We start from the raw sequence: 55,281 nt of genomic DNA, 5'->3' as shown, positions 1-55,281 counted from the left end.
TTCGGCGCCGGACAGCCTAACGGCTGCCGGTTATTGAGGCGTTATAGAGTGAGCTGGGAGGGCTGGTGTGTAGGTTCCTGAAATGGATTCCGCTAATACTAATAATTGCTTTTGTCGGCAGGGCAGGGATTCTTTTCTGGCATCAGAATGATATTGAGGGCGAGAGGAGCAGGGAATTTATTCTTTCTAATGAAGAGGTTGGCCTGGCATCAGGCGGGTTGTCAGAGATCATTTTTAGAAGAAAAGTTTCCTACAATGGCTCTTCGTCAGACCCATCTTATGTTGAGTTTCGTTATCGTGTCATTGGTAACAGAAATGATCTATCTGTAGTGGTCAGAGGCTACGGCGAGCCGCCGAAATATTCGGTTCGTGAAATGGAAACTCTATAACAAGGGCCTGCAAGCCGACCTTCGGCGGCTGAGGCAGGCGTTAACTGCTTATGAAATTGAAGCGAGTCATATACGAACTCTATGAGGTAGATCTCAGATCCCTGAATGATCATCCTGGGTGGCATGAAATAGATCGAGAGATATACCTAGAGTTTGATAATGGAGATAGGAAGTACTTTTCCTGGTGCAGCGAGCCAGTCCAGTACTCAGTTGGCATTCAAGATCATCGTTTTAATTTGAATGAGCCTGATCATGTTATTGATGTCTCAGATTGGAGTATGTGGCGAGGCTTAATTGGAAATGAAGTTGAGGTCATTGGCCATGATGAATCTCATCAAGTAATGGAGATCAGGGGGCAGAGCCAGTCTGTGTATCTATCTAGCCAAGAGCAAGGATCATGGTTAGCAGACGTTTTGCATGTATCAGCCACGCTGCCGGAGTTTGGCAGTTAACAAGGCGCTGCTGCCGACAAGCGGCAGAGCGCAGCGTTATGCAGGAAAAGAAATTGAGTCTATCTATCTCCTATATCGTTGAAGATGCCGGGTGGGCCAAAATCACCATTTCTGATGGTGATGAAGAGATAGAGAACGACGTTTCCTATTTGCATGACAGTCTTCGGGATCTTGCAAACCTTGCAATAGAAATGAGATCTGGCGCTAATACCGCGAAAGCGATCTTCATGGATGAGCCCGGTGAGCTCCAGCTGGTAGTAACTAAAAATCAAAACCAAATAGACTTTGAGGCGCGCTGGTTCAAAGATTGGCAGAGTTGGGGGCTAACCTCATTATCAGATTACGATGTTTGGCTTAGGGGCGAGGCCACGGTGCAGCATCTTGTTGAGCAGGTAACCGATGTTCTGAAGCAAATCCATAAGGATATCGGTCCCAAGAAATACAAGGAAATGTGGGTTGAGCACGAGTTTCCCTTGGAACAATACCGGAAACTCATCAATGCATAACCAGGGGATGAAGCGGACCGCATTTTCGGCGCGGCGCGCCTCCAAATCGGCCGCTGAGCCCGGGCGTTACACGGCAAGGAAATATCGAGCAGATGCCAAATTGTAATTTCTATGCAATAGACAATGACTTCATAGAGATACTTAACTTCATCTTTGATGAAATGGAATGCAGAGTTTTCGAATCATACTCTGAATATGAAAAAGACCTTGTTGAATTTTCATGCACCGGTGAAGTTTTTGACTATTATCAGCTAGCAGAGTTTTCAAAGACTCCAAAACGCTCAGCAAATCTTATGCTATGGCCTGTTAAGGCATCTGAAAATGTGAAGGTAAATCGAATTGAGTTAAACCCTAAAAAGTGTCAGGGCGCAACACACAGATATCGTGTCGATGGCTGGGGGCTTATATCTCTTGATCTAAAAGGCATCAATAAGGTTGGTTTGCAATATAGCCATACCAACCATAACACAGAGAAACGGGCTACCGCTTGGGAGCCTAATTATAGTGATGTTATGGGTTCACCATCCGAGTGGGATTGGAAAACTGTTTCAAGTACATCTCGGAAGCTAAACAATTTTATAAAGAAAAACTCAAATAAAAAGGTCGGCCCTATGCCTGTAATGCAGTGTGCCGAAACAGTAACCCTGGCCGGTGTTTGAGGCGTTATGCGAAAAGAGAGGTATGACCATTCTTAACGAAATCAAAGATTCTTGGGGCTGGGTTGGTATAGAGCCTAAAGAAGTCGTTATTGAGAATGACTTTGGCAACCTAATCGTTAAAGATTTCAGTGATAGATTTTGGCGGATTTGCCCTGAAGACGTCTATTGCGAGATCATTGCAGAGTCAATTGATGAATATAAAGCTCTAATAAAAAGTGAAGAGTTTCTCGAAGACTGGTTTATGTCAGCTATGGTCCAAGAGGCCGAAGCGGCGCTTGGAAAATTGGAGCCAGGATGCAAATACCACATGGTGATTCCGGGCGTGTTAGGCGGTGAGTATGGTGGCTCAAATGTAAAGATAGCGCCGCTGCTAGAAATTATTAGGTTTTCTGGTGATCTCGGTAAACAAATTGAAGATCTTCCTGACGGCGCTCAAATTGAGCTCGAGGTGGTGCCGTGAAATCGCATAACAATGTGCTGCAGCTGACGTCTTACTTTATGCGCGTTTTGCGCGGTCGCTACGCTCCTATTTTCGCGCAAAACGCGCATAAAGTAAGACGCCGCTGAGCACGGCGTTATGTAAGAAAAGGGAGTGAGTCTTGCGTCAATACAACAGTGTTCAGATAAAAGTCCTGCATAGAGTATTTAGTGCTTCGGACGTATCGTTGGGCGAAGAGATTCCTGCTGTTGGAGACATGGCAACTATCATTGAGGTGTATGAGTCTCCGCGAATGGCGTACGAACTAGAGTCGGTCGCGCCCGATGGAACAACTAGGTGGATGGCTACTTTTGAGCCGGGAGATGCCGATTTTGATATCATTTCCCGCTATACATAACAAGACAGAGCACGCGACAAGCGCGTGTCCGCAGCGTTATGTTTCAGGGAGGGAAGTTTGCGATCACCTCAATCCGTTAAGGCGCTTGAAGATCTGGGTCGAGTGCGTTTGTCTGATTCATTTTTCATGAGGGATTTCTTGTACTCGGAAATATCCCAAATCGAATGCATTCCAAACGTTCCAGAATATCCTGAAATAGCAATTGAGGCGGGGCGTGGCCTGTGCCAAAACGTTCTCGAGCCCATTCAGGATGCTTTGGGGCGCATTTCAATCAGGTCTGGATATCGCTCTCCAGCTGTCAATGCAAAAGGTGCAGAGAACAAAAATCAATACAATTGCTCAAGCAATGAATCGAATTATGCTCACCATATTTGGGATTATAAGGATAAGAATGGGGAGATTGGCGCCACGGCTTGTATCGTGGTGAATTCGTTTGTTGACTACTACGAGAAAACAGGTGATTGGCAGGCACTTGCGTGGTGGATTCATGACAATGTTCCTGCATACTCATCAATGTATTTCTTCCCCAAGCTTGCCGCAGTCAATATTCGCTGGAGTCAAACGCCTGAGAAGTGCATCAAAAGCCACATCCCTCCGAAAGGTATTCTTAAAAAGCCCGGGAAGGAAAATCACAATGGAAAGCATGAGTCGTTCTATTTGGATTTCCTGCGTAGCGTCAGAACATAACCCGTGCAGGCACAGCGAAGCCCATTACATTGTGCCTTCGGCTCCATTCCGTGGGCGCGCTTGCTGCAAGCGTTATATTTCTCTGAGGTAGTCAAATGAGCCACTGCCCATTTTGCCAAATAATCGAAGGTAATCTTGAGGCCAGCGTTATCTACGAAGATGATGTCTGTTTAGCGATAGTGCCTTTGCATGCACCCTATCCCGAATCGGCGGTTGTGTTTCCAAAGGAGCACATTGACCACTTCACCGACTTGCCCAAAGATCTTGCAAATCACGTTATGGGTGTCGGCTTTGAGATCGGTCAAAAGATAATGAGTATGTACAGTCCTGGTCGTGTTGGCATGGGGGTTCACGGCTATGGGGTTGCGCACGCCCATTTCAATGTGTTCCCGCAAAACCACCCTTACGATGTCGTATTCAGAAAAATGGCTTACGTCAAAGAAGGCGAAGTAAGGTTTGGTTTCAAGAATCTGCCCGTTCCATCAAGAGAAAAAATGGATGAAATTGCGGCCACACTCAAGATCGAAAAATAACGGTTTTTGGAGTCCGTGACTGCCTGGGGCGTCCACCTAGCCCCCCTGCCTTGTCGCTGATCAATAACAGCGTCGATGCTACTGAAAAACTCACTTCATACCGCGGTCATTTCCTGCGCTCACCTTTCCGGATCAGACTTCGTCTGTCCTGCGCTTCGCTTTTGACGCGGAAGTTTCTGTCTGGATGCCGCATGGCTTCTCCGGTGAAGATGCCGGATTGAGCTCGACTTGCTGTTGTCCTCCCTGCCTTTTCTGGTACGTTATTATCAGTGCAACCGTCGGCAATGTGAAAATTTCATGAATGCCATTCCTGGTCCGGGGCAGTGCTAACAGGATTTAAAAATTACTGGCGTTCATTTTTGTTAGCATTGGGCGGTTACTTTTTTTGGAGGGGCCTTGCCGGTCTTTCTGTGGCTAACCCTGTCATCAAGGATGAGTATTATGACGGACAAAAGCACGCTACGTTCCTCTACCATTCTGTTTCCGGTTTTCATACCCGCCGTTGTGGTGTCCTTTCTTCTCATTGTGGGAACCATCAGTAACCCGGAACGGGCGGGTGAGGCCTTTAGCGCGGCGCAAGCCTGGATTACCGCCAATTTCGGCTGGTTCTATATGTTGGCGGTGGCGCTGTTTCTGATTTTTATTGTCGGCGTGGCCATGACCCGCTGGGGCAATATCAAACTGGGACCAGATCACGGTGAAGCGGAATATTCGTTCCCGGAATGGTTCGCCATGTTGTTCTCGGCAGGCTATGGCATTGCGCTGCTGTTCTTCGGGGTGGCAGAGCCGGTGCTGCATTATGCGGAACCGCCGGCGGGCGCTGCACAGACCGTGGATGCGGCCAAGCAGGCCATGCAGATTGCCTTCTTCCACTGGGGGTTTCATATCTGGGCGATTTACGGCCTGGTGGGCCTGGTGATGGCGTACTTCGCGTTTCGTCATGGTTTGCCCCTGTCCATGCGCTCGGCGTTCTACCCGCTCATTGGGGAACGTATTTATGGACCTATCGGCCATGCCATCGATGTGTTCGCGATTCTCGGCACCATGTTCGGTATCGCGACTACCCTGGGTTTGTCCGCGGCGCAGATCAATGCTGGGCTGAATTATCTGTGGGGTGTGCCGGTGGCCACCTGGGTGCAGATCACGGCGATTGCCATTGTCACCGCCCTGGCTACCGTCTCTGTGGTAGCGGGCATGGACAAGGGCGTGAAGCGCCTGTCCATTCTGAATATGGTGCTGGCCGTGGCGTTGATGGCTTTTGTCTTCGTGGTGGGCCCGACGATTCATATTCTGGAAAGTTTCCTGCAGAACACCGGCAGCTACCTGAGTGGCATTGTCGAGCGGACCTTCAACCTGCAGGCCTACACCCACAGCGACTGGATCGGTAACTGGACCCTGTTTATCTTCGGCTGGACCATCGCCTGGGCGCCTTTTGTGGGGCTGTTTATTGCCAAGATCAGTCGTGGCCGCACCATCCGCGAGTTTGTGGTGGGGGTGATGCTGGTGCCGTCCCTGTTTACCTTCCTGTGGTTCTCCGTGTTCGGGGATACGGCGTTGAACATGATCATGAATGAAGGGGTAAGTACCCTGGTCGGCGATGTGCAGACCGACAAGGCGGTGGCGCTGTTCAAGCTGTTTGATGAGTTGCCGCTGTCCACCTTGATTTCCTTCCTGGCGGTCCTGTTGATTGTCACCTTCTTCGTGACGTCATCCGACTCCGGTTCGCTGGTGGTGGATTCCCTGGCCTCCGGTGGCGTGCTCAATACGCCGGCCTGGCAGCGGGTCTTCTGGGCGGTGCTGGAAGGGACCATTGCGTCGGTGTTGTTGCTGGCTGGTGGTTTGCAGGCGTTGCAGACCATGACCATTGCCAGCGCCTTGCCCTTTGCCATCATCATTATCCTGGCTGCCGTGGGCATGTGGCGGGCGCTGGTAATTGAAGGGCATCGCGAAACCAGCTTGCAAATGCACATGGCCACGCGCCGTCACCTGACCGGTTCCCAGTGGCGCCATCGTCTGAAAGGCATGATGGACTTCCCTGGCCGCGACAATGTGGAAGGTTTCATTCGCGGTAAAGCCATGCAAAGCATGGAAAAGGTGGTCAAGGAAATGAAAGAAGCGGGTTGGGATGCCCGGGTGCTGTTTGATGACAACCTGATTCGCGCGGAACTGCAGGTAAACCGTGAAGGCCATGTGGGCTTTGTCTATGACATCCGCCTGGTCAGCCAGCCGGTGCCCGGCTTCGTGACCGCCGGTGGCGCGTCCACGGTGATGAAAGAGGAAAACTACTACCGGGCAGAGGTATTCCTGCGTCGAGGCGGTCGCTCCTATGATGTGTTCGGCTATGACGAGGATGACATCATTCGCGACATCCTGGACCAGTTCGAAAACTACCTGCACTTCCTGGATCTCACCCCCGGCAAGTTGCCCTGGGAAATGGGGGAGCACGATGACCTGCTCCATCCGCCGGAGGATGATGAGGGAAAAACGGAAAAGTAGGGCGGCTGGCCGGCTGTCTCACTTAACACGGTGCCCCTGTTGGGGCACCGTCTTGCCTGACAAGGCAGGCATCATGAGGCTGCGGCATTCTCCAGCATTGTGATGTCGATGCTGCAATGGATGGCAAGCCGTGCGCCCTTGGCTTCGGATTCTTCGATCAGGGCGGCCAGTGCTTCCTTGGTCTGCATCAGCTCCTCAATGCGCCTGGAAACCACGGGATTATCCGCGCCCAGGCGTTCGTTTCCGCTCCATCTCTCCAGTTGATGAAACTGGATTTTGTTGTTTATCAACGCCATCAGGATGGTCTTGGCATCATCGGCGGAGAACTCGCCGCTGATGAGTTTATGACTGGACTGTGGGGTGTGGCTCGACATGATTCTCTCTCCCGTTGGTCAAGGCATTGAATGATCGCGTTACGCTGGATAGCCGGGATTACCAGGCTATCCAGCGGTTCTGTTGGTACTGCTCTACCTGTTCACCCTGGACGCGGAACAGATAAAGCCATTGGTGGTTGACCAGCTGGCGCACGACTTCGTGTTTCTCGATCACCTGGGCAATCATTTCCCGGGGGGCCTCGATGAACACGCTCAGCCGCACCGGGGTGTGCTGCCAGTGTTCGCCGTCATGCACGGACTGGATCGGCAGGCCGATGCGCAGGTCGCCGCCGTTGCCTTCAAAGACGCCCAGTTTTCCGCCCACCACGTTGTGCAGTGTCTTGTTGCCGCTGCCGAAGCGCAGGTTGTCGACGGTGGAGGCGAAGTACTGCATGTTGATCCAGTTCGCCACCACCATGGGGGCGGTCATGATCTGCTCAAGCCGTTCTCCGTCCGGGTCACTGCGGTAATCGTAGTCATGCAGAAAGCTGCGACCCTGCAGGTCCAGGCCCCGTGTCCGTGACCGTGGCGCGATCATCATGGCGGCGTTGTTGGCCAGGGCCCACTCCGGCCGGGTCTGTGACCAGTCATTGGCCCGCTGACGCAGTGCCCGGGACAGGGCATCGGGCTTGTCCTGCAGGTGGGCCAGGCCCAGTCTCGTGGCTTTTTCGGCACTGGCGCCGCTTTGTGCCCGGCGCAGGTGCTGCTGGATGGACGCCAGGGCGTCGCGGTGGCTTTCCGGTAGCCGGGCCAGATCAAACAGGGTGACTTCCTCGGTGAGGGTGTTGTGCAGGCCGGCCAGGAAATGGGTGCTATCGGGAATCGCAATGCCCGCATCCTGCATCCGTTCCCGCACGGCCGGATCGTTGAGCAGGTTGGCCAATGTCCGCGCATTCACATCGCCGCTTTGCCCACAGCATGCGCCGCAATCCAGTGCCGCCTGATGCGGGTTGTTACGGGTCTGGCTGCCATGGCCGAGCAGCAGCACCAGGGGGGCAAAGCCGGAGGTCAGCCCCATGCCGGTGAGGATTCGGCAGGCGAGTTCGGCCTGCTGCTGCGTATCGCCCGCGGTGGCGCTGTCCAGTCGCGGGCTGAGCGCAGCAGCGTCCTTGCTGGACAGACCGTTCCGGGTCTCCGCCACCAAGGGGGCCTGGCTGGGCAGGGTCTGCTTGATCAGCTTGAACAGGTAGCCCAGCCCCAGCGATTCCACCAGCACAAAGCCGGACAGGGGCATGGCCTTGAAGCGGCTCCAGCTGTGGTGGTGGCGCAGGTGGGATTGCCGCTTGCGGGTGATGGCCTGGTCCCGGCTGTCGCTGCCGCTGGTGTCGGTGACGCTCATGGCCGGGCTCAGCAAGCCGGGTAACTGGGGCCGCTGCAGATCAGTACCCAGGGGCTCATAGCGGATGGGCAGGCCGAAAAAGCCGGCAAAACCCAGGGTGTGAATATGCGGGGACTGGGCCTCCAGGTGACGCCGGAACACTTCCGAGCGCACATCAATGCAGAAGGCCGCCTGCACCTGGGGCAAGGCAGGGTCCGTGTTGCCATGATGCGCGGTCAGATTGCGAATCAGGGAGCGCTGGTAATGGATTTCCTGGGCCCGTTGCCAGATCAGTGTGGCGGGGACCGTGTCTACCTGGCGCAGATGGGCAGACCAGGCGCCTTGCCACTGTGTCCACGGGGCGTCCGGGGCGCGGCTGCCCCCATCGATCAGGCACTCCCAGCTGAGCCGGATGGCGAGGAGATGGACCAGGGTGTCGTCTTCCTCGCCGGCCAGTTGCGCCTCCCAATTCCGGTACGCGCACCAGGCGGCCCAACCGCTGATCCGCGCCAGCACGGCCTGCAGGTAGTGGCAGATATCCTCGCGGGGAATCCCCAGCTGCCGGATGGCCTGACGAATTTGCTCCCGGGGTTGTGTGGCCAGCTGGCTGGCCCTTGCCGACAGTTGCGGCGCCTTCATCAGCATGGCGATGCCGTGATCCGTGCCCACGGAGTTGCGCCATTGCGGGTAGAGCGGCGCCGACTGGCTGGGGCGCCACTGTGACTGATGGTGATCGAAGTAGGCGGCACAGAACTGGGAGATCTGGTGGGTGATGGTGTCACACCAGGCCGGTTCGGACTGCAGATCCCGGTGTTTGTCCAGGGTATCCGACAGCAAGGGGGCTGGCGTCAGCGGCGCGGCCGGGGTCTCCAGGGCGTCCAGCAGCGCCTCAACAGATTCGCCCGGCGCCAGTTCATCCCGGGCCTGCGCCAGGGCGTCAGCATCAATGTCACCGGCCTGCCAGGCGTCCCGGTAGTCGCTGGCATCCAGGGCCATGGGGCTGCCGGCCAGCCGGGCCAGTTGCGTGGCGGTTTGCATAAAGGACAGATCCCGGTGCCCCCAGTACGGATTCACGGCGATCATCCGGTCCAGCGGCCAGGTAGGAGCGATCCGCGATACGGTGGTCTGGATGGCTGCCTCGATGTCTGCCTCAAGGCCATCATCGTGAACCTGATCTGCCAGGGCCTGTGTGCTCATGCCGGTTCTCCGTTGTCTGAGGCAAAACGATGGACCCGGGTCTGGGCCTGGGCCGGTTTCAGCTTGACGGGCCAGACCTGAAAGGTGACCCGGGTGAAGAGTTCATCCAGATAAAAACCGTGGTACGCCCAGGGATAGAGGGTAGTGGCGAGCTTGCCGTCGGGGTATTTCTGCAGCCAGAACTGCAGCCCGTAAAGGCCGGAGAAGCACAGGATAATGGCCACGGTTTGCAGCAGACCGACCGGACTGCTGTGAGGCGCAATGGCCGCAAACAGCACATGCCAGACCAAGTAAAGCTGGGTGAGCAACAGCACCATGAAGGCGCCGCGGGCCATCAGGCCGGCACGCCACCCCTGCTCGCCGCTGAGCAGCGGGCCCAGCCCCAGGGCGACGATGACCAGCGCGGCAACCGGCACCGACAGCGCCGGGAAAACGCTCTGCCAGCCCCACAGCGATGCACCAACCAGGGCACCACTGAGCAAGCCGGAGGTCAGGTAATGACCGGACCAGCCACGGTCGGCCCCACCGGTGAAGTACGCCTGTTGCCGAACCATGGCCACGGTTTCCCCGGCGCTGAGGAAGGCATGGGCCTTGTACAGGGAGTGTGCCAGCAAATGCAGCAGGGCCAGCTCATACAGGCCCAGGCCGATTTCCAGCAGCATGAAACCCATCTGGGCACAGGTCGACCAGGCCAGCCGCACCTTGATGCTGACACGGGTCATCATCACCAGGCTGGCCAGCACCGCGGTGGTAGTACCGGCCAGGACCAGAATCCCTTGTGCAATGACCGCCTGATTAAGCAGGTCGGCCAGGCGGATCAGGATGAAGCCGCCGATATTGACGATACCGGCATGCAGCAGGGCGGAGACCGGTGTGGGCGCCTCCATGACCTGGATCAGCCAGCCATGCAGCGGCAGCTGTGCGGTTTTCAGGATCACCGCCAGCACGATCATCACGGCGGCCAACTGCAGTGAAAGGGGCAGGGCAGCCTGTGTCGCCAGAAACTGGCGCAGTTCATCGAGCTGCAGTGTGCCGCTGGCGTGATAAATCAGCGCCAGAGCCGCGAACAGGCAGAGTTCGGCAAGACGGCTGACCAGGAATTTCTTGTGGGCCACGATCTGGGCCGTTTTGCGTTCGCGGTAATGGGTCAGCAGGAAATGCATCCCGATACTGGTGCCGGACCAGGCCAGGGTGATCACCAGCAGGTGCTGGCTAGCCAGCAGCACACCGACACAGGCGATGGTGAACAACATGGCACGGATGAAACGCTGCTGCTGGCGCTCCCCTGTCAGGTAGCGGCACGAGAAATGGATGATGACCCAGCCCAGCAATGCCACCAGCGTGGCCGTGACCAGCCCGAGCGTATCGATGCCAGGGTTTCCCTCGAAGCTCCCGAATACGGCAATGATGGCGCCGCCAACACAGGCCAGCAGGCCCAGGCGTCCGGTGCTACGGGCGATGGCCCAATGGTGTCGGGATTGTGCCAATACCAGCAGCCAGCCGAGCGTATAAACGGCAGGAAGTAGCCATGCATTCATGTAAGCCAGCACGCTGGAACTCCTTTGCTAGATGGGCGACGGGCGAATCTTGTGCAAAGGCAGATGTTTTGTAAAATAGATAATTCATCTTGAATTGTTCACATTTAGAGAATGGTTAATGAGAGACCTGAACTTCCACCACCTCTACTACTTCTGGATGGTGGCCAAAGAGGGGCACCTGACGCGGGTGGCGAAGCAACTGCATGTCTCCCAGTCCGCCCTGTCCTCGCAGATTCGACAGTTGCAGGACCAGCTGGGCCATGAGCTGTTCACCCGGGAAGGCCGGGTACTCAAGCTCACCGAAATCGGCCATGTGGTGCTGGAATATGCGGAAAGTATCTTCAACCTGGGCAGTGAGCTGCTGTCGCTCACGGAAAGCAGGGATTTTCTGCAACTGCGCAGGTTACGTGTGGGCTCCGTGGCGACCCTGTCGCGGAATTTCCAGGAAAACTTCCTGCGCCCCATCATCAGTGAGCCGGAAATCCGGCTGGAGATACGCTCTGCGACCCTGGAAGAACTGCTTGAGCTGCTTCGCATGCACAAGCTTGATGTGATTCTCTCTAACCGCGCTGTAGTGTCGGATTCGTCGGCAACCCTGCAGTGTCAGAAAATTGCGGAACAACGGGTCTGTATTGTCGGCCCGCCCGGTGCGGCGGCAAGGAAGTTCCAGTTCCCGCAGGATCTGGCCTCAGCCAGATTGTTATTGCCGGGCCCGAGTAGCGAAATCAGAAGCCAGTTCGATCTGCTGATGGGGCAGCTGGGGGTCAAGGTGGATGTGGGGGCCGAGGTGGATGATATGGCGATGTTGCGGCTGCTGGCGCGGGATTCCGGGGCGCTTGCCCTGGTGCCGGAAGTGGTTGTGCAGGATGAGCTGCATAACGGCACCCTGGAAACCTACTGGGTGCTGGAGGATATCGTGGAGCATTTCTATGCGATCACGGCCGAGCGCCATTTTGAGTTGCTGCCCTTGAAAGCCTTGCTGGAAAAATCCCGTGGCGATGTCGCCTGACCGTGTTCGCTGCAAGTGTCCCGTGACCGGGGAAAACTCAAGTCGAACGCCGCTGCTTGGCCAGTTTCTCCAGCCACATCAGCGTGTCCACCTGGGTGACCAGATGATCCAGGTAGGCCGGGGAAAGATCGCGCAGGGTTTCCAGGGCGCGGCTGACCAGGCGATGGGAATTGAGCGGGCCGGCGTCGCTGGGGGTCTGGTGAATGGCCTGCTCGATGCGCTGACGCTTCCGCTGGCTGTGCTGTTTGGCGCGCACCTGGCGCAGGGCTTTCAGTTCCCGGGGGCGGCCGTCCGTCACCGGTGCGCTGGGCGTTTCCACCCCGTGGCTGGCCAGCACGCGCTGTTCCTGCTGTCGTAACAGGGCAATGACCGGGTCGCTGTCCGGCTCTTCCTCTTGGGCGTCCTGGCTGCTTGTATAGCTTTCCTGCAGGGCCGTGAAAGCCGATGGGGCCTGTGAGGTTTGACGGCTGCGAAGATGCCGCAGCAGGGCTTTCAGATCGCCTTGTTCCCGCAGAGCCGCAAAGCTGTCGGTCAGCCCATGCTCTGCCAGCTGCGCATCCAGCTGGGCCCCTTCGCGCTGAAAGTCCTCCTGAAAACCTGTCAGTGACGCGCGCAACCGCGCAAGCGGCGAGGGGCTCACCCGTGCCAGTTTCGCCAGGCGTTCGCTCTGGGCTTCCAGATAGCGGAAGCGGGCCGGGGCATAGCGGTGGGCGCCCTGTTCGCGCAGGGCCGCCAGCTGCTGGTGAATGGCACTGAGCGCGGTATCAGCCATTGCTGTCGGTTCCCTGTGCCTGTTGCTGGGCGGTCCGGGCCGCGGCGCCCTGGCGGGGCACGGTGGTCAACTCCACGCGACGGTTCTGGGCCCGGGTGGTATCGCTGTCGTTGGGCACCACCGGCTGGTGGGGGCCGAAGGCGGCGGCGAACACCTGGTCGGCGGGCATACCCTGGTTGATCAGGGTGCGCGTGACCGTGAGTGCCCGCTGGGCGGACAGGCCCCAGTTATCCTGGTAACGGCGGTTGCCACGCTGGATCGGCAGGTCATCGGTGAAGCCGCTGACCATCAGCAATTCATCGTGCTGATCCAGAAAGACCTGCAACGGTTTGGCCAGATCGCGCAGCAACTCCTCCCCCTCGGGTTGGAGCTGGTCCGAGTTGAGCTGGAACAGCACGCTGCCACTGATACCGATACGGCCGTCGCGGAAGGTGACCCGGCCACTGGCCAGGGGATCGGCCAGGGCCTCTTCCAGGGCCTGGCGGCGCTGCTCCTCGGCCACCCGCCGGGCCTTTTCCTCTTCCAGGGACTGGCTCAGTTCCAGCTGGATGCCGATGACCCACACCAGCACCAGCACCAGAATGCCCACCAGGGCGGCCATCAGATCGGAAAAGATGGCCCAGACCGGCGAGCTGTCGCTGTCGTGAAGATCGTCCATCAGTTGACCTCGCTGGCCGGGCGTTCTTCGCTCTGGGCCACATTCTTGCCGGCGCCGTTGAGTGTGCCCAGGGCATCAATCACTTCCTTCTGGGACGCCATGCTCAGCTCAATCACCTCACGGGCCTGCTCCACGTAGTAGTTGAGCTGTTCATCGGCCCGGGCAGAGGATTGCTCCAGGCGGCTTTCCACCTGTTGCAGGTTATCCAGCAGCTTGTCGTTGGCCTCGCTGAATACCTGCACGGCGGTGGCAAAGGCATCACTGAGGCTGGCCACCTCGGCGGCGCTGCCGGACACATCACCGGCCACCTGGTCGAGCTGTTCGCTCTGGGCGCTGACCTGCTGGGCGAAGGTGTCGCTGACCTGGGTGAGGGTGTCGCTGGCGGCGGTGATCAGGGTTTCGATGGCCTCGCGCTGGGCGCCGGCGGCATCGCGCTGGCTGCTGAGCAGGGTGTCCAGCTCGGCCATGATGCGGCGGCGTTCTTCCAGCAGCTCGTTGTCCCGTTCGCTGCTGCGGGTCATCTCTTCGCGCAGGCGGCTGATCACTTCTGCGGCGGCCTTCGGGGTCTCCGAGGCGGTCTCGATCAGTCGGGTCATGGGCGCTTCCAGGGCGGTGCCCAGGCGACCCAGGTGTTCGCTGACGGTGCCTTCCAGTTGTGCCAGACGCTCGCTGGCGGCCTCACTGCGGCCCGCTTCCGCATCCCGCAGGGCAACAAGCTCCTCGCGCACGGTGGCCACCAGGGTATCGATACCGGATTTCTGGCCGTCCAGCAGGCCGGCGGCGCTGGTCTGGAACTGCTGGTTGTGCTCGCTCAGGGCGCTGCGCAGTTCGCTGATCAGGGTGGCGCCTGATGCCTGCTGGGCGTCGATGCCGTCGCGCCACTGGGCGGCGGCTTGCTCGCTGACCGCCCGGAACTGGCCGGTGATGGCGGTGAGCTGTTCTTCACTGGTACGGGCCAGCTGCTGCTGGGTGTCGCGCACTTCCTGCAGCAGGCTGTGGCCGGTGTCTTTCTGTTCGGCCAGGCCTTGCTGCCATTGTTGCAGGGCCTGCTCACTGGCACTGCGGAATTGCTCGGCGATGGCTGCCAATTGCTGTTCGCTGGCGTTACCCAGTTCCGCCTGGGTGCTGCGAACCTGCTCCAGCAGCTGGCTGCTGTTGTCACGGAACTGGTCGTGGTGGGCGGCCAGGGAGGTGCTGATATCGCTGACCAGGCGGGCGCTGGTCTGCTGATGCTGATCGAGCCCCTGCTGCCAGTGTTGGGCGGCGGCTTCGGTGGTCTCGCGGAAGCGCTCGGTGAGGGTGGCGAGCTGCTTCTCGGTAATTGCGTTGAGCCGTTCGTGGGTGCCCTGTACCTGCTGGCTGAGGCCGGCGAGGGACTGCTCCATGATCGGCTGGATGTTTTCCACCGCCAGGCGGCTGCTGTCCGCCAGGGTTTCCTTGAGGGACTGGCTGACCGACTCCGCCAGGGTGCGGTACTGGTCGGTGAGGGTGTGATGAAAATCCTGCTGGTTACGGGTCAGGGAGTCGCTGAGCTGTTCGCCCATCTGTTCCATGCGTCCGGTGAGCCCCTGCAGGGCGCTGACCAGTTCCGGGAAGATGCGTGACTGGTCCTGCAGGGCGCTATAGGCGGACTGGCGCTGGTGATCCAGGGAGAAGGCATGCAGCTCCAGGTCCACCCGGTCGTCCAGCTTGCGGGACACGGCCATGCGGTCGCGGCGGCACAGGGCGGCGCTGAGACCGAGCATGGCGGAGGCGGCCACACCGGCAATAGAGGTGCCGAAGGCCAGACTGAGCCCGGCGATGGGGGCGGCCAGGGCGCTGCGGATGGCGGTCAGTTCGCTGCTGCCGTCCAGGGCGGTGGCGGCCCCTTGCAGCGTGACGATCATGCCCACGAAGGTACCCAGCAGCCCGAGCATGACCAGCAGGCCGGTCAGGTAGGGAGTGAGCTGGGGGCCGGGCAGCGGCGCCGGGTGGCCGTCGATGCGACGCTGCACCGCGTGGCGCAGGCTGCCGGGCAGGGCCTTGAGCCAGTGGTTCAGGCCGTCGCGGCTGTCGGGCAGATCCTCCAGTTGCCGGTCCAGGGTGGCGGTGGTGCGGCGAAAGCGCAGCAGTTCGGCAAAGCCCAGGGTGTAGGCGGCGGCGATGATCAGGGTCACGGTCAGGGCCACCGGGTTACTCAGAAAGGTGGCGGCGATCCAGACCACGGCGATGGCGCCGAGCAGAAAGGGGACAGCAAAAAGAAAGCGTCTCATACGGTCTTGCTTACCTCGTTATTGATGGACTGGGTGTCCGTCGCGTCAGCGGCGAGGGCATCCAGCAGGCCGAGTACCGGTTCCTGGCGGGCATCCAGCTCGGCGAGTAACAACAGTTGCAGTTCGCGCCGGAACTGACCCAGCCAGCCTTGCGGGCTGAGCCAGTCCTGGGCGGTGTGAAAGGGATCACGGGTATCCCACAGGGTGCGATAACGTTTTTCCAGGAAGCCGGGCAGGGCGCCAAAACAGTGACGGACATAGCCGGCCATACTTTGTTCAAACACCGCGTCCAGTTCCGCCAGCCGGGCCATGGCGTCACTGTGACTGCCAAGCAGCCGGCGGGCCCGCTGGCGCAGGTTGCTGAGCCCGGCGATCATCTGCCGTTGGTGGGCCTGGTAGAAACGTTCGTAGGCGCCGAAGGTGGGGCGCTTGTCGGCCGGGGCATCGTCCCTGAGCGGTGGCAGCGGAATCACCGAGGCGGCCTTTTCCCCGGCGAAACTGCGGCTCAGATGGGCCAGCAGGGTGTCGCGGGTTTTCAGCAGGTCCGCCTGCAGTCGCTCGGTGGCGTCCGGTCTGGCGTCGAACGGGCCCTTGGGGCGGTACTGGTTGGCCCCGTCCAGGGCGATGGCATCGGACAGATCGAACAGTCGCCCCAGACGCTCGGCAAAATCCCCATGGCTGGCCCGGGCGGCCTTGCGGTCCAGCTGGGCCAGCAGCGCCACCAGGCGGCTGCCGGCGGGACCGGATTGGGAGGATGTGTGCGTCCTATGCATACTCTTGGTTATCCATGCTGCAGGGTATACGCGAGCGAGCCGGCCATTCTAATCGGGAAAGGGCGGGGATGATAATGCGTCTGTCGGTTGCGCGCTGCTGGCGGCAGCGGGGACAGGGTGGTGAAATGGGTTCAGAAGGCGTTGACGGTGTTTCTGGAAACCGGGTCCGGGATTGAGCGGACTCGGGCTGGTAGTGGGTGGCGTACTGGGCGTACTGGAGGAAGCGAGATTGTGAGCGAGATGGGGAATCTGACCTTGATGGCGGACTATAACCGCTGGATGAACGAGCAGCTCTATGCCCTGGCAGCGCCCTTGGGCGAGGTGGCATTACGTGAGGATCGCGGTGCCTTTTTCGGCTCCCTGTTCGGGACGTTCAGCCACATTCTGGTGGCGGATATCATCTGGCTGAAGCGGTTTGCCCGGCATCCGGGGTGTGGTGCTGGCCTGGCATCGCTGGATAGGGTTGCCTGGCCGGAGGCCCTGGACGCTCAGCCCTGCGCGGATTTTGCGGCGCTCCGGGAGCGGCGCGGCGAACTGGATGCGCTGATTGCCGGCTGGGTGCCGGGGCTGACCCCGGCGGACCTGGATCAGGCGCTGGCCTACACGAATATGAAGGGGGAGCCGGGGCATCGCCGTTTTGGCAGCCTGCTGCTGCATTTTTTCAATCACCAGACGCATCACCGGGGGCAGATCACCACGCTGCTGAGCCAGGCCGGGGTAGCGGTCGGGGTGACGGATCTGCTGGTGCGGATCCCGGATCAGGATTAGCCATGCTGCATTGCGATGATCACGATTACCTGGAAATTGCCTGTACGTTTCGTCTGCCGGTCCGGCTGCTGTTGAAGGAGGGAGGCAGCCTGGAAGGTGTTGCACAGGATACCGGTTATACCCCTGACAGGCAGGAGTGTCTGTTGCTGGAGGTGGACGGTGAGCGCCAGCCTGTGATCATGGCGCAGATCAAAACGCTGATTGCCCTGCAGGATAATCCGCATTTTTCTGTGGTGGAGCTGGGATGACCCTGTCGCTTTGCCGGTTTGCCCTGGCATTCATCTGGATCTATCAGGGCATTGTTCCAAAATGGCTGGGGCCTCACGACGATGAGCTGACCATGAACCAGGTGTTGGGTGCCAGCCACGAACAGGCGGTGTGGATTGCCTATGGCGGCGGGGCACTGGAGGTAGGGTTGGGGCTGGCAATACTGGTGTGGTGGCGCCGCCGCTGGCCGTATCAGTTGTCGGCACTGGGTATCGGCCTGCTGTCCGTGTTCGTATTGTGGCTGGCGCCGCAGTTTCTGTTGGCTGCGTTCAATGCGGCGACGGTGAATGCGGCGATTCTGGCGTTGTCGATGATCGCACTGGTGGAACTAAGACGCTCTTGAAAAGGCGTGTCTGGTTGTGGAAAGGAGGCAGAAGGCCGTCGCTGATTCTGCGGCCTTTCGCCCACCTAAATCTGCGACTCGATGGGTAGCAGTGACAGCAACCAGACGCGAAAGCGTTGCCAGCCGGAGGTTTCCGGATCGCGGTCCAGGGTGATGGGGGTGCCGTCATCGGTGGCCTGCCATTGCAGCTGCTGTTCTTCATCCAGCGACAGTTGCCAGGCGGAATCGCTGGCCACCCAGCGATCAAACAGGTCGCTGAGTTGCTGATTGAGAGACGGGCTCTCAATCAGCAGACCCACCTCGGTATTCTGTATCAGCGAGCGGCCATCCAGATTCACCGAGCCAATGAAGCTGCGGTCATCATCAATCACCAGTGTCTTGGCATGAAGGCTGGCGCGGGACTCACCATGAAACCAGCGCATGCGCTGGGGCTGTCCGGCTTCCGCGCGCAATTCCCACAGTTCCACACCATGTTCCAGTAACGGCCGCCGATAGCGGGAATAGCCGCTGTGCACGATGGCCACATCCGTGGTGCTGAGGGAGTTGGTCAGGATACGCACGTCCACCCCGTCCGCCTCCTTGTCGGCAAACAGGGCCACCCCCCGTTTGCCCGGCACAAAATAGGCCGAGCTGATCAGCAGGCGGTTACTGGCGCTGTTGAGGATTCGCTTGAGGTCGTTCAGCAGGTACTGGTCGCGGGGGATGTCGGCTTGCGGGAGCACCTTTTCCGGAGGATCGGCATACAAGGTCGCCAGCCCCCAATCCAGCGGGATCTGACCGGCAATCAGTTGCCGGCCCAGGCTGGAGCCGCGCAGGGCATCGACAAACTCGCTGTCCTGCTGCTCCGCCAGAAAACCGCGCAGAAATTCCCGCAGCGCCTCCAGTGACATGTCCGCGTCGTCCGCATCCAGCACCCGGTCCACGGTCAGGGTGGCCCGGCTGTTCCAGTAGTCATCGAAACTTTGGGTGCCATCGCGCACGATGGGGCCGGCGGCGAGGACATCCACGTCCTGAAAATCCACCAGGGTGTTGGAAAAATATTCATCGGCCAGGTTGCGCCCGCCGGCAATCATCACCAGCGAGTCGGCCAGCATCAGCTTGTTGTGCATGCGGTGATTGGAGCGGCTGAAGGTGGCGGCCATTTCCATCAACCGCAGTGGGCCCTGTCGTGTCTTGACCGGGTTGAACAGGCGGATCTCGATGTTGGGGTGGCTATGCAGTATCGCAACCAGGGGGTTGTCCACCCGCGTGCCCAGATCATCGACCAGTAATCGCACCCTCACTCCCCGGTCCGCCGCTTCCAGTAACCGGCTGATGATGATTTTCCCGGTGGTGTCGTTACTGAAAATGTAATACTGCAAATCCAGTGAGGTCTGGGCCTGCTCGATCATGGCGACGCGGGCCACAAAGGCAGAGAGGCCATCATCGAGCAGATAGAAACCGGATTGCGCGTCGTTCTCGCGGTCTTTCAACGCTGCCTGTCCGGCGTCTGTCAGCGGGGTGTGGGCCGGTGGGGCCAGGGAATAGCTGGCCGTGCGCTCGCCGGGATCAAAACTGGCGCAGCCCTGGGCGAGGAGGACACTGACAATCAGGACTGCCCAAAGGGGGACGGGGTTACCATGGAACATGCGCGTGGCCCTGTTGCTTGCTAGTCGTCTTGATCGTTCTTGTCATCCATGTTCCGGGATGCCGTGCGGGCATCTTCCAGGGCAGCAAACTGTTCCGAAATCAGTGAGCCTACTTCCTGATTGACCTTGCGGATGGTGTCGTACACCAGGCCGATGGTCTTGCGTTGTTTTTCTTTCAGGCTGCCGGCCTGTTCTTCAAACAGGCCCAGTTTTTCCAGTGCGTCAAAGGGGAGCCCGGCGATATGCTGGTGCACCTCTTCCACGGTGGTGGCGCCGTCCTCGATGGCTTCCTGAATCATGTCCTTGAGCAGTTCTGCTCGTTCAACGGTTTTCTTCATTTCCTGAGTGACCTGTTGATGAAATCATTCATTGCAATGTAACGGAAACCCCCGGCTACAGCCACAATTGCGGGTTGTGACTGACCGATTGTCAGACGTAATAAACGGTTACAGGGCATTGCCTTGACCACCGTCGAGAAATGGGGCCAATCTGGACGCGGATTCATCGCAATCATGCAGAGACTTCCAAGGAGCCGCACCATGGAAAATGCCAAGCAGATGCTTGCCGACATCAAGGGCAAGCTGGATGAACTGGAAACGGAGCTGGAGCAATTGGAGGCTCGGGGCGTGGGCGCTAACGGCGATGCGGGTATCGAAGCGGAACGTCACCAGTTGGCGTTGCAGGATGTGCTCACGGATTTGCAGCAGCGAATTGATGAGTACCATGAGCTGGCTGACATGGATGCTGATGGCCAGGGCAACTGGCAGCAGCTGGACCGTGATCTGAAGGATCTGAATAACGATCTGTATGGCGCCAACTGACTGTCGACCAGGCGCATCCGCCATGTTGGCTCTGTCATGACCAGGGTGGCGCCACTTTTCTCTCTTGCCCGGTGTTTGCCATGACCGGGCTGAGTCTCCGTGCGGAAACCCCGGCGGATATTCCTGCCATTACCGCGTTGATCAACGCGGCCTTTGCCAATGTGACGCACAGCGATCAGCGCGAAGCCCAGATCGTTGATCTGCTACGCCAAGAGGATGCCCTGGTGGTGTCGTTGGTCGCGGTGCGCGATGGCGACCTCCTGGGTCATGTGGCGGCATCCCCGGTGACACTGTCCGACGGTAGCCGCCGCTGGTTCGGCATTGGTCCGGTGTCGGTCCTGCCGGACTGTCAGGGAGAGGGAATCGGCTCGGCACTGATGCAGGCGGCCATCGCGGCGTTGCGAGAGCAGGGGGCCGCCGGCTGTGTGTTACTGGGGGACCCGTCCTGGTATCTGCGCTTCGGCTTTGTGGCCACACCGTTGCTGCGCCTGCCCGGGGTACCGGCAGAATATTTCCAGGCGTTGCTGCTGGACGGGGACTGGCCGGATGCCCGGGTGCATTACCATCCGGCGTTTGCCGGCTGATTTCCCGGGTTACCTGACCAGCAGTTGTCCCAGCCCCAGCACGGCAATGAAACCGATGCTGTAGGCCACCAGCAGATACAGGAAATAGCGCAGATAGCTGACAAAGGTCAGTGCTTCCACCTTGCTCATGGCGATCACCCCGGCGGCGGAGCCGATGATCAGCAGAGAGCCGCCCACGCCCACCGAGTAGGTCAGCGACAACCATTCCGGCAGGGTCATCTCGATACCGGAATTAAGCAGTGCTGCGGTGAGCGGCACGTTATCGAACAGAGCCGAGGCGATTCCCACCAGGAAGTTGGCGGCCACCGGCGGCATAAGATCATACAGGGCCGGGAAGTAGGCCAGCATGCCCAGTTCCTTGAGCATGCCCACCAGCAGCAAGACCCCGAGAAAGAACAGCAGGGTGTCGAATTCGATCTTGCGGATATATTCCAGTACCGGTTCATCCTTGTTCAGGAACTGCACCACCAGGAACATCAGCGACAGACCAAACAGGAAGCACAGTACCGGCGGAATGCCGAACGCCACATTGGCGCCAATGGTGCCGAGGATGGTGGCAAAGAACAGCACGGCAATGACCTTGTCACCCCGGTCGATTGTGCTTTCCTGTTTCTGAATCACGACCTCACCGTTGAGCCCCAGTGACAGCATGCCGGCCAGCACGGCCACAGCGCCGGCCGCGGGCAGGCTGAGCAGTAGCAGATCGGGGATTTCCACCTTGTCGGCCAGGAAGATCATCAGCGTAGTGACATCGCCGGTGATCAGGGCGGTGCCCCCGGCATTCACGGAGAACACCACCAGCACCACATAGCGCAGCAGCTTTTCCGCCGGCAGCTTCAGGTTCATCAATACCGCAATACACACCAGGGTGGCGGTGATGTTGTCGGCCAGGGACGAAAACAGGAAAGCGAACAGGCCGGTGAGCAGCATCAACTTGCGTTCACTGATATGGGTAGGCAGCAGACGGTTGACGATACTGTCGATGATGCCCTTGCCGGACAGATAGGCCACAAAGGTCATGGCGGCCATCAGGAACAGCCACAGGGTGGCAATATCCAGCAGATTCTCGTCCAGCCTTTCCATCAGGGCTTCGTGGCTCAGGTGTGCTGGCGGAGCGATGAAAAACAGTAACCAGGCCAGGGAGCCGAAGAATAATGTGGTCTTGGCCTTGTCGATGTGGACCATGTCTTCGACGACAATGGACAGAAAACCCAGTGCAACCAAAATCAGTAAAACGGTGCTCATGACGGCTATCTCGCAGGACAGGAAGTGGCGGGCGGCGGTATTCTAGGTCTTTTGTGAACCGGGTTCATCATCCAATTCCGTGTTTATCCACTGTGAACGCATCCGGGATGCAAAAAAATCCCCATGAAATGGCAAATTTGCGCCTTGCCCCTTTAAATTAATGAGAATAGTTCGCATTATTGTAGGCTGATAGCTTCGGGCGCCCCTGTGACGGGTGTCTTTTCACTTGCCGTTTCACGATTTTAGAGGAATTCCATGCTGTCCCGTGTCTCTATCGGGGGCCTGTTGCTGGCCTCTCTGCTGCTCTCTGCCTGCAGTGATGAACCTGCTGCCACTTCGACACCGGCTTACGACGAGGCCCGTGCCCGGCTGGTGATCGACCACTACGCCGACATGGCGCTGGCGGCCTACAGCGATGCGCTGAGCGAGGCCCGCGAACTGCGCGAGCACATCGATACCCTGCTGGCGCAGCCCAGTGAAGAGACCCTGGCCGCTGCCCGTCAGGCCTGGCGTGATGCCCGGGTGCCCTATATGCAGACCGAGGTATTCCGGTTTGGCAATTCGGTGGTGGACGAATGGGAGGGCCAGGTAAATGCCTGGCCGCTGGATGAAGGCCTGATCGATTACGTGGCCGACGATTACCAGGCGGTGATGGGTAACCCGGGTGCCCGCGCCAATATCATTGCCAGCCAGTCGTTGAAAATCGGCGAACAGCAAATGGACCTGAGTGAACTGACCCCGGAGCTGCTCGCCAGTCTGAATGAGCTGGGTGGTTCGGAAGCCAACGTGGCCACCGGCTATCATGCCATCGAGTTTTTGCTCTGGGGGCAGGACTTGAATGGCACCGGCCCGGGTGCGGGTGAGCGTCCTGCCACGGATTTTGCCACCGGCGACAGTGCCACCGGCGGACACAACGCCCGTCGTCGTCAGTATCTTGAGGTGGTTACCGATCTGTTGATTGCGGATCTGGAAGCCATGGTGGCTGAGTGGCAACCGGAACAGGATAACTACCGGGCCGAATTGGCGGCGGGCAGTGTGGAAGACGGTCTGCGCAAGATGCTGTTCGGCATGGGCAGCCTGTCCCTGGGTGAGTTGGCCGGCGAACGCATGAAGGTGGCATTGGCCGCCCATTCGCCGGAAGACGAACATGATTGTTTCAGCGACAACACCCACTTTTCCCATTTTTATAACGGCAAGGGGATCGAGAATGTCTACCTGGGTGAGTACCAGCGGGTGAACGGCGAGACCCTCAGTGGCCCGTCGCTGAGTGAGCTGGTTGCCGCCAGTGAGCCCCAATTGGACCAGGCGTTGAAGACGGACCTGGATGCCAGTGAAGCGGCCTTGCAGACGCTGGTGGACAGTGCCGCCAAGGGTGTCCACTTTGATCAGTTGATCGCCCCGGGCAATGCCGAAGGTGCCGCCACCGTTAACCATGCCATCGATGCCCTGGTGGTACAGACCGCCAGTATCGAGAAAGCGGCTCTGGTACTGGGTATCCAGGCCCTGAACCCGGACACCGCAAACCACAGTTTCTGAAAACCATGCTTTTCGGATCTGCTAACATAGCGCCGCCTCCGGGCGGCGTCGTGGAACCCCATGGGCCGTTGCGTCGTTACCGACGTCCTGCCCTATCCAGAGAGAAGGATGCCTGTCACTTGCGCTATCTCATGCTGACAATGACCCTGGCCACCCTGCTGGCTGGCTGCGATCAGGGCCCGACGTTCACGGAAGCGGAGCCCGGTGAGCACCTGTCTGCCGGTGAAGGCACGGTGACCAAGACGGACCAGAATGCGTTTTCCCTGCCATTGGCCAACCTGCCGCCGTCCCGTCGGCTGGATTTCAGTGTCGGCAACAGTTTTTTCCGTAATCCCTGGGTGATCGCGCCGGCTTCCACGGATGCCCGGGATGGGCTGGGCCCCCTGTTCAATACCAATGCCTGCCAGAATTGCCACATCAAGGATGGCCGTGGTCACCCGCCGGCAGCCGATGCCAAACAGGCGGTATCCATGCTGGTCAGGCTGTCGGTGCCCGCCGCTGCCGATGACGATCTGACCCGCAGTGGTCTGGTGCCTGAGCCCAACTATGGTGGCCAGTTCCAGGATGCGGCGATCCCCGGTGTGGAGCCGGAAGGGCGGGTGCGGGTCACCTACGAATTCGAGACGGTCACCTTTGCCGATGGCCACCAGGTGGAACTGCGCAAGCCGCGTCTGGACTTTTCCAACCTGGCTTATGGCGACATGCATCCTGCTACTCTCTTTTCGGCACGGATTGCACCACCCGTGATCGGGCTCGGATTTCTGGAGGCGATACCGGAAGCGGATCTGTTGGCCTATGCCGATCCCGATGACGAGGATGGCGATGGCATCAGTGGTCGTGCCAATCGGGTGTGGGATCGCGCTGCGGGTACCACGGCCATGGGCCGCTTCGGCTGGAAAGCCGGTCAGCCCAGCCTGCGTCAGCAGAATGCGGAAGCCTTTGCCAACGATATGGGGCTGAACAGTCATCTGGTGCCCACGGATTCCTGCGCTCCCAGCCAGGCCGACTGTCTGGCCATGCCTAACGGCGGAGAGGTAGAGGTCAGCGACAGCATCATGGACAGCGTGCTGTTCTATACCCGCAATCTGGCCGTACCGGCCCGCCGCAATGTGGATGCCCCCCAGGTCCTCAAAGGCAAGTCGTTATTCCACCAGGCCAATTGCCAGGGCTGCCATGTGCCCAGCTTCACCACCGGCAACGATGCCGCGGAACCGGAGTTGGCCAACCAGACTGTCCGTCCCTATACCGATCTGTTGCTCCATGACATGGGGCCGGGTCTGGCGGATGGCCGTCCTGAGTTCCTGGCTAACGGTCAGGAGTGGCGCACACCGCCGCTGTGGGGCATTGGTCTCACTGAAGCGGTGAATGGCCATACCCAGTTCCTTCACGATGGTCGTGCCCGCAATCTGATGGAAGCGATTCTCTGGCACGATGGCGAGGCCGCCGCTTCCCGGGACAAGGTGCTTACCTTCGATGCCGAGCAGCGTGCGGCCCTGCTGGCCTTCCTGAATTCCCTGTAGCCCATTCGCTGTGATGCCGAGGTTTCCCATGCAACGCCTTATTCTGCTGATCACCACCCTGGCACTGGCCGCCTGCAGCGATCCCCGTCAGGAGGTCACGGCGCAGCTGGCGGACCAGGTGTTGCTGCCGGCGCACCAGCAATGGCTCCGCAGCAATGAGGCGTTGCTGGAAACGACCCGGGCTGGCTGTGCCGGCGAACTGGCGCTGGCAGAGATCGAGCAAGCTTTCCACCAGACCCAGTCCGCCTGGTCCCGTCTGCAACCGTTGATGGTGGGCCCGTTGTCCGAAGGCAATCGCAGCTGGCAAGTCCAGTTCTGGCCGGACAAGCGCAATATGGTGGCCCGCCAGACCGAGTCCCTGCTGGATGAAGCGCCAGAGCTGGATCAGCAACAGCTGGATGACGCCAGTGTGGTGGTGCAGGGGCTTACCGCTTTCGAATATGTGCTCTTCGATGAGCAGGTTGCTATCCGCGAGCGTTGGGATCGCTACTGCCCGTTGCTTGTGGGCATTGCTCGCCATCAGCAGGCCCTGTCTGCGGAAGTGGTTACCCTGTGGCAGCAGCCGGAGGGAATGCTTGAGCAGCTTACGACGTTCCCCAATGGGCGCTATGCCAATGCGGATGAGGCGCTGGGTGGCATCCTCCGTGTGCAGATTACGGCGGTGGATACCCTGAAGAAGAAGCTGGGGACGCCGATGGGGCGGCTCAACCGCGGGGTGCCGCAGCCCTACCAGGCGGAAGCCTGGCGCAGCCGTCGTTCCACAGAGAACCTGATTGCCTCTCTGCAAGGGGCACAAGCGGTGTGGGAACGGGTCCGCTCCCTGGTCGGGGATGCGCAGCTGGTGGCTGACATTGATGAGGCCTACCAGCGGGTTCACGATCAACTGGATGCCCTGCCGGCGCCCCTGATGGAGATCGTGCAGGATCCGGACAGCCAGGCACAGCTGCAGTCGCTGTATCAGGACCTGGATACGCTGGAAACGCTGCAGCAAAGCGACCTGGCCCGGGACCTGGGTATTCAGCTCGGTTTCAATGCCAACGACGGCGACTAGATTTCTACGAAGCCGCGCAGGAGCACCGCTTGAGGTGCGAACCGCGTCAGCGGAAATCGTCCGCAGGGCGATCAGGTGTTTCAGAGCCAGATGAGGCCAGCCGGAAATCATTGCAGTAAACAGGCATTCCTACCGCTGCGCTGGCGCGCGGTTCGCACCTCAAGCGGCTGTATTCGCTACGCTCACCCTGCGGGCCGACTTACAGTCGTTACTACGCTACGCTTCGTTCCTACAGCGGGATTTAGCTAGGCTTGTGGAGAGACGTTATGCGGCTGACGCGACGACAATTACTGGGTATCGGCACCGCTCTGGCCGGCACCGCTGCCCTGGGAGGTTGGGCTCTGTGGCGTGGCCAAGGCCAGTCTCCACTACTATTGTCTGCCCGGAATGATGCTGCCGGGCAGCATTATGCCGTCGGTTATTTTCTTGATGGTCGTCGCGCTTTTGCTACCCCTGTCGCGGAGCGCTGCCACGACATCTGTCGCCACCCCTTGCTGCCCCTTGCCCTGTTTGTTGGCCGCCGCCCGTCCCGGGAAAGTTATCTGGTGGACCTGCGTGACGGTACTCTGCTACAGACCCTGCGCAGTCAGCCGGACCGCCACTTCTACGGCCATGGAGTGTTCCACCACAGTGGTCAGTGGCTCTACACCACGGAGAACGATACGGGCGAGCCGGGGCGGGGAGTACTGGGGCGTTATCGTCTGGAAAACGGCAAGCAGCTGATCCATGACGGCGAGGTCTCCACCCATGGCGTTGGCCCGCATCAGCTGGCCTGGCTGCCGGACGGTGAATCCCTGGTCATCGGCAATGGCGGTATACGGACGGAAGGGGGCAGCCGTGAGGAAATGAACCTGGATGCCATGGCGCCGAGTCTGGTGATCATGGATCGCCACGGTGAAAGGCTCAGCAAGGAAACCCTGCCGCAACAGCAGAACAGTATTCGCCATCTGGCCGTGGCCAGTGACGGCACCGTGATTACCGGTCAGCAATACCATGGTCCGGCCTGGGACAGCGTGCCATTGCTGGCCATCAAGCGCCCCGGTCAGCCCTACCAGCCGTTCCCGGTCAGCAACCGCCAATTGGCAATGATGAAACAGTACACCGCCAGCATTGCCATCCATAGCGAGAAGCGACTGGTGGCCATGACGGCGCCGCGGGGCAATCGTTTCTTTATCTGGCATCTGGATTCCGCCGCCACCGTGGTGGATGTCCCCATGGCTGACTGCGCAGGCGTGGGTGCGGTGCCTGAGGGGTTTGCGGTCACATCAGGACAAGGAAAATGCCGTTTCTTCGACTGCTCGGGCAGTGCCGTGAAAAGCCATTGGTTGGATCTGCCTGACGGCTGGTGGGATAACCATCTCTGGTTGGGGTGAGTCGTTTCTTCAGCAAACCAGAGATCGCCAGGGCGGGTGGGGAGTCGAGTGCTTCGCTTTGCGAGCAAAGCTCCAACAGCGGGTTTCCGGCCAGCTTCCGGGGCCTGTTGGAGCCTGGCTCGCAAGGCGAGCTTCTATCATCTGTATCAGTCGTGCCAGTTGGATACCTTGCCGGAGCAGACCCAGTCCTTGGAGCCTTTTTCCACCCCGATCCAGTTATAGCTGTAGCGGCCATTGGCGTTACTGGTGGACCAGCTCTTGGTGTTACCGGCTGAAATACCGGACGCGCCGCAGTCTTCCGAGCCGTTATTGCGCTCATTGCAGAAGCGGGCATAAATCCGGTTGTTGCAGGTATTGCGGAAGGTAACGGTGAAGCGGCCTTCAGTGTACTGGCTCCATTTGGTGTCATGCACCACCATGCAGGGGCCGCCACGGCTGTTACGGCCATCCCAGCAGGTGTCTTCATCCAGGCTGGAGTAGTAGTCCGCAATGGCAAACTGTGAGGCGAGCAGTGTGGCAATGCCAAGAGTCCATTTCATGATCTTCCCCTTTTCTGTTCATCATTTGATCCCGGCGTGTCGTTACCGGGCGTCATCGTTCCCCCTTCATTGTAGAAACTGGCCAGAAATGGGCTTCCCCCATATGGGGTAAACGTGAAAAAACGTCAGTGGTCGCCCCGGCATTCCTGGTGATCGCTGAGCACCTCGATGACCCGGCATTCCCCTGCATGCCCCTGCTCGCACTCGTCAATCATTCGATCCAGTTCGTTACGTAATGCGGTGAGAGAGAGGATGCGGGCCTGCACGGCGGCCCGGTGACGGCGGGCGATGCTGTCCGCGTGGCCATGCTGCTCGCTCATGGCCAGCAGTTCGCGAATATCATCCAGGGTAAAACCCAGTTCCCGGCTGTGGCGGATGAATTGCAGTCGTTCCCGGTGTTTGCGGTGATAGCGTCGCTGTCCACCTTCGCTGCGGGCAGGTTCAGGCATCAGGCCGATCTTTTCGTAATAGCGGATGGTTTCCACCTTGCAGCCAGTGGCCTGGCTCAGGGTGCCGATGGAAAAAAGCGTACTCATTCTGCCTCCGGGGCTTGAACCTGTAGTCACTACAGCTTTTTTAATGATGGCATGACCGACGGGATTCAAGGAAATCCCGCTGAGGAAAAGGCAATACAGGCGCGTGCGGGTCTGCGATGGGGTTTCTGGAGGCCAGGTCCAGGCCATGCCGATTATGAATTTGCGTGAACTGATGGAGACATGAGTCATGGGCTGTTGTGATACCGATATCCGTTCCACCCCGGCACCGGCCTATCGCCGGGTGTTATGGGTGGTGCTGCTGATCAATGCCGTGATGTTTGTGGTGGAGGCGACCTCCGGGGTGCTGGCGGATTCCCGTGCCCTGCAGGCGGATGCCCTGGATTTTCTGGGGGATACGGCCACCTACGGGCTGACTCTGTGGGCACTGGGCCAGTCCCTGGCCTGGCGGGTGCGGGCAGCTCGTATCAAGGGCGTTTCCCTGCTGATCATGGGGTTGGTGGTACTGGCGAACAGTGTCTGGGCCTTGCTCCAGGGGAATGCGCCCCAGGGCCAGATGATGATGGGGGTCGCCGGGTTGGCACTGGCCGCCAACGTGGTCAGCGCCTTGCTGCTGATGCGTTACCGGCAGGGGGATGCCAATATTCGCTCGGTTTGGCTGTGCTCTCGTAACGATGCCATCGCCAACCTGGCGGTACTGCTGTCCGGGGCGTGGGTAGTCTGGCAGGGCAGTCGCTGGCCGGACCTCCTGGTGGCATTGGCCATTGCCGGACTGTTTACCCACAGTGCCGTCTCCATTTTGCGTCAGGCGAACCAGGAGCGGGAACCGGATCACTGCGGGAGTTGATGCCATGATTCAACTGACATTTACCAGTGATCTACCCGTGGACCGCAGCCGCCTGTGGCGGGCAGTCACCGCCATGGACGGTATCAACGATGAAATGCGTCCCTGGTTGAGCATGGGCGCGCCGCCGGGGGTTCGGGATCTTCAAGCGGTGGCGCTGACACCGGGCAAGCCCCTGTTCCGCAGCCCGTTGAAGCTGTTCGGTCTGTTGCCGGTGGGCCACTCCGAGTTGACCCTGTTGTCGCTGACTCCGCAGGAAGGCTTCGTGGAAGCGTCCCCCATGACCGGTATGCGCAGCTGGCGCCACCATCGCCGCTTGGCGGACAGTGACACGGGCTGTACGCTGCAGGACATTCTGGAATTTGAACCGCGGGTTTTCCCGCGTACCACGGGCGCGCTGGTGGCATTTTTCTTTCGCCACCGTCACCGCCGCCTGCGTCGTCGTTATCGCTGAGTCGCTATGGATTTCAAACAGGAAGACCTGAAAGCCCTGATCGAACGCACCATGCCGTTCGGAAAATACCAGGGCCGGGTGCTGATCGATCTGCCCGAACCCTATCTGCTGTGGTTCGCCGACAAGGGATTTCCCAATGGCGAGCTGGGCCGGCTGATGGCACTGGCGCTGATGCTGAAGATGGATGGCACCGAGAAGTTGCTGGAGCCGTTACGACAAAGCCATGGATAGCGCCGCCTTTCGTCATTAGTCTTGGTACTTCAGAGAGACGCAAGGAACCTATCATGAGCCAGCTGCAACCGCTTTCCGATACCCTCTGGCACGTCGCCATCCCCCATGCCTTCATGGGCCTCCATGTGGGGACTCGCATGACCGTCGTGAAGCTGTCCAGCGGCGGGTTGTTGTTGCACTCGCCGGTGCCGGTGGACGAGGATCTGGCGGCAGAACTGGCGGCGTTGGGGGAGGTGACACATATCGTTTGCCCCAATCTGTTCCATCATGTTTTTGCCGCTGAGGTAAAGCAGCGTTACCCGAAAGCGCTTCTGCATGGCCCGGCCAAACTGGCCGGCAAGCGCAAGGATCTGAAGCTGGATGCGGTGCTCTCGGAAACCCCGCACCCGGATTGGGGAGAGGATTTCGAGCTGGTCTTTATTGAAGGCTCCATGCTGCAGGAGACGGTGTTTTACCATTCCGCCAGCCGTACCCTGATCGCCGCCGACCTGATCGAAAACTTCCGCCAGTGTGACCATGGCTTCACCCGCTGGTATCTGAAACTGGGCGGCCTGTGGCAAAAGCCGGGTTGGCATCCGGTCCTGCGGTTGGTCTACCTGAACCGTCGCAAGGCCCGCGCCAGTATCACCCGTATCCTGGAATGGCCCTTTGAAAAGCTCAGCCTGGCCCATGGCGAGGTGATTACCGAAAATGCCCGCAACCAGGCCCGCCATGGGCTGGAGTGGTTGTTCTAGGGGTCGGAGTCAGTCCGGCCCGCCACCATTCCTGTCCTCCTGTTTAACCTGGGATTGTCTGTGCTGCCCCTCGTTTATCACCCCAACTACAGCTTTCCCTTTCCCGGCGAACACCGTTTCCCCATGGAAAAATTCGGTCTGCTGCACGGGCATTTGCGGGCGGCGGGAATTGCCTGTGGCGACAATGAATTTCGCCCGGGAAGAGCCAAGGCGGCCCTGCTTGGCCAGGCCCATTGTCCCCGATATGTGTCGGATATCGTTGCCGGTACCCTGGACCCGAAAGCCCAGCGTCGCCTGGGGCTGCCGTGGAGTGAGGGGCTGGTAAAACGCACCTGTATCGCGCCCATGGGCACCCTGCTTACCGCCCAGCTGGCCCTGAAACAGGGATTGGCCTGTCATCTGGCGGGGGGCACCCATCATGCCCATTACGATTTCGGTTCCGGTTTCTGCATCTTCAATGACTTGGCCTTTTCGGCGAAGCAACTCCTGGCCAGTGGGGCGGTGGAGCGACTGCTGATTTTCGATTGCGATGTCCATCAGGGTGATGGCACCGCCGCCATGCTTGCCGATGAGCCACGAGCGGTTACCTGTTCCATCCATTGCGAAAAAAACTTTCCGGTGCGCAAGCAGAAAAGCGATCTGGATGTGGGATTGCCGTTGGGCATGAGTGACCGGGATTACTTGGACACGGTGTTCGAAACGCTGGAATCCCTGCTGGACACGGTGCGTCCGCAACTGGTGCTGTATGATGCCGGGGTGGATATTTTCGAGCATGACCCGCTGGGACGACTGTGTATTTCCGAGCAGGGTATCGCCGACCGTGATCGCGGTGTGATCGAGCGCTGCCGCCGCCGGGAAATCCCGGTGGCCACGGTGATCGGTGGCGGCTACGATGATGACCGGGTCGCGCTGGCACGGCGGCATGCCATCGTCGTCGAAGCCAGCTACGAGTTCGCGACAAGGTCGTTGTAGAAGCGTCGCTGGCGGTACGATAAAACACGTAAATCAAAGGCGATTTCACCACCGAGTGCACAGAGATCACTGAGGAAAAGAATCGGTATTCTCGGTGTGCTCTTTGCACCCTGTGGTGACAACGTTTTTATCCTGGTCAGGAATCGCGCCGCCAGCGACGCTCCTACGCAAGCGTTCGGAGAGTATCAATGTCCAAAGCCCTATTGATCATGGCCCATGGCAGCCGCAGCGACACGGCCAACGACGAATTCCGTGCCCTGGTGGAAGCCGTGGCGGAATCCGCCCCTGGGTCGGGCGAGGAATATGTGGCGGTGCTGCCCTGTTTTCTCGAGCTGGCCCAGCCCTCGCTGGTGGAGGCGATTCAGCAGCTGGAACATCAGCCAGTGACCCATGTGCAGCTGTATCCCTTGTTCTTCAACAAGGGCAAACACGTGGGCAAGGATATTCCGGCCCAGGTGGAAGATGCCCGCGAGCGTTTTCCGGCTCTCACCATTGAGTTGCTGGACTACTTCGGCAACGCCGATGGGCTGGCGTCGCTGGTGTTGGAGCACATTGCCTCACAGGACTGAATGATGACGGTCAGGGATGACACCGAACAACGCATTCAACATATTTTCACCACAGAGTCCCGGCGGGTGCTGGCCACCCTGATTCGTCTTCTGGGGGACTTTGATCTGGCCGAAGATGCCTTGCAGGAGGCCTTTATCGCCGCCCTGCGGCAATGGCCCGGTGAGGGGGTGCCGGACAATCCCCGCGCCTGGCTGGTCTCTGCCGGTCGTTTCAAGGCCATCGATCAACTACGTCGCCGGGCCCGCCATGACCAGATTCTCCACGAACAGGCCGAGCAGCTGGCCGCCCGGGCCGTGGTGGAGATGGAGGTGGAAAATATGGCCATCGACGATGACCGGCTTCGCCTGATTTTTACCTGCTGCCACCCGGGGCTCGCCCGGGACGCCCAGGTGGCGCTGACCCTGCGGGAAGTCTGTGGCCTGACCACGGAAGAAATTGCCCGCGCTTTTCTGAAAAAAGCCCCCACCGTGGCCCAGCGTATCGTGCGTGCCAAGGCCAAGATTCGCGATGCCAGGATCCCCTATGAAGTGCCCGAAGGCGACGAACTTTATGAGCGTCTGCAATCGGTGTTGCAGGTGATCTATCTGGTTTTCAACGAGGGATATCTGGCTTCGTCAGGGGATCAGGTGTTGCGCCACGACCTCAGTGAAGAGGCGATTCGTCTGGCTGAACTGGTGCTGTCCCTGCTACCCAGCCCGGAACCGGAATGCCAGGGCTTGCTGGCATTGATGCTGTTGCATCACGCTCGCCGTGCCACGCGTACCACGGCACAGGGAGAGCTGGTATTGCTGGAGCATCAGGATCGCAGCCTGTGGGACCGGGCAGAAATTGCCCGGGCGGATGAATTGGTTCGCCATGCCCTGCAGTCGCAACGTTTTGGCCCCTACACCCTGCAGGCGGCCATTGCCGCTGTTCATGCCCATGCGCCCAGTAGTGAGGCCACCGATTGGGCCGAGATCGTGGGGCTGTATGACCTGTTACTGATCATGATGCCGAGCCCCATCGTGGCACTGAATCGGGCGGTGGCGCTGGCCATGCGTGATGGCCCCGAGATCGGGTTGCAGGCGCTGGCCCCGTTGATGGAGGACGCCTCCCTGCACGATTACCACCTGGCCCACGCCGCCCGGGCGGACATGCACCGTCGACTGGGCCAGCGGGAGTTGGCCCGTAGCGCCTACCTGGCAGCCCTGGAACGGGCCTCGCAGCCCGCGGAACAACGCTTTCTGCGCCAGCGGTTGGTCGAGCTGGGGTGAAAAAAAATCCACAGCCCTGTCGAAACCGTGTCATCCCTTTCGATTCCTTGATAAGACAACCGTAATCAAGGAGAAAACCATGAGCACTGAACGCACTATTGAAGAGCTGACCCGCCGTTGGCTGAAGGCGGCGGCCAGCAATGATGTGGAGGCCGTGATGGCCCTTTACCACCCTGCTATCCGCTCCTTCGACGCCATTCTGGCGCTGCAGGTAAAAGGGGCACCTGCCTATCGGGAGCACTGGAAAAAATGCATGGCATCCTGCCCTGCCGACCCTTTTTTCGAGATGTATGACTTCAAAGTGGAAACGGCCGATTCCCTGGCGGTCAGTCACAGCCTGACCCATTGCGGCGCTACGGTGGAAGGAGAGCAGCAAGGAGGCTGGATGCGTGTGACTCAGGTCTGGGAACGGGACGGGGATCAGTGGCAGATTTTGCATGAGCATTTTTCCTGCCCTTTCAACCCGGAAGATATGTCCCTGATTATGGACTGGCAGCCAGAGCACACGCCGGTACGCTTCAGCTAGGGAGAGAACACGATGAAATATCTATGTCTGGTGTATTACAACGAAGCGGCCATGCAGGAGCGTGGTGATGATCACTGGCGGGCGCTGAACAAGGAGTGCCAGGCCTACAGTGGCGGGCTCACGGAGTCCGGTGTGATGTTGGACGGTTCCGCCCTGCAACCGGTCTCCACGGCCACCACGGTGAGATTGCGGGACGGCCAGGTCAGTGTTACCGACGGCCCCTTTGCGGAAACCAAGGAACAGCTTGCCGGCTTCTATCTGATCGAGGCCAATGATCTCAATGATGCCATTCGTGTGGCCAGCCGTATTCCGCCGGCCCGCTATGGCAGCATCGAAGTGCGACCGGTGCGGGATATTTACGGCGAATCCTCCGATCAGGTCCCCTACGCGGAAGCATTGAAATCCTAGCCCCTCGTGGGAGCTTTGCCTGCAAAGCGACGCGATGGTATTACCTCCATAGCGGCTTTTCGCTTTGCCAGCAAAGCTCCAACAGTGGGAGGGTGCGCTGAACCGGGCCTAGAACGTTTTGGCAAACACCAGTCCGCCCCACAGCACATTCCGGTCGCCCACGCCCTCCTTCAATTCCGAGGTGTGGCCCCGCAGTACATAGCTGAGCCGGTAGCCATCATTGAAGGCCCAGGTGTAGCCCAGCCAGGCTTCGGCCACGCCATGGTTGACCTCGTCACTGTCGTAGCTCACTTCGCTGTCGCGGAACTGGCCCTGCAGAAAGGCGTTATAGGCCCGGCCCACCAGGGCGATGCCGCCCCACAGATAATGTTCATGATTCTGGCTCATGGCGGTGGCGTTGTTGCGCTCCCCGTAATGGGCCAGTTCCGGGCTGGTCTGCCACCAGGGAGAATGCAGGCGCCCGGCGCGGAAGCTCAGGCTCCAGCGTGCTTCGGTGAGGTAGCCCACTGAGCCTTCTACGGTACTCTTCACTTCCAGTCGGTCGGATGACACGGGCAGGATCTTCTGTCGGGCCACCGCATAGCGGAAGGTGGGTTCGCCGCCATCACTGACCTGATGCTCCCAGCCTTCCGCCCGGTCGCTGCCAATCACCTTGTGTACCCCATTCTGGATGTCACCGGCCAGATCCAGCCCCATGGCACCCACTGTCAGGGTGCTGTGCCAGGCCACTTGCCTGGCCGGGTTCACCTGTACCCGGCTGCTGGAAAGATACATCAGGCTGGCGTAGGGGCGGTCGTCATACAACGGGCGCTTGGCCTCCTTGTCTTCCGGGGTGAAACCAAAGATGCCGGCTTCAAAGCTGTGTCCCCGGATCTGGCCCCCGGCGATACCGTCCACGCCGGTGAGTCTGTCGATCCAGGTCAGCGGCGTATTCAGGGACAGGGCGAAATCCCGGGCCTGGCGACCGGTGGCGGCCACACTGATTCCGTAGGTGTAGTCCTGATCGCGACTGCCGGGGACCAGCAAGTCGTTGTCCAGGGTCAGGGACCAGCTGCCGATGGTCCGCTCCTGTTGCGGATCGGGACGAGGCCGACGTGGGCGCTGTTCCTCGAACGCAGGGTCACCGGCCCGGGCCAGTTGCACGCTGTCAGTGCTGGCAGCCATGCCGCTGCCCGGTGTCGCCACGCCGCCCAGCAGGGCAACCAGCAGCGCTGTGATCGCTGATTTGCCCCGTTGGCGCAGCCGCGGTTTGGCAAAACCTGTCAGTCTCTCTGCATCGTTCATGGCGTCATGTCCACCTGGGGGCGTGCCGTGCACACCCGGGTTAGATTTGCTGCGCGTACAGTAGGCCCGGCACGCGCAATAGCGGTATTGCGTTGCTGGGCAGTTGTTGCCTGTTTCTACAGAGAGTTGTTGTTATGCCAGCGATGACGGCGCAGCGAATGTGGCCGTCTGAATCATGGTGACAAGGATGGGCTGGAACAGTTTGATGAAACAGTGGGACTGGCTGGGCGATTTAATCGATTTTTTCGAACTTTACAGTGGTTATGGCGGCCCCGCCTTGTGGCGGCGGTGACCGAATGCCTGCCCGGTACGTTGTTTTTCGTCATTGAGCCTGTCGTATTCCCGCGAGTAGCCTCAGTACGACAAGGCTTGATCCGTTAACGACATGCGAGGAGTGGCAAGGTGGCAGAGGCATATATCGTAGCGGCGGTGCGTACCGCCGGTGGCAAGAAAAATGGTCGGCTGAGCAAGGTGCACCCGGCGGATATGGGTGGCCGGGTCATTGATGCGGTGGTGAATCGTATTGGTGTGGCACCGGAGAAGGTGGACGACGTGATTTTCGGTTGCGTGAGCCAGATCGGTCCGCAGACCTTCAATGTGGCGCGTACCTCCATTCTCAGCTCCTGTCTGCCGGAATCCGTCCCCGGTGTCACCATCGACCGCCAGTGCGGCTCCTCACAACAGGCGATTCACTTCGCCGCCCAGGCGGTCATGAGTGGCACCCAGGATCTGGTCATTGCCGGTGGTGTGGAATCCATGAGTCAGGTGCCCATCGGTGCGCCGGTCACTGCGGTCAAGGAAATGGGCAACCCGTTCACCGGTGAAATCAGCAAGCGTTATCCCGGTGAGACGTTCAGCCAGTTCATCGGTGCCGAACGCATGGCGGAGAAATACGGTGTGAGCAAGGCCGAGCTGGACCAGTTCGCCTACGATTCCCACAAGCGCGGTGCCGCGGCTACCGAAGCCGGCCGCTTCAATGAGGAAATCATTCCGGTGCCGATTACCCTGGAAGATGGCAGCAGCGACGAGCACATCGTCGATGAGGGGATCCGCTGGGAAGCGGAACTGGATGCCATCAAGGCCCTGCAGCCGCTGCAGGAAGGGGGCCATATCAGCGCCGCCAATGCCAGCCAGATTACCGATGGCGCGTCGGCGGTGATGATTGCCAGCGAAAAGGCGGTGAAGGAATACGGTCTGACGCCTCTCGCGCGTATCCATGCCATGGCGGTGGTGGGCTCCGATCCGACCATGGTGCTGGAAGGCCCGATTCCGGCCACCGAGAAAGTGCTCAAGCAGGCCGGCATGACCATTGGCGACATCGATCTGTATGAAGTGAACGAGGCCTTCGGTTCCGTGCCCCTGGCCTGGATGAAGGCGGTAGGCGCCGACTACGACAAGCTCAACGTCAACGGTGGCGCCCAGGCCCTGGGCCATCCGCTGGGTGCCACCGGCACCAAGTTGATGGGAACCCTGGTCTACGAACTCAAGCGTCGCGGTGGCAAGTACGGTCTGTTGGCTATCTGCGAAGGCCTGGGTACAGCTAATGCCACCATCATCGAAGTGCTGTAAGAGCAGTTTCAAGTTGAAAGTGGAAACGCGAGGTTAGTGCTCGCCAGCGATGAAAGGTTGGGTGCCGCGCGGCGGCGTTGTTCGACCTGAAAAAAGCCGCCCCGGTTTCCCGGGGCGGCTTTTTTATGGCTGCAAACAACCACTGTTTGCAAGGAACTAGGGTGCACTGAGCCTAAGGCGAACTGCACCATCAAACGCCGGGCCGGTGCAGTTCGCCTTAGGCTCAGTGCACCCTACGCAATCTGTGGCAACGGTCAGAGGGCGCCCGGCATGTCTGTCATGTCAGGCGCCACTCAGTCTATCTGCCAGCCACACCCCGGCCAGTACCATGATGGCCACCGACCCCACCGGTACAAAGACACGCCGATAGGCCACTGTTTCCCGGACCAGATAGGCCGCTGGCACAAACAGCAGCACGATGGCTACCTGGCCCAGTTCCACCCCCAGATTGAAGCCCAGCAACGGCAGGAAAATGCCACTGTCAGTGAGCCCGAGATCGGCCAGTACCGAGGCAAAGCCCAGCCCATGAATCAGCCCGAACACAAAGGCCATCACCCAGCGTTTGGGAAATAGGCGGGGGACCAGATTTGCCGCTGCACCAAGGGCCACGGTGATGGCAATGGCGGACTCCACCAGCCAGGTGGGTAACGTAATGATGCCCAGTGTCGCCAGCGCCAGGGTCAGCGAGTGGGTCACGGTAAAGGCGGTGACAATGGCCAGGGTCTGGGTAAGTGCGCCGGTGATGGTGGATGCCGGCTGCCAGCCGCCCCGTTGCCATACCAGTACCGCCGGGAACAGTAATGTGAGCAGGAACAGGATATGGTCGTAACCGATCAGGATGTGATGCACGCCCTGGCGAATAAAGCCCTGAAAGGCCTGCCATTGGGAACCGGCATCCCTGCCCATGAGCTGCTGGCGGTGCTGGTTGCTGAACACAGCGGTGAGGGTGCTGTCTCCCTGTTCCAGACGCAGCAGGCCATGGTGGGTGGGGTCTCGATCAAACAGGAACTGATAGCCCACGGCCAATTGCTCCGGCGGCCGCTGGCAATCGCCGCGCCAGTGCAGGGCGGCGTAGGTGCCATCCACGTGGTCGATGGCCTGCAGCCGGGTCAGGTTGAGGGCACAGGCGTGTCGCTGCTCGCCATGCAGTGCCTCGATGGTAAGGGTGGGGAGCACGGTAGCGTCCAGGTTGCGCTGCTGGCGGCGCAGTTCCCCCCAGGTGATGGTGCCATCACCGTTTTGATCCAGGGGCAGCACCAGCTGCAGGTCGCGCAGGGCGATATCCCAGCGCCCCTCTATCAGGGCGTTGCCGGCATTGCTGTTGATCACCAGATAGCTGTCGCTGGGTTTGTGGGCGAATGCCTGCCCGGCCAGCAAGAGCAGGAAAAGCAAAGACAGGGATTTCATTCACTGGCTCCCTTGGCAGGTTGAGTGAGTTGGGCATCGTCAACCTGGTATCGGTCTACAAAGGCCTGTAACTGGCTCAAGGTTGCCTGATCGTCGGCGGCCATGGCGCTGGCGTGCAGCAGTCGCAGGTCAGCCAGTTCCCGTTGCTGCTGCCAGTTTTCCCGGGCCAGGGTGAGGGCGCCTTGCGGATCGGACTCTACTTCAAGCAGGAAGCGGGCGTGCTCGCGCAGGTGGCGCTGGCGACCGGTGTCCTGGTCAGCGGCCATACGGGCCCGGTAGTCCTGCCGCCAGGCCTGGGCCTGAGGGTGCTCAAGGCGTTGCCCGGCAATGGCCAGCCTCAGCAAGGCGCCTTCCCTGTCCTGCCAGTTGGTGAGATCGCGGATGACCGCCTGTGCCTGGTTGCTGGCCAGCCACAGGTCACTTTGCAGGTAGCGTAGATAGGGATCATCCGGGGCCTGTTGCAAGGCGTCACGCAGGTGCTCGGTGGCCAGTTCGAGACGGCCCTGTTGCAGCGCTATTTCCGCGCTCAGGGTGTTCAGCCATTGGGCGGATTTTCCCTGTGGCGCGGCCGGGCTGGATGCCAGGGCCTGCAGGGTGCGATAGGCTTGCTCCCGCTGGCCCGTGATGGCCTGGACGCTGGCCTGACAGAGCAAAACGGTGGTGGGCGGCAGCGTACGGGATGCTGCCTGGCAAGCCTGCCGGGCCTCATCGAGCCGGCCTTGTACCCGGTCAATATTGGCCAGCATCAGCCACGCTTGTCCCTGGTTGGGTGACTGCTCCAGCAGTCGTGTCAGGCGATGACGGGCGCGGGCAAATTGATGACGTTGCTGTTCGATACGGGCCATCAGCAGGTTGGCTGCCGGTGACGACATGTCCTGACTGAATGGAGCCAGCGTGGCCTCGGCGTAACCGAGAAAGCGGGGATCGCCTTGGGTACTGGCATAGTCAATCTGTGAGCGGGCCAGTGCCAGCGCTGCTGACAGGTCGCTGGGTGGAGAAGGCGCCTGCAGCGTTGCCGGAACCTGGGGAAGGCGGGCGAGAACCACATGGTCCCCGCCCGGTGTGTAAGGGGCGGCGCTTGCGGGGGCCGCCATGCAAAACAAAAAGAGAGTCACCGCAACCGACAAAAGACGCCATATTTTGGCGCCTTTGTCAGTCCCGGAGAAGCTCTCTGAAACGTGCGGGTGAAAAGCCTCCACTACCGCATCGCGGTAGTGGAGGCTGGTCTCATTTCTCCGCTGCCAATACATCGTCATAGGCGTTCGGGTTATTCAGATCACGAAAAATGAAGCGGGTATCATTGATGGGAACCGGATCCCGGGTATCCCCGCTAGTGGCTAGCTGAGCTTTCACAAAGGCGGTGTAGTTGATCGCCACCGGCGCCTGCTGGCGGGGACGGTCATTGTCACTGCCAAAGCACCCGCTCAGCACCAATGCACTCAGGCTGATGATGGTAGCCAGTAGATATCGCATGATGTCCTCCTTCACTCTGCTGCGGCAACGTTATCGGCGCCGGGCAGTGGGGTGTTCAGGTAGGGGAAACGGGTCAGGTAGTCCGCCGCGTTGGGCAGGGCACCGTCGTTGACGATAGCGCCACCGTTGACCTGCATGTCCTGAGTACCACAGGAGCCTATTTCGCCACCCGCAGCTTCACCGTTCACGTCGGCGCCACACAGGAAGCCTTCAGCCGCGGTGAGGGCGATATCTACCACATCATCAATCGGGCGTCGGCCATTGGGGAAGCCGGCAAAGTCGCCACCTGCAACACCCAGATCATTCTGGCCACCTGCTGCCGTTGCCGGGATCCCGGTGTTCAGGCGCAGCATTTCGCTGGCGGTAACGGTGGGCAATTGAGTGACGCCGGGCACACCGGTAAGGAAGACAGTGACCAGGTCATTACGGGGCGTTTCCGGCGCCGGTACACCGAACAGGATCTCTACCAGCGCAGGCAGGCTGGGGTTGGTTACATAGGTAGCAAACTGACCATCATCCTTGGGTTCACTGCTGTTGAAACGGTCCTTGTCGGGCAGGCCGATGACCACTTCATTGACCAGCGGAGAGCCAAGACGGGACACCTGGGTAAAGGCGCCGCCTTTCACTGCCGGGCCTTTGGCGTTACTGCTGCCGGTGGTCTCGGAACCCTGCGGTGCCGGGTTGATGACCGTTGCCTGGCGGACGCTGGCGGTGGTCCAGCCGCCGATGACAGTATTCTCACCAGTGAGGCAGTCAGCCGGAACTTCCAGTGCCAGGCTGGTGATGTTCTTGTCGGCAATGATGTTTCTGCGCGAGTCCCGTGCACCCAGCGGATTCAACGCCACCAGGTCGAAGACCTCACCCAGATTGACGACAAAACCTTCCTGGCGCTGTCCGGCAAATACGCGGCCGGGCATGGGGCAGTCAGGGATAGTCACGTCGTAGATAAAGTTGTCTGCGTAGGCTTCGTAGTCATCAATGGATTTGGTGCCGATGTTGTCCAGCGGTTTGGCAAAGCTGCTGTCACCACTGCCGGCCTTGGTCAGGTTTTGTACGTTGCCGGTACGACGGTCGCCGGTCACCATTTCTACGGTGAAGCTTTCCAGTACATTCTGGGCATCGTTGTTTTGGCCGGTTACGGCACCGATATTAATCAATGGTACGGGGACAGAGGTACCGCCTACATCGACCGCCAGGTCGCGGCGTTCGGTGTTGAACTGGAAACGGAAGGTAATGTTTTCTTCCGCGTTGCCATCGTTGTCGATGTGAATTTCATAGATGGCATCATCGTCCAGAGAAAAATAATTGGGGCCACCGTAGGCATCCTGCAGGGGCAGGTAGTTGGCGATCAGAGTGACATAACCCTCTCGGCCGGATTCATAACTGTTGAACATATAGAAATCCGTACCGTCGACTTTGGGCATGCCGGTGATAAATGGCGCTTCTCGGTGGCTGGATGCCATCGTGCCGGCACTGGCCAGCAGAGTGGCGGCAGCACAGGCCGCAGGAAGCAGGGTAAGGCGGGATAGCATGACGAATCTCCTTTCTTGTCGGTGTGAGAGTAGTACGCGTCAGGAAAGGAACTGGATGCAGAATTTCTTTTTCTTTTTTTTGTGCATCCAAATCGGTTTTTTTCACGTATTAACGACAACGCATCTGTCATTAGTGAGGAACGACTTATGGTAATACAGGGGGTGCCTAGTCATGGCGAAAGCAGACGACGGACTAGTACGCGCACTGGCTCGCATCGCTCAGGGCGACCGTCAGGCTTTTGCTGGTTTTTATCAGAAAACCCATCGCGCCGTATTTGGCATGTGTGTGCACTTGCTGCGTGATCGTGATGAGGCCTGTGACGTGCTCCAGGAAACCTATATCCAGGTCTGGCACCACGCCGGCGAATACCATTGTGATCGCGGCAGCGTGCAGACCTGGATGATGTCCATAGGCCGTTATCGCTGTCTTGATGCCTTGCGTCGTCGTCGCCACGAAGCGGATTACGATAGCGTAAGTGACCGTCAGGAAAGCAACACCCTGGGCCCGATGGATAATGTTGGCAATCTGCTTGATCGTCAACGACTCAATCACTGCCTGAAAGATCTGGATGAACGGTATCGTTCCAGTATCGAGATGGCCTACTTTCGTGGTTTCACTCATCAGGAGCTGGCGGTCGCCATGGGTGAGCCGCTGGGAACCACAAAAAGCTGGATTCGTCGCGGGCTGGATGTATTGCGCCGGTGTCTGGACACATGAAGCCGGATAATTACGAACGGAATCATGCGCTGGCCGCAGAATATGTGGTTGGTACGCTGCAGGGTGCCGCCAGGCGACGTTTCGAGCGCTGGATGATGGTCTCTGCCCGGGTGCGCCGTCAGGTGTGGTACTGGGAGCGACGGCTGCAACCTTTCAATGAATCCTTGCCGGAAGAGGTTGCTCCGAGGGCCGTGTGGAACAGCATCGAGCAACGACTCTTTCCAGCCACGGCACCGGTGGCTGCGCGGTGGTGGCAGACCCTGACCGCCTGGCGCTGGAGCACGGGTATCGCCGTGCTGGGCGTTTTTGCCTTGCTGCTGTGGACGCCCTCACCGCCAGTAGTGACGCATTATGTGGGTGTGGTGCAGAGTCAGCAGGCCGAGCCCCTGTGGCTGGTGAACGCCTCTGGGGATCAGCGCTTGAGCGTGAAGGCCATGCCGCCGGTTCAGCCGGCGGACGGTGGCAGGGATTACCAGTTGTGGTTGCTTCCGGAATCCGGTGCGCCGATATCACTGGCATTGCTGCCCACGGGTGGTGCCCGGTTGCAGATGAATCTCAGCGATCAGCAGGTGCGCCAGTTGTTACAATCTCGCTCTCTGGCGATCAGCCTGGAACCGGCGGGTGGTTCACCGACCGGCCAGCCCACCGGTCCGGTGGTGTATCAGACTCGTCTGGTGCAGCTGTAACGCGCAAACGGAAGTGGGCGCATCAGACGGTGAGTTCACTTTCGGCTTGCTCCAGCGACTCCATCGCTTCCAGTAACTGTTCTTCCAGCTCGTCGTGCTGTTTTTTCAGGCGTGCCTGATCGCCAAGCAATGCATTCATTTCGTTTTTACGGCTGTCGTCAGTGTACAGGCTGTCGTCGCCCAGGGCGGTTTCGATCTTGGCCAGTTCCTGGTCACATTGGCTGAGCTGTTTCTCCAGTTTTTCCACTTGCCGCTTGAGGGGGCGTAACTGTTCCCGTTGCTGGGCGGCCTGCTGGCGGCGGGCTTTGGCATCCAGGCCATCGCCGGCTTTTTCTTCCTTGACGGGTTTGCCGTCACGGCGGTTCTGCTGCAGCCAGCGGCCGTAGTCATCCAGGTCACCCTCGAATCGGGTCACCGAACCATTGGCCACCAGCCAGAACTCATCCACGGTGGTTTCCAGCAGGTGCCGGTCGTGGGATACCATCACCACTGCCCCTTCAAAGGCCTGCAGGGCCATATTCAGGGCCTCTCGCATGTCCAGGTCCAGGTGGTTGGCGGGTTCATCCAGAATCAGCAGCGCCGGTTTTTCCTGCACGATCATGGCCAGTGCCAGGCGCGATTTCTCCCCCCCGGAAAAACGTCCCACCGGGGCAAACACATCATCACCGTGAAAGCCGAACCGGCCCAGCTCGCTGCGCAAGGCGGATTCACTCCATTTGGGATGGAAACGTGACAGCATCTGGTAGGGCGTATCGCTGTGATCCAGCCGGTCCACCTGTTGCTGGTGGAAGTAGCCAACCGCCAGGTCGTTGTCCTTGTCGAACCGGCCCGCCAGGGGCGCCAGCTCGCCCACCAGGGTGCGGATCAGGGTGGATTTACCGGCGCCGTTGGGCCCCAGCAAACCCAGTCGCGATTCCGGTCGCAAGCTCAGGCAGACATTGTCGAGAATGGCCACCTCTCCCTGCTCGCTACGGTAACCGCAGCGCACCGCATCCAGATTTTCCATGGGGTTGGGCAGTTTGTCGGGCTTGTGGAAATCGAAACTGAACCCGGAATCCACATGGGCCGGGCCGATCAGTTCCAGTCGTTCCAGTGCCTTGACCCGGCTTTGCGCCTGCTTGGCCTTGGACGCCTTGGCCTTGAAGCGGGCGATGAACTTCTGCATGTGGGCCACCTGGGCCTGCTGCTTTTCATGCATCTTCTGTTGCAGGGACAGCTGTTCGGCGCGCTGACGTTCAAAATCCGAATAGCCGCCGCTGTAGTGCTTCAGCTGTTTGTGTTCGATATGCAGGATCTGGTTGACGGTGGCATCCAGGAAGGCGCGGTCGTGGGAGATCACCAGCAGCGCCCCCGGTTGCTGCACCAGGTAGCTTTGCAACCAGAGGATGGCATCCAGATCCAGGTGGTTGGTGGGCTCATCGAGCAGCAGCAGGTCCGCATCGCTCATCAATACCTGGGCCAGGTTCAGGCGCATGCGCCAGCCCCCGGAAAAACTGGCCACTGGCTGCTGTTGCTGCGCTTCGCTGAAACCGAGCCCGGCCAGCAGGGTGGCGGCCCGGGCCGGCTGTTGCCAGGCGTGCAGGGCTTCCAGTTCGCCATGGGCATGGGCGATGGCGTGGTTGTCACCGGCGGCTTCCGCGTCTGCAAGTGCTTTCTCTGCCCGGCGCAGGGCGCGATGGCCGTCAAGCACATAGTCGATGGCCGGCTGTTCCAGTGCGGGTACTTCCTGGGCCATCATGGCCAGGCGCCAGTCCGCGGGCAGGTTCAGGTTGCCGCCGTCGCTCTCCAGTTCGCCCATGATAAGCTTGAACAGCGAACTCTTGCCGGTGCCGTTGCGGCCCACCAGCCCCACGCGCCAGCCCTTGTGCAGGACCACGCTGGCGTCTTCCAGCAACAGGTCGGGGCCGCGGCGAAGGTTGATGTGTTCCAGAGAGAGCATGGATAGATCCGGGATTGATGAGAACCGGCGCAGTGTAAGCCAGCAAAGGTAACGGGGGAACCGTGGACGACTCCATAAAGCAGGATCTGTGGCGCTATGCCCTGGGGCGATGGCAGGACAAGGATTTTGAGCGAGCCTGCCTGCACCTGCAGGACGAATATCAGGTGCCGGTGGCCCTGTTGCTGTCCGGCCTGTGGCTGGCAGAATCAGGCAAGCAGCCGGATGCAGGAGTAGGGCGCCGAATGGCGGAGCTGGCCGGGCAATTCGAAGCCGATTATCTGCGCCCACTGCGGGCCGTTCGCCGCAAGGCTGGCGACGATGCGCGGCTGCCGGAATTCAAGCGGCAACTCCAACAGGTGGAGCTGGAAGGTGAGCGCTGGCTGCTGACAACCCTGCCGACCCTCTGCGACAACCTGTTGCCTGCCGGCAAGCCGGTGGATGCCATGGCCTGGTTGTTGGTGCTGGTGCCGGAAACGGCGCAGTGTGAGGGGGTGCAGGGCGCTCTCAACGATCTGGTAGCGCTCTAGGCATTGCGACGAAGCCGCTGTAGGAACGGAGCGTAGCGGAGTAACGCACGTTGTGCAGTGCGGCCCGAAGGGTGAGCGTAGCGAATACACCTCTTGAGGTGCGAATCCGAGCCTTGGCGAGGAAACGGTATCGCAGCTACTCCCATCCCTTTCCAGAAAAGCCTGTTGAGTCCTGACATTCCTGATCGGCCTTCGGCCGATTCCGCGTTGACACGCGGTTCGCCCCTCAAGAGGAGCTCCTACGGTGCCACCACCTCGCGCTCTCGCGCTTTGAACTTTTAACGTCCTCCTGCCATCCTTCATTCCCCTTGTGTTTCACCGGACTGTCCCATGACCACCGACCTGGCCTTCGACCGCGATCATCTCTGGCATCCCTATACGTCCACCTCGAAACCCTTGCCCACCTTTGCGGTGGCCAGAGCCGAAGGGGTGCGCTTGACGCTGGAAGACGGGCGCGAGCTGGTGGATGGCATGTCGTCCTGGTGGGCGGCGGTACATGGCTATAACCATCCGGTGCTCAACCAGGCTGCCAAGGACCAGATCGACCGTATGGCTCATGTGATGTTCGGTGGGCTGACCCATGAACCGGCGGTGGAGTTGGGCAAGAAACTGGTGGCATTGACGCCGGACCCGTTGGAGAAGGTGTTTCTGGCTGACAGCGGCTCAGTCTCCGTGGAGGTGGCCATCAAGATGGCCCTGCAGTACTGGCTCAGCCAGGGACACAGCGGCAAGGATAAATTGCTGGCCCTGCGCAATGGCTATCACGGCGATACCTTCGGGGCCATGGCCGCCTGCGACCCGGTCAACGGGATGCACTCCCTGTTCAGCGGGGTGCTGCCCAAGCACTTCTTTGCCGAGGCGCCGCAGTGCCCCTACGACAGTGACTTTGATACCGATGATCTCAATTCCATCCAGCAAATGCTGGCGGATCATCATCAGGAGATCGCCGCCGTGATTCTGGAGCCGGTGGTACAGGGGGCCGGTGGCATGCGCATGTACCACCCCACCTACCTGAAGGCGGTGCGCGCCCTCTGTGATCAGTATGGGGTGCTGCTGATCTTTGATGAAATTGCCACCGGCTTTGGTCGCACCGGCAAGCTGTTTGCGCTGGAGCATGCGGATGTGTGCCCGGACATTCTCTGCCTGGGCAAGGCTATCACCGGTGGCTACATGACCCTGGCGGCGACCCTGTGTACCGATCAGGTGGCGGCCGGTATTTGCGATGGCGAGGCCGGTGTCTTGATGCACGGGCCCACCTTCATGGGCAACCCGCTGGCCTGTGCGGTGGCCAATGCCAGCATTCAGCTACTGCTGGATTCCGGCTGGCAGGAAAAAGTGGCGGCCATCGAGGCGCAGCTAAAGGCGGAGTTGCTGCCACTCAAGGACCTGCCTGCGGTGGCGGATACCCGGGTGTTGGGCGCCATCGGCGTGATGGAAATGAAGGAACCGGTGGCCATGGAACAGGTGCAGGCGCGCTTTGTGGAGCAGGGCGTATGGATCCGTCCGTTCGGCAAACTGGTCTACATCATGCCGCCGTTCGTGATCGAGCCGGCGGACCTGAGCAAGCTCACCGGGGCGATGCGTGACCTGGCCGAAGCTACGTAGCCACTGTAGGAGCTATGCTTGCATGGCGAACCTCGCGCAGCGAGGCGACAGTGCGTAACGTGTTTCGACATTCTTGCTGGGGCCTGCGATCTGCGCCGTCCTGACCGCCCCGGATCAAGCTCAGTGAGCGATTTCCGCGCTAACGCGCGGTTCGCCATGCAAGCATAGCTCCTACAGTCTGCATTGTTGCGTTCGTGGCTGGCAGGGGGCTTTGCTTTGCAGCTCGAAGCGGATCGCTCGCCGCTGCTTTTACCGAAACCCCGGCATGGTCTGTATCAGGTGGCGTTGTACTTCCAGCCATTCGCCAATGCGGCGCCAATGCTGCTGGTCGTCCAGGTGGCGGGAAACAGCAGCGTCCAGGACGCCCTCGCCATTGCTCATGGCCTGAACATAAAGCTGGGTATCGCGCAGGGTCACCAGATAAGGAATCTTCAGGCTGGCGAGAAACTGGCGCAGGGATTCGTACATGCGGGTGCGGGTGCGTGAGCGATTGGCAATCACGGCCAGTCGACGCGGCCGCCGCCGGTAGCTGGGAGCAAGCATCACGGTTTGCAGAAAACGGGTGGTGGCGCGAATATCGATGGGGCTGGGCAGCACGGGAACCAATACCACCTGGGACAGGCGCAGCAGGTGATCAAGATGATGAGGGTCCAGGCCAGCGGGTGAGTCAATGATGGTCACCGGCGCCGCCTGGTCCAGCTTCTGCTGCAGTCGTCCAAGGGAAACCGGCTCGCCGGCGGGCCAGGATAAACCGTGAATCGTGGTGTTCTGGCGTAATTTCAGCCATTGCAGCGATGATTGCTGTGGGTCCATATCCAGCAGGGAGACACGTCTCCCGAGTGCCTCATAATAGCAGGCCAGGTTGGTGGCGATGGTGGTCTTGCCGCACCCGCCTTTGCTGTTCGCAATCAGAATGACCATGCGGGACGGGGCGGACGAACGCGGTTGGGAGCCGATCCCCTTGGCAGGGCTGTTCTGTGCGCTATTCATGCCGTGTCTTATTCGTTTTTTTGCGGGGAAGTATGCCCGGCGTTTGGGGTGGCGCGATCACTGAGTGAATGAAAAGTGATACAGCTCACAAAACCAACAGTACCGCAAAATAAGGCGTATGGATGTAATTTGTGATGTTATTTTGCTCTTGCAGGGAACTGAATCCTGTGAAGAAGGCTCACTAAAGGGGGAGAACGGATCATGCGTTATCTGTTGATTATCATCGTATTGCTGGTGGTTGTGCTGGCCGCCCTGTTTACTGTGCCACTGGGCAGCGGCAAACCGTTGCTGGATTGGCAGCATGTGGAACAGAACTGGCAGCAGCCGGAACGGTTGCTGGACCGGAAGATTTCTCCCTGGATGGAGGAAAGCGGGGAAAGCGCGGAGATGTATCGCTGGCGTGACCCCCAGGGAAACTGGCAGTATGGCCAGATTCCGCCGCCCGGTGTGCAGGCGGAACCCTTTACCGTAAAAAATCCGACCACCATCACCGCTGAGAAAATGCGCGGTGGCGGCGGTCTGGAACAGCAACAACAACAGTAGGCCAATTGGAGGCAGAATGAAGAAATTGGGAATCGTGCTGGCGGGAACCGTCCTGCTGGCAGCATGTGGTCAGGAAAGTGCAGAGCTGAAAAGCGACGATCAGAAAGCGTCCTATGCGCTGGGCTTCCGCAGTGCGGAGCAAATGCGCAGCCTGGAGAATCTGGATCTGGAGGCCATGGTAGCGGGTCTGCGTGATGGTTTTGCCGAAGACGGCAAATCACAGCTGGGTGATGAAGATCTGGATCAGCTGATTCGTGATTTCCAGGGCCGCATGATTGAAGCCCAGCAGAAGAAGATGGAAGAGCAGGCGGGTAACAACCTGGAAGCCAGCGAGAAATTCCTGGCCGAGAACGCCGAGCGCGATGGCGTTACCGTGACCGACAGCGGCCTGCAGTACGAAGTGCTGGAATCCGGTGAGGAAGGCGCTGCCTCCCCCACTCTGGAAGACACCGTGGAAGTGCACTACCACGGCACCCTGCCGGATGGCACCGTGTTCGACAGCTCCGTAGAGCGTGGTCAGCCGGCCAGCTTCGGCCTGCAGCACATCATTCCGGCCTGGCAGGAAGCGCTGCCGATGATGAAGGAAGGCGACAAGTGGAAAGTCTTTGTCCCGCCGTCTCTGGGCTATGGTGAGCAGGGCGCCGGTGGCGATATCGGCCCCAACCAGGCGCTGATCTTCGAGATCGAACTGCTGGACGTAAAAGGCAGCGGTAACGAAGCGAGTGCTGACGAGGAATAAATCCCGTCGTGACATGCTTCAAAAAAAGGGCGCCCTCGGGCGCCCTTTTTTGTTGATTCGGACGCCATTATTTCTGTAGGAGCTATGCTTGCATGGCGAACCACGCGTGGCGGGGAATCGCCCGCAGGGCGATCAGGAATATCCGCACTCGACAGGTTTCATTTAACCGGTTAGGTGGTCGTCACCTTCATTCGCGCCTCCAGAGGCGCTCCTACATTTAGCCTTGAAGCGCGGAGCACGGCGGGTGCTGTTGCACGCTATGCATTTCTTCGAGTTGCAGCTTGAAGCTCCTGGCTTGCCGCTGCTTTCAATGCATCGCCTGCTGCTGCGGCGGTTCCTGCTGGTGAATGCTCAGAATCAACTGGTCTTCCAGTGCAAAGCGTTCTTCCAGGGTCTGCATCAGCAGGGCAATCCGTTCCGGGAGCTGATTCCGCTGAACTAGCCATTGCTCCGGGTGCTGGAAATCCTCGTTGAAAGCCAGCGCTTCGTCGGTGGAGCTGTCCAGCTGCTTGAGAATCTGGCGGGTCAGTGTGGGATTGTCGCGGTGGAAGTGGCGAGCCTCGTTGACCAGTTCCCGGTACACCTCGAAGTAACCGGCACTGATGTAGTCCATCAGCAACTGACAAAATTGCTGGACCTGCTTCTGCAGTGGCTGACGGTGATCGGACAGACCTTTCAGGCCCTGCAGGGTGCAAAGCAGCACGATCAGTTGCTGGCGTTCATCCAGCCAGGCTTGGACCAGTGCTTCAATGCGCCGCCACTGTGCCAGTGCGGCGGAATGGGAGCTCGCCATGGTTCCTCCTCGGCGTCGCCATTGACGATTGTCGGATTGGGCTATCGAGCCTAGAACCGGCGGTACCGTGCTGGCAATGGGGCAAAACCGGCGCGAATCCGGGTCAGGAAGAAAACCCACGATATCTCAGCCACTTGTGGCTAAAGACAAATTTCTTCTAAACAGCGGGTTTTTAGAGCGCCAGGGGCAAGAGGGCGACGCTTATCCTCGGCGGCAGGAGTGTGGTGCTGGATGTGACGCTGAATACAAGCCTCAAGCCTCAAGCTACAAGCTGCAACGCGGTTGAATGTCCTATTTGTCCCGAATGTAACGGGCCGCGCCCATAGCTGTGGGCGCGGCCTGATTGCTTTGAAAAACAGACAAATCCACACTCGCGTTGTAGCTTGTAGCTTGAGGTTGATCTGAGCCGGGAGCGTGCTAGTGAAGAATGCGGTCTAGAGATACTGCGCCACCCAGGGCCAAAGCCAGGGCAGGGCCATTGCCGTGACCAGCCCGCAGAGACCCAATGCCAGACCGGCAAAAGCGCCGGCCTTTTCGCCGTATTCGAAGGCACGGGCGGTGCCGATGGCATGGGCCACCAGACCCAGGGCAAAGCCCTTGATGCGATGGTCGGTGACCTTGAGCAGCCGGAAGATGGGACCGGCGGCCAGGGCGCCGACAATGCCGGTGATGGCCACCGCGCCGGCGGCGAGGGAGACAAAGCCGCCGGTGGATTGCACCACCTCCACGGCAATCGGGGTGGTGATGGATTTCGGGGCCAGCGAGCCCACCACCTCCGCCGGGGCGCCCAGCCACCAGGCCAGCCCCACGGCGATGGCGGCGGAGATAAAGGCGCCCAGCACGGTGGCGATCAGGATTGGCGTGAGTACGCTGCGTACGGTGTGTAGCTGCCGGTACAGGGGCCAGGCCAGGGCCACGGTGGCGGGGCCCAGCAGGAAAGAGATCAGCGTGGTCTGGTCCCGGTATTCTTCATAATCCACCCCCACCAGGGGTAATACGATAATCACCGGGATCGAGGCCACCAGGAAGGGGTGGAACAGGGGCAGGCTGTTGCTGCGCCCGTATACCCACAGGGCAAAACGGTAGCTGGCCAGGGTCAGCAGGATACCGAACAGGGGGGTGTGTACCAGGCCGGCCAGGCTATCCAGTTTATCCATCATGGCGGCCTCCCGCTGATTCGCCATGCTTGCCGCCCAGCAGTTTCTTCAGCATCAGCGTCACCAGCACCAGGCTTAGCAGGGTGCCCAGTACTACAGCGACGCCCAGCGCCAGCGCATAGTCTTCATAGCGGTGCCATTGCAGCACGATGCCCACCCCCAGTGGGAAAATCAGCAGGCTGATGTGTTTGATCAGGGCGCCGGCGGCGGGAGCCACCCGCTGGCTGAAGGGCACATTGAGCAACAGTGCCAGTAACAACAGCACCATGCCGACCACCGAGGCGGGCAGGGGGATGCCGGTGAGACGGATGACCACCTCACCGAGGAACTGGAAAAACAGCAGGATCAGCAGGCCGTCGATCATGGCGGATCAGGATCTGGACAGGGGGCGGAACAGTTGCACCAGGGCGACCAGTAGCAGACCGGAAAATACCACCAGAGACCAGGCCGGCAGACTCAGCCCCAGGAAAGACCAGTCCATCTCCGCGCACTCCCCGGAACCGGCCAGCACTTCCTGAATGACGCTTTGCAGGGGAAAGACGTCCAGCATGTAGTTGAGGCCGGGACCACAGGCGGGAACCTGGTCCGCCGGCAGACTCTGCAGCCAGATATGACGGACGGAGACGGCGCCGCCAGCGATGGCTGCCAGCCCGGTAAGCGCGCCGTAAATGCGCACCCCGAAACCCTTGGGCCCATGCAGGGCAGCAATCAGCAGAACCACAGCGGCGGCGATCACGCCGATGCGCTGGAAGATACACAGCGGGCAGGGCTCAAGGCCGTCCACGTGTTGCAGATAAAGGGCACCGGCCATGGCGGCAATACAGGCCAGCAGGGCAAGCAGGTTGAGCTGACGGGGTGCGGGGATCAGGGACAGCATGGGCCACTCTTTTCGTCGGGGACCGGCGAAGGGTAGGCAAAAGCGGGGTTGGCGGCAAGGGTGGGATGGAGCCGTGGGGGCGGTCGTTCCATCGCGATCTTCATGGGGCAGGGCATTCGCGAGAGAACGACCGCTGCCACAGGATGGAGGTAGAGGGTAGGGCTGCTGTCCGAATGGTGTCAGGCCTGACGCGCTTCCTGCTCGCGCAGGTTGCGGTCATGCCAGGCATCCATACCGGCTTCCCATCCCTGAAACCACCATTCTGCCAAGGCATCGTCGGCAGGGTAGGGACAACGATTACTGTCACCCCCGCCCATGCCCCACATGCATCCCTGGTTGTAGGCTTTTTCGCACTGATCACGATCCGGCATCGCGACACTCCCTTGCTGGTTAGTCCGAGACTACCACCGCAAGCCCGGTTGAATAGGGAAGAAGCACGTATTTTTGTTGTGAAATTGCACAAAAACCGGATCGGGGCATGGTGTTGGGACATGGCGCACAGCGGGTGTGTGACAACTGCACCAGGCATAACGGCAACCCGTTTCATTCCAGAGCACACCGGGAACCCTGAGATAGGATTTTCCCGGTGTGCGCTGTGGCTTCATCGCACGCGGGGCGGTTGCGCAAGAGTTACGAGAAACGGGTTACGAGTTACGAGGGGCGAGAAGCGAAAGGCAAAACAGTCCGTATTCTGAAACGCGCTCTTCGCTTCTCGCTTTAGTCGCGGAAGTAATCCGCCAGATAATCCTCGAAACTCTGGGTTTCCGCATCTTCCCAGTGCCGCTGCTCGGTCAGACTGTGAGCGGCCAGTTGTTCCAGGCGCTGGTTGGTGTCGTCGCAGCGCTGCCGGGAGAGGAAGTGGTCCCGATGGGCCAGGGCCTGGTTCATGGCGAACTGGAAGAAACTTTGCTGGCGGCTTTCCAGTTTGTCGAGAATCCGGGCCGATGGGGTGGTGTCCGGGTTGTCCACCTTTTCCTGCTGGCGGGCCAGGGCGTCGCTGTAGTTGTTGCCGCCATGGGTGCGGTCGAACAGTTCGGCGATGGGCTGCATCTGCTGCAGTTTTTCTGTCGCCCAGTCTTTCAGTGATACGGCCTTGCCCCAGTTGCACAGTTCGATGGCGGTGTTGCGGCCGTCGTAGACCACCTTGCGCAGGTTTTCCTTGCTGGCATGCAGGTCGCACTTTTCCAGTTGCGGGGATTCGCGCAGCAGGCAGTAGGTGGCAAACAGGTCCAGGAAACGGATTTCCTGCTGGTTGATGCCCACCGGTTCGAACGGGTTCAGATCCAGGGCGCGGATCTCGATATATTCCACGCCGCGCTTCTGCAGAGCGGTGGTGGGGCGCTCGCCCTTGTTGATGGTGCGCTTGGGGCGGATCGAGGAGTAGTACTCGTTCTCGATCTGCAGGATGTTGGCATTCAGCTGGCGATAGTCGTTGCCCACCTTTACGCCGATCTTTTCGTAGGCCGGTTCCGGCGTCTTGATGGCGTGGGTCAGGGTGGCCACATACTCGTCCAGATTGTTGTAGCTGATTGCCAGGGACGACTGGGCATTGTTCTGGTAGCCCAGATCGCTCATGCGCAGGCTGGTGGCGTTGGGTTTGAACAGGGTGTGGTCAAAGGTATCCAGCTGGTGCTCACGACCGGCCAGGAAGGATTTGCACAGGGCCGGTGAGGCGCCGAACAGGTACACCAGCAGCCAGGAATAACGCTGGAAGTTGCGGGTCAGATCGAAATAGCGCTTGGAGATATAGTCCTGCAGCGGGCCTCTTTCCCCTTCCAGTACCTGGTTCAGTTTCCAGAATTCTTCCGGGTAGGAAAAGTTGTAATGGATGCCGGCAATGGTCTGCATCTTGCGGCCATAGCGGTGACCCAGCCCTTCCCGGTAGACGCTCTTCATGCGACCCACATTGGAGCTGCCGTACTGTGCCACCGGCACGTCAGCATCGTTGCTGATCATGCACGGCATGGAGTTGACCCACAGCACCTCGTCACCGATATGGCTGTAAACGTAGCGGTGCAGCTGCTCGAGAAATTCCAGCGGCTTGTGCAGCTCGGTGCTGGGCGGGGTGATGAATTCCAGCAGGGCTTCGGAATAGTCCGTGGTGATATAGGGGTGAGTGAGCGCAGAGCCCAGCGCGGTGGGATGGGGCGTCTGGGCCAGGGTGCCATCGGTGGTAATGCGCAGGCTTTCTTTTTCGATGCCGCGGCGGATACCCGCCAGGGTGGCGGCGGCGTCTGAGTCCAGCAGGGCGTGAATACGCTGTTCAAGTTTCATGGTTTGGCCCTGTCGTCCCGCCGGGCGAGCCCGGCGGCGGGTGTGACGGAAATCCGACAATCATGGGGCAGTAGAATGACAGAGAGAAGTCACCGGGTCACAGGCGCTTCTTGCCTTTCTTCTGCTCGTCCTTGGCCTTGGCGAACAGGTCCGCGAAGGTGCCGCCACCGGTGTTCTGGGGCTGGCCTCCGCCACGCTTGTTGCCGCCCTGGCGCTGGCCGCCACCATTGCCCTTGCGGGCGCTGGCAGGGCGCTGCCCGGCCGCTTTCTCGGCGGGCTGATCGTCCATGCGCATGGTCAGGCTGATGCGTTTGCGGTCCAGGTCCACTTCCAGCACTTTCACCTTGACGATATCCCCGGGCTTGACCACATCGTGGGGGTCTTCCACGAATTTGTCGGCCAGGGCGGAGACGTGAACCAGACCATCCTGATGCACGCCGATATCCACGAAGGCGCCGAAGTTGGTCACGTTGGTCACCGTACCTTCCAGAATCATGGAGGGCTTCAGGTCCTTGAGGGTTTCCACCCCTTCCTTGAAGACGGCAGCCTTGAATTCCG

Annotated in this window: 58 protein-coding genes; 32 read left to right on the top strand and 26 right to left on the bottom strand. The window is 59.8% G+C overall.

The annotated features are described in order from the left end of the window. Positions 1–786: 786 nt before the first annotated feature. The 6 genes from A3714_RS15120 to A3714_RS15095 all read left to right on the top strand — a co-directional run bounded on the left by A3714_RS15120 (position 787) and on the right by A3714_RS15095 (position 6,558). The gene (locus A3714_RS15120; protein ID WP_156493061.1) at positions 787–1,347 is read left to right on the top strand and encodes a hypothetical protein; all 561 of its coding nucleotides are present in this window, start codon (positions 787–789) and stop codon (positions 1,345–1,347) included. 92 nt (positions 1,348–1,439) lie between these two features. Then, on the top strand, positions 1,440–2,006 hold the full coding sequence (locus A3714_RS17770) for a hypothetical protein (protein ID WP_156493062.1): 567 nt from the start codon (positions 1,440–1,442) through the stop codon (positions 2,004–2,006). A 22-nt stretch (positions 2,007–2,028) separates the two neighbouring features. After that, positions 2,029–2,466, top strand: coding sequence for a T6SS immunity protein Tdi1 domain-containing protein (locus tag A3714_RS15115; RefSeq protein WP_063508392.1), 438 nt, complete (start codon positions 2,029–2,031; stop codon positions 2,464–2,466). A 433-nt stretch (positions 2,467–2,899) separates the two neighbouring features. Then, positions 2,900–3,529, top strand: a complete 630-nt coding sequence (locus A3714_RS15105; protein WP_063508394.1) for a hypothetical protein — start codon at positions 2,900–2,902, stop codon at positions 3,527–3,529. Positions 3,530–3,624: 95 nt separating this feature from the next. Beyond that, positions 3,625–4,062, top strand: a complete 438-nt coding sequence (locus A3714_RS15100) for an HIT family protein (protein ID WP_063508395.1) — start codon at positions 3,625–3,627, stop codon at positions 4,060–4,062. 441 nt (positions 4,063–4,503) lie between these two features. Further along, entirely contained in the window at positions 4,504–6,558 is a 2,055-nt protein-coding gene (locus tag A3714_RS15095; protein ID WP_063508396.1) for a BCCT family transporter, read from the top strand. A 71-nt stretch (positions 6,559–6,629) separates the two neighbouring features. On the opposite strand, the gene A3714_RS15090 is transcribed toward A3714_RS15095, so the two are convergent. From A3714_RS15090 to A3714_RS15080, 3 genes are read right to left on the bottom strand one after another with little or no spacing between them, the layout of a single operon-like run. Further along, complete coding sequence (locus A3714_RS15090) at positions 6,630–6,932, bottom strand: hypothetical protein (protein WP_062815353.1); 303 nt, start codon at positions 6,930–6,932, stop codon at positions 6,630–6,632. A 58-nt stretch (positions 6,933–6,990) separates the two neighbouring features. Next, positions 6,991–9,447, bottom strand: a complete 2,457-nt coding sequence (locus A3714_RS15085) for a YbcC family protein (RefSeq protein WP_063508397.1) — start codon at positions 9,445–9,447, stop codon at positions 6,991–6,993. After that, positions 9,444–10,997, bottom strand: a complete 1,554-nt coding sequence (locus tag A3714_RS15080; protein WP_231866180.1) for an NADH-quinone oxidoreductase subunit L — start codon at positions 10,995–10,997, stop codon at positions 9,444–9,446. Before A3714_RS15080 ends, A3714_RS15085 begins: the two co-directional genes overlap by 4 nt. 106 nt (positions 10,998–11,103) lie before the next feature. Between A3714_RS15080 and A3714_RS15075 the strand changes: the two genes are divergently transcribed. Continuing rightward, a complete protein-coding gene (locus A3714_RS15075; protein WP_063508398.1) occupies positions 11,104–11,994 on the top strand; it encodes a LysR substrate-binding domain-containing protein in 891 nt (296 codons plus the stop codon). Between the two features lie 37 nt (positions 11,995–12,031). On the opposite strand, the gene A3714_RS15070 is transcribed toward A3714_RS15075, so the two are convergent. The 4 genes from A3714_RS15070 to A3714_RS15055 are packed head-to-tail and all read right to left on the bottom strand — an operon-like array spanning position 12,032 to position 16,449. Further along, positions 12,032–12,766 carry a DUF2894 domain-containing protein gene (locus A3714_RS15070; protein ID WP_062815356.1) on the bottom strand — a complete coding sequence of 245 codons (735 nt, stop codon included), beginning with the start codon at positions 12,764–12,766 and terminating at the stop codon, positions 12,032–12,034. Then, positions 12,759–13,424: an OmpA family protein gene (locus tag A3714_RS15065; protein WP_062815357.1), complete on the bottom strand. Its 666-nt coding sequence runs from the start codon at positions 13,422–13,424 to the stop codon at positions 12,759–12,761. Before A3714_RS15065 ends, A3714_RS15070 begins: the two co-directional genes overlap by 8 nt. After that, on the bottom strand, positions 13,424–15,676 hold the full coding sequence (locus tag A3714_RS15060) for a DUF802 domain-containing protein (protein ID WP_063508399.1): 2,253 nt from the start codon (positions 15,674–15,676) through the stop codon (positions 13,424–13,426). Before A3714_RS15060 ends, A3714_RS15065 begins: the two co-directional genes overlap by 1 nt. Beyond that, entirely contained in the window at positions 15,673–16,449 is a 777-nt protein-coding gene (locus A3714_RS15055; protein ID WP_063508400.1) for a DUF3348 family protein, read from the bottom strand. The genes A3714_RS15060 and A3714_RS15055 overlap by 4 nt, the downstream gene beginning before the upstream one ends. Before the next feature lie 240 nt (positions 16,450–16,689). Here A3714_RS15055 and A3714_RS15050 point away from each other — a divergent pair, with 240 nt between their 5' ends. The 3 genes from A3714_RS15050 to A3714_RS15040 are packed head-to-tail and all read left to right on the top strand — an operon-like array spanning position 16,690 to position 17,827. Next, a complete protein-coding gene (locus A3714_RS15050; protein ID WP_063508401.1) occupies positions 16,690–17,217 on the top strand; it encodes a DinB family protein in 528 nt (175 codons plus the stop codon). Between the two features lie 2 nt (positions 17,218–17,219). After that, on the top strand, positions 17,220–17,465 hold the full coding sequence (locus A3714_RS15045) for a Rho-binding antiterminator (protein WP_063508402.1): 246 nt from the start codon (positions 17,220–17,222) through the stop codon (positions 17,463–17,465). After that, on the top strand, positions 17,462–17,827 hold the full coding sequence (locus A3714_RS15040) for a DoxX-like family protein (protein ID WP_063508403.1): 366 nt from the start codon (positions 17,462–17,464) through the stop codon (positions 17,825–17,827). Before A3714_RS15045 ends, A3714_RS15040 begins: the two co-directional genes overlap by 4 nt. A 65-nt stretch (positions 17,828–17,892) precedes the next feature. Here the strand turns inward: A3714_RS15040 and A3714_RS15035 are convergent, their stop codons facing one another. Both A3714_RS15035 and A3714_RS15030 read right to left on the bottom strand, forming a co-directional pair. Further along, positions 17,893–19,455, bottom strand: a complete 1,563-nt coding sequence (locus A3714_RS15035; protein ID WP_063508404.1) for a phospholipase D family protein — start codon at positions 19,453–19,455, stop codon at positions 17,893–17,895. Positions 19,456–19,475: 20 nt separating this feature from the next. Further along, entirely contained in the window at positions 19,476–19,793 is a 318-nt protein-coding gene (locus tag A3714_RS15030) for a hypothetical protein (protein ID WP_063508405.1), read from the bottom strand. 201 nt (positions 19,794–19,994) lie between these two features. Here A3714_RS15030 and A3714_RS15025 point away from each other — a divergent pair, with 201 nt between their 5' ends. After that, positions 19,995–20,276, top strand: a complete 282-nt coding sequence (locus tag A3714_RS15025; RefSeq protein WP_103917106.1) for a hypothetical protein — start codon at positions 19,995–19,997, stop codon at positions 20,274–20,276. Between the two features lie 80 nt (positions 20,277–20,356). Further along, a complete protein-coding gene (locus A3714_RS15020; RefSeq protein WP_063508407.1) occupies positions 20,357–20,860 on the top strand; it encodes a GNAT family N-acetyltransferase in 504 nt (167 codons plus the stop codon). 9 nt (positions 20,861–20,869) lie between these two features. Here A3714_RS15020 and nhaD read toward each other — a convergent pair whose 3' ends face one another. Then, entirely contained in the window at positions 20,870–22,105 is a 1,236-nt protein-coding gene (gene nhaD / locus A3714_RS15015; RefSeq protein ID WP_063508408.1) for a sodium:proton antiporter NhaD, read from the bottom strand. 255 nt (positions 22,106–22,360) lie between these two features. Here nhaD and A3714_RS15010 point away from each other — a divergent pair, with 255 nt between their 5' ends. The 4 genes from A3714_RS15010 to A3714_RS14995 all read left to right on the top strand — a co-directional run bounded on the left by A3714_RS15010 (position 22,361) and on the right by A3714_RS14995 (position 27,585). Then, a complete protein-coding gene (locus A3714_RS15010; RefSeq protein ID WP_063508409.1) occupies positions 22,361–23,641 on the top strand; it encodes an imelysin family protein in 1,281 nt (426 codons plus the stop codon). Positions 23,642–23,772: 131 nt separating this feature from the next. Next, the gene (locus A3714_RS15005) at positions 23,773–25,161 is read left to right on the top strand and encodes a di-heme oxidoredictase family protein (protein WP_369798842.1); all 1,389 of its coding nucleotides are present in this window, start codon (positions 23,773–23,775) and stop codon (positions 25,159–25,161) included. A gap of 28 nt (positions 25,162–25,189) precedes the next feature. Beyond that, on the top strand, positions 25,190–26,212 hold the full coding sequence (locus tag A3714_RS15000; RefSeq protein WP_063508410.1) for an imelysin family protein: 1,023 nt from the start codon (positions 25,190–25,192) through the stop codon (positions 26,210–26,212). 266 nt (positions 26,213–26,478) lie between these two features. Beyond that, positions 26,479–27,585, top strand: a complete 1,107-nt coding sequence (locus A3714_RS14995; RefSeq protein ID WP_197463429.1) for a DUF1513 domain-containing protein — start codon at positions 26,479–26,481, stop codon at positions 27,583–27,585. Positions 27,586–27,731: 146 nt separating this feature from the next. On the opposite strand, the gene A3714_RS14990 is transcribed toward A3714_RS14995, so the two are convergent. Beyond that, positions 27,732–28,124, bottom strand: a complete 393-nt coding sequence (locus A3714_RS14990; protein WP_062815372.1) for a hypothetical protein — start codon at positions 28,122–28,124, stop codon at positions 27,732–27,734. Between the two features lie 125 nt (positions 28,125–28,249). Next, the gene (locus tag A3714_RS14985) at positions 28,250–28,660 is read right to left on the bottom strand and encodes a helix-turn-helix domain-containing protein (protein ID WP_062815373.1); all 411 of its coding nucleotides are present in this window, start codon (positions 28,658–28,660) and stop codon (positions 28,250–28,252) included. Between the two features lie 187 nt (positions 28,661–28,847). Between A3714_RS14985 and A3714_RS14980 the strand changes: the two genes are divergently transcribed. The 9 genes from A3714_RS14980 to A3714_RS14940 all read left to right on the top strand — a co-directional run bounded on the left by A3714_RS14980 (position 28,848) and on the right by A3714_RS14940 (position 34,610). Continuing rightward, complete coding sequence (locus A3714_RS14980) at positions 28,848–29,465, top strand: cation transporter (protein WP_063508411.1); 618 nt, start codon at positions 28,848–28,850, stop codon at positions 29,463–29,465. A 4-nt stretch (positions 29,466–29,469) separates the two neighbouring features. Beyond that, positions 29,470–29,916: a hypothetical protein gene (locus tag A3714_RS14975; protein WP_063508412.1), complete on the top strand. Its 447-nt coding sequence runs from the start codon at positions 29,470–29,472 to the stop codon at positions 29,914–29,916. A 6-nt stretch (positions 29,917–29,922) separates the two neighbouring features. Next, positions 29,923–30,147, top strand: coding sequence for a DUF3820 family protein (locus A3714_RS14970; protein WP_062815376.1), 225 nt, complete (start codon positions 29,923–29,925; stop codon positions 30,145–30,147). Positions 30,148–30,200: 53 nt separating this feature from the next. Next, complete coding sequence (locus A3714_RS14965) at positions 30,201–30,881, top strand: DUF4336 domain-containing protein (protein WP_063508413.1); 681 nt, start codon at positions 30,201–30,203, stop codon at positions 30,879–30,881. A 60-nt stretch (positions 30,882–30,941) separates the two neighbouring features. Beyond that, positions 30,942–31,853, top strand: coding sequence for a histone deacetylase (locus A3714_RS14960; RefSeq protein WP_063508414.1), 912 nt, complete (start codon positions 30,942–30,944; stop codon positions 31,851–31,853). A 188-nt stretch (positions 31,854–32,041) separates the two neighbouring features. Further along, positions 32,042–32,422 carry a sirohydrochlorin chelatase gene (locus tag A3714_RS14955; RefSeq protein ID WP_063508415.1) on the top strand — a complete coding sequence of 127 codons (381 nt, stop codon included), beginning with the start codon at positions 32,042–32,044 and terminating at the stop codon, positions 32,420–32,422. A 3-nt stretch (positions 32,423–32,425) separates the two neighbouring features. Beyond that, on the top strand, positions 32,426–33,676 hold the full coding sequence (locus A3714_RS14950) for an RNA polymerase sigma factor (protein WP_063508435.1): 1,251 nt from the start codon (positions 32,426–32,428) through the stop codon (positions 33,674–33,676). Between the two features lie 79 nt (positions 33,677–33,755). Further along, entirely contained in the window at positions 33,756–34,202 is a 447-nt protein-coding gene (locus tag A3714_RS14945) for a nuclear transport factor 2 family protein (protein WP_063508416.1), read from the top strand. A gap of 12 nt (positions 34,203–34,214) precedes the next feature. After that, the gene (locus A3714_RS14940) at positions 34,215–34,610 is read left to right on the top strand and encodes a YciI family protein (protein WP_062815381.1); all 396 of its coding nucleotides are present in this window, start codon (positions 34,215–34,217) and stop codon (positions 34,608–34,610) included. 108 nt (positions 34,611–34,718) lie between these two features. On the opposite strand, the gene A3714_RS14935 is transcribed toward A3714_RS14940, so the two are convergent. Next, positions 34,719–35,894, bottom strand: a complete 1,176-nt coding sequence (locus tag A3714_RS14935) for a lipid A deacylase LpxR family protein (RefSeq protein ID WP_082810735.1) — start codon at positions 35,892–35,894, stop codon at positions 34,719–34,721. A gap of 402 nt (positions 35,895–36,296) precedes the next feature. Here A3714_RS14935 and A3714_RS14930 point away from each other — a divergent pair, with 402 nt between their 5' ends. Next, positions 36,297–37,463: an acetyl-CoA C-acetyltransferase gene (locus A3714_RS14930; protein WP_063508417.1), complete on the top strand. Its 1,167-nt coding sequence runs from the start codon at positions 36,297–36,299 to the stop codon at positions 37,461–37,463. A gap of 282 nt (positions 37,464–37,745) precedes the next feature. On the opposite strand, the gene A3714_RS14925 is transcribed toward A3714_RS14930, so the two are convergent. The 4 genes from A3714_RS14925 to A3714_RS14910 form a co-directional block, all read right to left on the bottom strand. Then, positions 37,746–38,870, bottom strand: coding sequence for a HupE/UreJ family protein (locus tag A3714_RS14925; RefSeq protein WP_063508418.1), 1,125 nt, complete (start codon positions 38,868–38,870; stop codon positions 37,746–37,748). Further along, positions 38,867–39,964: a lipopolysaccharide assembly protein LapB gene (locus A3714_RS14920; RefSeq protein ID WP_063526283.1), complete on the bottom strand. Its 1,098-nt coding sequence runs from the start codon at positions 39,962–39,964 to the stop codon at positions 38,867–38,869. The genes A3714_RS14925 and A3714_RS14920 overlap by 4 nt, the downstream gene beginning before the upstream one ends. Positions 39,965–40,097: 133 nt before the next feature. Continuing rightward, complete coding sequence (locus A3714_RS14915) at positions 40,098–40,343, bottom strand: hypothetical protein (RefSeq protein WP_062815385.1); 246 nt, start codon at positions 40,341–40,343, stop codon at positions 40,098–40,100. Between the two features lie 11 nt (positions 40,344–40,354). Further along, entirely contained in the window at positions 40,355–41,875 is a 1,521-nt protein-coding gene (locus A3714_RS14910) for a DUF4331 domain-containing protein (RefSeq protein ID WP_062815386.1), read from the bottom strand. 172 nt (positions 41,876–42,047) lie between these two features. Here A3714_RS14910 and A3714_RS14905 point away from each other — a divergent pair, with 172 nt between their 5' ends. Both A3714_RS14905 and A3714_RS14900 read left to right on the top strand, forming a co-directional pair. Next, positions 42,048–42,593 carry an RNA polymerase sigma factor gene (locus A3714_RS14905; protein ID WP_062815387.1) on the top strand — a complete coding sequence of 182 codons (546 nt, stop codon included), beginning with the start codon at positions 42,048–42,050 and terminating at the stop codon, positions 42,591–42,593. After that, the gene (locus A3714_RS14900; protein WP_062815388.1) at positions 42,590–43,279 is read left to right on the top strand and encodes an anti-sigma factor domain-containing protein; all 690 of its coding nucleotides are present in this window, start codon (positions 42,590–42,592) and stop codon (positions 43,277–43,279) included. Before A3714_RS14905 ends, A3714_RS14900 begins: the two co-directional genes overlap by 4 nt. 22 nt (positions 43,280–43,301) lie before the next feature. On the opposite strand, the gene A3714_RS14895 is transcribed toward A3714_RS14900, so the two are convergent. Further along, positions 43,302–45,218, bottom strand: a complete 1,917-nt coding sequence (locus A3714_RS14895; protein ID WP_063508420.1) for an ATP-binding cassette domain-containing protein — start codon at positions 45,216–45,218, stop codon at positions 43,302–43,304. A gap of 62 nt (positions 45,219–45,280) precedes the next feature. Between A3714_RS14895 and A3714_RS14890 the strand changes: the two genes are divergently transcribed. Continuing rightward, complete coding sequence (locus tag A3714_RS14890) at positions 45,281–45,745, top strand: TIGR02444 family protein (RefSeq protein WP_062815390.1); 465 nt, start codon at positions 45,281–45,283, stop codon at positions 45,743–45,745. A gap of 330 nt (positions 45,746–46,075) precedes the next feature. Further along, positions 46,076–47,350 (top strand): adenosylmethionine--8-amino-7-oxononanoate transaminase, encoded by a 1,275-nt coding sequence (bioA, locus tag A3714_RS14885; RefSeq protein ID WP_063508421.1) that lies wholly within the window; start codon positions 46,076–46,078, stop codon positions 47,348–47,350. 249 nt (positions 47,351–47,599) lie between these two features. Here bioA and A3714_RS14880 read toward each other — a convergent pair whose 3' ends face one another. Continuing rightward, positions 47,600–48,340, bottom strand: a complete 741-nt coding sequence (locus A3714_RS14880) for a ParA family protein (protein ID WP_062815392.1) — start codon at positions 48,338–48,340, stop codon at positions 47,600–47,602. 201 nt (positions 48,341–48,541) lie between these two features. On the opposite strand from A3714_RS14880, the gene A3714_RS14875 reads away from it, so the two are divergent. Both A3714_RS14875 and A3714_RS14870 read left to right on the top strand, forming a co-directional pair. Continuing rightward, positions 48,542–48,883 carry a DUF4124 domain-containing protein gene (locus tag A3714_RS14875; protein ID WP_062815393.1) on the top strand — a complete coding sequence of 114 codons (342 nt, stop codon included), beginning with the start codon at positions 48,542–48,544 and terminating at the stop codon, positions 48,881–48,883. A 16-nt stretch (positions 48,884–48,899) separates the two neighbouring features. After that, complete coding sequence (locus tag A3714_RS14870; protein WP_063508422.1) at positions 48,900–49,622, top strand: FKBP-type peptidyl-prolyl cis-trans isomerase; 723 nt, start codon at positions 48,900–48,902, stop codon at positions 49,620–49,622. Between the two features lie 307 nt (positions 49,623–49,929). On the opposite strand, the gene A3714_RS14865 is transcribed toward A3714_RS14870, so the two are convergent. From A3714_RS14865 to A3714_RS14835, 7 genes are all read right to left on the bottom strand, one after another. After that, a complete protein-coding gene (locus A3714_RS14865; protein WP_063508423.1) occupies positions 49,930–50,415 on the bottom strand; it encodes an Rsd/AlgQ family anti-sigma factor in 486 nt (161 codons plus the stop codon). 434 nt (positions 50,416–50,849) lie between these two features. Then, positions 50,850–51,575 (bottom strand): LrgB family protein, encoded by a 726-nt coding sequence (locus tag A3714_RS14860; protein WP_062815396.1) that lies wholly within the window; start codon positions 51,573–51,575, stop codon positions 50,850–50,852. Next, positions 51,565–51,936: a CidA/LrgA family protein gene (locus A3714_RS14855; RefSeq protein WP_062815397.1), complete on the bottom strand. Its 372-nt coding sequence runs from the start codon at positions 51,934–51,936 to the stop codon at positions 51,565–51,567. The genes A3714_RS14860 and A3714_RS14855 overlap by 11 nt, the downstream gene beginning before the upstream one ends. 6 nt (positions 51,937–51,942) lie before the next feature. Further along, positions 51,943–52,449: a disulfide bond formation protein B gene (locus tag A3714_RS14850; protein WP_063508424.1), complete on the bottom strand. Its 507-nt coding sequence runs from the start codon at positions 52,447–52,449 to the stop codon at positions 51,943–51,945. Between the two features lie 179 nt (positions 52,450–52,628). Next, a complete protein-coding gene (gene rmf, locus A3714_RS14845; RefSeq protein ID WP_062815399.1) occupies positions 52,629–52,820 on the bottom strand; it encodes a ribosome modulation factor in 192 nt (63 codons plus the stop codon). Between the two features lie 346 nt (positions 52,821–53,166). Next, positions 53,167–54,723 carry a glutamate--cysteine ligase gene (gene gshA / locus A3714_RS14840; protein WP_063508425.1) on the bottom strand — a complete coding sequence of 519 codons (1,557 nt, stop codon included), beginning with the start codon at positions 54,721–54,723 and terminating at the stop codon, positions 53,167–53,169. A 97-nt stretch (positions 54,724–54,820) separates the two neighbouring features. Further along, on the bottom strand, positions 54,821–55,281 hold a 461-nt coding region (locus A3714_RS14835; protein WP_156493870.1), incomplete at its 5' end, for a S1 RNA-binding domain-containing protein.

Source organism: Alcanivorax sp. HI0007 (assembly GCF_001635525.1).
Lineage (GTDB): Bacteria > Pseudomonadota > Gammaproteobacteria > Pseudomonadales > Alcanivoracaceae > Alcanivorax.
Note: the sequence above shows the minus strand (reverse complement) of the source record. Positions and strands in the feature narration are given on the sequence as shown.

Bases quoted from the DNA above. Each gene is read 5' to 3' on its own strand.
- A3714_RS15120 (WP_156493061.1), top strand. From the start codon at position 787: ATGGTTAGCAGACGTTTTGCATGTATCAGCCACGCTGCCGGAGTTTGG.
- A3714_RS17770 (WP_156493062.1), top strand. From the start codon at position 1,440: ATGCCAAATTGTAATTTCTATGCAATAGACAATGACTTCATAGAGATA.
- A3714_RS15115 (WP_063508392.1), top strand. From the start codon at position 2,029: ATGACCATTCTTAACGAAATCAAAGATTCTTGGGGCTGGGTTGGTATA.
- A3714_RS15100 (WP_063508395.1), top strand. From the start codon at position 3,625: ATGAGCCACTGCCCATTTTGCCAAATAATCGAAGGTAATCTTGAGGCC.
- A3714_RS15095 (WP_063508396.1), top strand. From the start codon at position 4,504: ATGACGGACAAAAGCACGCTACGTTCCTCTACCATTCTGTTTCCGGTT.
- A3714_RS15090 (WP_062815353.1), bottom strand. From the start codon at position 6,932: ATGTCGAGCCACACCCCACAGTCCAGTCATAAACTCATCAGCGGCGAG.
- A3714_RS15085 (WP_063508397.1), bottom strand. From the start codon at position 9,447: ATGAGCACACAGGCCCTGGCAGATCAGGTTCACGATGATGGCCTTGAG.
- A3714_RS15075 (WP_063508398.1), top strand. From the start codon at position 11,104: ATGAGAGACCTGAACTTCCACCACCTCTACTACTTCTGGATGGTGGCC.
- A3714_RS15070 (WP_062815356.1), bottom strand. From the start codon at position 12,766: ATGGCTGATACCGCGCTCAGTGCCATTCACCAGCAGCTGGCGGCCCTG.
- A3714_RS15065 (WP_062815357.1), bottom strand. From the start codon at position 13,424: ATGGACGATCTTCACGACAGCGACAGCTCGCCGGTCTGGGCCATCTTT.
- A3714_RS15060 (WP_063508399.1), bottom strand. From the start codon at position 15,676: ATGAGACGCTTTCTTTTTGCTGTCCCCTTTCTGCTCGGCGCCATCGCC.
- A3714_RS15055 (WP_063508400.1), bottom strand. From the start codon at position 16,449: ATGCATAGGACGCACACATCCTCCCAATCCGGTCCCGCCGGCAGCCGC.
- A3714_RS15050 (WP_063508401.1), top strand. From the start codon at position 16,690: ATGGGGAATCTGACCTTGATGGCGGACTATAACCGCTGGATGAACGAG.
- A3714_RS15045 (WP_063508402.1), top strand. From the start codon at position 17,220: ATGCTGCATTGCGATGATCACGATTACCTGGAAATTGCCTGTACGTTT.
- A3714_RS15040 (WP_063508403.1), top strand. From the start codon at position 17,462: ATGACCCTGTCGCTTTGCCGGTTTGCCCTGGCATTCATCTGGATCTAT.
- A3714_RS15035 (WP_063508404.1), bottom strand. From the start codon at position 19,455: ATGTTCCATGGTAACCCCGTCCCCCTTTGGGCAGTCCTGATTGTCAGT.
- A3714_RS15030 (WP_063508405.1), bottom strand. From the start codon at position 19,793: ATGAAGAAAACCGTTGAACGAGCAGAACTGCTCAAGGACATGATTCAG.
- A3714_RS15025 (WP_103917106.1), top strand. From the start codon at position 19,995: ATGGAAAATGCCAAGCAGATGCTTGCCGACATCAAGGGCAAGCTGGAT.
- A3714_RS15020 (WP_063508407.1), top strand. From the start codon at position 20,357: ATGACCGGGCTGAGTCTCCGTGCGGAAACCCCGGCGGATATTCCTGCC.
- nhaD (WP_063508408.1), bottom strand. From the start codon at position 22,105: ATGAGCACCGTTTTACTGATTTTGGTTGCACTGGGTTTTCTGTCCATT.
- A3714_RS15010 (WP_063508409.1), top strand. From the start codon at position 22,361: ATGCTGTCCCGTGTCTCTATCGGGGGCCTGTTGCTGGCCTCTCTGCTG.
- A3714_RS15005 (WP_369798842.1), top strand. From the start codon at position 23,773: ATGCTGACAATGACCCTGGCCACCCTGCTGGCTGGCTGCGATCAGGGC.
- A3714_RS15000 (WP_063508410.1), top strand. From the start codon at position 25,190: ATGCAACGCCTTATTCTGCTGATCACCACCCTGGCACTGGCCGCCTGC.
- A3714_RS14995 (WP_197463429.1), top strand. From the start codon at position 26,479: ATGCGGCTGACGCGACGACAATTACTGGGTATCGGCACCGCTCTGGCC.
- A3714_RS14990 (WP_062815372.1), bottom strand. From the start codon at position 28,124: ATGAAATGGACTCTTGGCATTGCCACACTGCTCGCCTCACAGTTTGCC.
- A3714_RS14985 (WP_062815373.1), bottom strand. From the start codon at position 28,660: ATGAGTACGCTTTTTTCCATCGGCACCCTGAGCCAGGCCACTGGCTGC.
- A3714_RS14980 (WP_063508411.1), top strand. From the start codon at position 28,848: ATGGGCTGTTGTGATACCGATATCCGTTCCACCCCGGCACCGGCCTAT.
- A3714_RS14975 (WP_063508412.1), top strand. From the start codon at position 29,470: ATGATTCAACTGACATTTACCAGTGATCTACCCGTGGACCGCAGCCGC.
- A3714_RS14970 (WP_062815376.1), top strand. From the start codon at position 29,923: ATGGATTTCAAACAGGAAGACCTGAAAGCCCTGATCGAACGCACCATG.
- A3714_RS14965 (WP_063508413.1), top strand. From the start codon at position 30,201: ATGAGCCAGCTGCAACCGCTTTCCGATACCCTCTGGCACGTCGCCATC.
- A3714_RS14955 (WP_063508415.1), top strand. From the start codon at position 32,042: ATGTCCAAAGCCCTATTGATCATGGCCCATGGCAGCCGCAGCGACACG.
- A3714_RS14950 (WP_063508435.1), top strand. From the start codon at position 32,426: ATGACGGTCAGGGATGACACCGAACAACGCATTCAACATATTTTCACC.
- A3714_RS14945 (WP_063508416.1), top strand. From the start codon at position 33,756: ATGAGCACTGAACGCACTATTGAAGAGCTGACCCGCCGTTGGCTGAAG.
- A3714_RS14940 (WP_062815381.1), top strand. From the start codon at position 34,215: ATGAAATATCTATGTCTGGTGTATTACAACGAAGCGGCCATGCAGGAG.
- A3714_RS14935 (WP_082810735.1), bottom strand. From the start codon at position 35,894: ATGAACGATGCAGAGAGACTGACAGGTTTTGCCAAACCGCGGCTGCGC.
- A3714_RS14925 (WP_063508418.1), bottom strand. From the start codon at position 38,870: ATGAAATCCCTGTCTTTGCTTTTCCTGCTCTTGCTGGCCGGGCAGGCA.
- A3714_RS14920 (WP_063526283.1), bottom strand. From the start codon at position 39,964: ATGGCGGCCCCCGCAAGCGCCGCCCCTTACACACCGGGCGGGGACCAT.
- A3714_RS14915 (WP_062815385.1), bottom strand. From the start codon at position 40,343: ATGCGATATCTACTGGCTACCATCATCAGCCTGAGTGCATTGGTGCTG.
- A3714_RS14910 (WP_062815386.1), bottom strand. From the start codon at position 41,875: ATGCTATCCCGCCTTACCCTGCTTCCTGCGGCCTGTGCTGCCGCCACT.
- A3714_RS14905 (WP_062815387.1), top strand. From the start codon at position 42,048: ATGGCGAAAGCAGACGACGGACTAGTACGCGCACTGGCTCGCATCGCT.
- A3714_RS14900 (WP_062815388.1), top strand. From the start codon at position 42,590: ATGAAGCCGGATAATTACGAACGGAATCATGCGCTGGCCGCAGAATAT.
- A3714_RS14895 (WP_063508420.1), bottom strand. From the start codon at position 45,218: ATGCTCTCTCTGGAACACATCAACCTTCGCCGCGGCCCCGACCTGTTG.
- bioA (WP_063508421.1), top strand. From the start codon at position 46,076: ATGACCACCGACCTGGCCTTCGACCGCGATCATCTCTGGCATCCCTAT.
- A3714_RS14880 (WP_062815392.1), bottom strand. From the start codon at position 48,340: ATGAATAGCGCACAGAACAGCCCTGCCAAGGGGATCGGCTCCCAACCG.
- A3714_RS14875 (WP_062815393.1), top strand. From the start codon at position 48,542: ATGCGTTATCTGTTGATTATCATCGTATTGCTGGTGGTTGTGCTGGCC.
- A3714_RS14870 (WP_063508422.1), top strand. From the start codon at position 48,900: ATGAAGAAATTGGGAATCGTGCTGGCGGGAACCGTCCTGCTGGCAGCA.
- A3714_RS14865 (WP_063508423.1), bottom strand. From the start codon at position 50,415: ATGGCGAGCTCCCATTCCGCCGCACTGGCACAGTGGCGGCGCATTGAA.
- A3714_RS14860 (WP_062815396.1), bottom strand. From the start codon at position 51,575: ATGATGGATAAACTGGATAGCCTGGCCGGCCTGGTACACACCCCCCTG.
- A3714_RS14855 (WP_062815397.1), bottom strand. From the start codon at position 51,936: ATGATCGACGGCCTGCTGATCCTGCTGTTTTTCCAGTTCCTCGGTGAG.
- A3714_RS14850 (WP_063508424.1), bottom strand. From the start codon at position 52,449: ATGCTGTCCCTGATCCCCGCACCCCGTCAGCTCAACCTGCTTGCCCTG.
- rmf (WP_062815399.1), bottom strand. From the start codon at position 52,820: ATGCCGGATCGTGATCAGTGCGAAAAAGCCTACAACCAGGGATGCATG.
- gshA (WP_063508425.1), bottom strand. From the start codon at position 54,723: ATGAAACTTGAACAGCGTATTCACGCCCTGCTGGACTCAGACGCCGCC.